Below are 57,671 nucleotides of genomic sequence, written 5' to 3'. Positions count from 1 at the left end.
AAATCTCAGATATTTTTAGTAATTCACCTGGAACATTTTTAAGCTCAACAGAAAAACAAAGTAATCTACCCTTAGATACTAAGCCATTATTGATAAGTGATGATATAGTTAACATATCTATGTTACCTCCACTTATAATACAACATACCTTTTTATCTTGAACATTTAATTTATTAAGTGCTGCTAAAGTAACTACTCCTGAAGCTTCAGCTAATAATTTATGCTTTTCAGCTAACAAAAGAAATGCTTCAACTATTTCACTTTCAGAAACAGTAATAATCTCATCAACATAATCTTTTACTATTTCAAATGTTCGATTCCCAGGTGTCTTAACAGAAATACCATCTGCAAGTGTATTTACAGAATCTAATGTACAAATCTTATTGTTTTTTATACTTAATGCCATTGAAGGAGCTCCTTCGGCTTGGACCCCAATTATTTTAATATTTGGATTTAGTTCTTTTGCAGCAAGACTAAGTCCACTTATTAATCCACCTCCACCAATTGGAGCTATTAAATAATCAAAATCATTTATATCCTCAAAAATCTCTAAGGCAATTGTTCCTTGTCCATAAATTACGTCCATATCATCAAAAGGATGTATAAATACTCTTTTTTCCTCTTCTTCTAAAGACTTAGCTTTCATAAATGCATCATCGTAGCACTTTCCATGTAAAATAACATTTCCACCATAATTTTTAGTTGATTCTACTTTTAAGTATGGTGTAGTTTCAGGCATTACTATGGTTGCATTAACACCAGCTAATAAAGAAGCATATGTAACTCCTTGTGCATGATTTCCAGCAGAAGAACAAATAACACCTCTTGATTTTTCTACTTCATTTAATGATATTATTTTATTTAATGCACCTCTTAACTTATATGCACCAGTTAATTGTAAATTTTCACATTTCATATAAACATTATTTTTACACATTTCGCTAAAAATATTACTATATAATAATGGTGTTTTTACAACTGTATCCTTTATGTTTTCTCTTACATTTATAATTCTTTCTAAATGCATAATATCTAGCCCCTTTTCTTTCATAACTAATATTTATAAAAATAGTAATAATTATATATTATCATAAAATAATCCATTAATCGATTATTTTTACATAAAATATACTTTAGCTCAACTTTTCTTTATGTAATTAAAGATATAGTTGTATTAATTTAATATTAAATATATAATTACCTTGAATATTAAGAGACGGAGTGAAAATGATGGAAGAAAGATTACAAAAGTACATGGCTCAATGTGGTGTAGCTTCTAGAAGAAAATGTGAAGAAATAATCTTAGAAGGTAAAGTTAAGGTTAATGGAGTTGTGGTTAAGGAATTAGGTACAAAAATTGATCCAGAAAAAGATACTGTAGAGTTTAATGATAAAATTATAAAAATAGAAGAAAAAAAAGTATATATTATGCTTAATAAACCAGAAGGTTATATTACTTCTGCTAAAGATGAAAAAGGTCGTAAAACTGTATTAGATATAGTGAATGTAGATGAAAGAATTTACCCAATCGGGAGATTAGATTATGATAGTTCTGGTTTGCTTTTATTAACTAATGACGGAAGTATATACAATAATATAATTCATCCTAGAGTAGCTATAAAGAAAAAGTATATAGCTGAATGTAGAGGAAAATTTACTGAAAGTGATTTAAAGAAATTTAAATCCGGAATAGATATTGGAGGATATGTAACTGCAGAGGCTGAAATAGATGTAATTTCTGAAGAAAAATCTTTTAATTCAAGAAAGAATAGCAACGAAATTATATCTACTGTTGAAATATCAATACATGAAGGAAAGAACAGACAAATAAGAAAGATGTGTGCTTCTTTAAATCATGAAGTAATAAGCTTAAAAAGAGTTTCTATAGGAAATATAAAACTTGGATACTTAAAAAAAGGTCAATGGAGAAATTTAACTTCTGAAGAGTTAAATTATATAAAAAGTTTATAGGAGTTTTTTATGTTTAAATATGTATCTGATGTGAGTTTACTTTCTCACAATATTATTAAAGAGTATATTACAACTAAAGATATAGCTGTAGATGCTACATTAGGAAATGGTTATGATTGTGACTTTTTATCAAATAATTTTAAGAAAGTGTATGCTTTTGAAATTCAAAAGAGTGCTTGTGATAAATATGTTGATAAGAATAATAATGTAACAATTATAAATGAATCACATGCCAAAATCGATAGCTTTGTGAAAGAACAAATAAATTGTGTTTGCTATAATTTAGGATATCTTCCAGGTGGAGATAAAAACATAACTACACTTGCAAAATCAAGCTTAGAAAGTATAAAAAAATCATTAGATTTACTAACATCAAATGGTATTATATCAATAGCTATTTACAGGGGGCATAATGAAGGTAAAGATGAGGAAAATTGCATTATTAACTTTGCCAAGAATTTGCCTAAAAGCAAGTATGGTGTAATGATACATGAATGTATAAATAGATCTAGCACATCACCACTATTAATGATAATTGAGAAAAAATAATTATTATTTGAATTTCAATTTATTTTACTTGCATTTTTTTGTATTTCAGATTAATTATTTCATTGATTATATTAATAAAAAATGCTAAAATGATTGAAGTTAATTGAAATAGGAGAATGAAATAATGGAAAGAACTAACAACGATGAATCAAAGGATTTAATGAAATTAATTCAAATGAGATTTCCAAGGCTTAGTAAAGGGCAAAAGCTAATTGCTGAATACATATTAAAAAATTATGATAAAGCAGCATTTATGACTGCCGCAAAACTAGGTGTTTCAGTTGGAGTTTCAGAATCTACTGTAGTAAGATTTGCAATAGAATTAGGTTTTTCAGGATATCCTAAACTTCAAAAATCGCTTCAAGAGTTAATTAAAAATAAATTAACTACAGTACAAAGATTAGAATTATCTAGTGATTATATTACTGAAGGTCATGCTTTAAAAGGTGTATTAAAAGCTGACATGGAAAATATAAGAGCTACAATGGAAAAAATAGATTATAATACATTTGAAGATGTAGTAAATAATATTTTTGCAGCAAAAAGAATTTATATTATAGGATTAAGAAGTTCTATGGCATTAGCTGAATTTTTAGGGTTTTACTTAAATATTATCCTACAAAATGTAAAAACTGTTGGATATGGTATTTCCGATATTTTTGAACAAATGATTAATGTAGGTGAAGGCGATTTAGTTATAGGAATAGGGTTCCCACGTTATGCAAGCAGAACTATAGATGCATTAGCTTTTGCACAAGATAGAGGTGCAAGAGTAGTTGCAGTTACTGATAGCTTTTTATCTCCACTAGCAACTAGAGCAGATTATGCACTAATTGCACAAAGTAATATGGCATCTTTTGTTGATTCATTAGTTGCTCCATTATCAGTAATAAATGCATTAATAATTGCAGTGGGAATGAGAGAAAAAGATAATATTTCATCAACGTTTAACAGTCTTGAAGAAATATGGCAAGAATATAATGTTTATTCATACAATAATCGTAATGTTGGTGATGATTAAATTTCAATAAAAAGGAATTAACATTTGTTAATTCCTTTAGTTATTATAAACAAATAATATAGGAGGACTTTAAATGGCAAAAGTCATAGTTATAGGTGCTGGTCCTGCTGGAATAATGGCAGCAATTCACGCATCAAAAAAACATAATGTAATTCTTTTAGATGGTAATGATAGAATAGGTAAAAAGTTATTTATTACTGGAAAGGGAAGATGTAATGTTACAAATGCAAAGGATATAAGTGAATTTTTCGACTATATTCCAGGTAATCCTCATTTTTTATATAGTGCTTTATATTCATATACAAATGAAGATACTATAAATTTCTTTGAAAATGCAGGAATTAAATTAAAAACTGAACGTGGTGGTCGTATTTTCCCAATGTCAGATAAATCTTCTGACATAATTAAGGGACTTTCAATTGGCTTAAAAGAAGCTAATGTACAAGTTAAATTAAATTCAAAAGTAACTAATATCATTTATAATAATGATAAAATAACTGGAGTAGAGATAAATAATACCACAAAGTTAAATGGAGATCATTTCATATTAGCTACTGGTGGTGCTTCTTATCCACTAACAGGTTCTAGAGGTGAAGGGCAAAAGTTTGCTAAATCTCTTGGACATACAATTATAGATTTAAAACCTTCTTTAGTTCCAATTGAACTAAATGAGCCATGGCTTAAGGAGTTAATGGGATTATCTCTTAAAAATATATCTTTAAGTATTTTAAAAAATAATAAAGTAGTCTATAAAAATCAAGGTGAAATGATGTTTACTAATTACGGAATGTCAGGGCCATTAGTATTAAGTGGGTCAAGATATGTAAAAAATGATGGTAATTATGAAGTTTCGTTAGATTTAAAGCCAGCTTTAAATGAAAGTGAACTTGATAAGAGATTACAAAAGGATTTCTTAAAATATCAAAATAAAGAATTTAAAAATTCTTTAGATGATTTATTACCACAAAAAATGATTCCTTTAATTATTAAACTCTCAAATATACCTGAAAATAAGAAAGTCAATGTAATTACAAAAGAAGAAAGAAAGAATCTTGTTTACCTTCTTAAAAATCTTAAAGCTAAAATTAAAGGCCTTCGCCCTATAGAAGAAGCAATAGTGACTGCCGGTGGTGTAAATACATTAGAAATTGATCCATCAACGATGAAGTCAAAAATAATATCAAATTTATCATTTGCAGGTGAAGTTATTGACGTTGATGCCTTTACTGGAGGATATAATGTGCAAATCGCATTATCAACAGGATATATAGCAGGAAGTAGCATTTAAGCTAGATTTTAAATCTTTAACTTATTAAATTAAACTTACTTAAAATTCCAATTAAGTGAGTCTAATTTCCTTTATTATTGAGAAATTTTATTTTTAATATTATAATGTACTAGTACATAAGATAGATGTAAATGTTTGAAAGGTGGATAATTATTATGAGAATATCTGTAGCGATAGATGGACCAGCAGGAGCGGGGAAAAGTACAATTGCAAAATTAGTAGGTAAAAAATTCGATTTAATGTATATAAATACAGGTGCAATGTATAGAGCTGTGGCTTTATTAGCTAAAAGAAACAATATTAAAACAACTGACGTTGATGCGTTAATGAATATGATTGATAAAATGGAGATGCATTTTGAAAATGACGATTTAATATTAGATGGCGTTAATATTCAAGATGAAATTACACTTCCAGAAATAAGTGAAATTGTTTCTGAATATGCTTCTATTCCTGAAGTAAGAGCTAAGCTTGTAAACTTACAAAGAAAGATGTCTGAAAAATATGATGTAATTATGGATGGTAGAGATATTGGTACTGTAGTACTTAAAAACTCAAAATTCAAATTTTTCTTAACTGCAACACCAGAAGAAAGAGCTAGAAGAAGATTTATAGAATTAGTTAATAGAGGTTTAGACGTTAGTTATGACAAGCTACTAGAAGATATCATCAAAAGAGACTATATTGATAGTAATAGAGAAGTAGACCCTTTAAGAAAAGCTGATGATGCAATAGAAATTGATAGTTCAAACTATAATATTAATGAAGTAACTGAAATAATTTGTAATTTTATAGAAAATGCCTTACAATAGATAAGAAGAATATTTTAAACATAGGAGAAATATTATGAAAGTATTATTAGCTGAAAATGCTGGTTTTTGCTTTGGAGTTAAGCTTGCTGTAGATGAAGCAATCAAAACTCAAAATAAGTATAATAAAAAAATATATACATTAGGTCCGTTAATTCACAATAGTGATGTAGTTAATTATTTAGAAGAAAATAATATATATGCTATAGATATTACCGATGTTGATACACTAAATGAAGGAGATGTTATTTTAATAAGATCTCATGGTGTATCAAAAAAAGTTTTTGATTATTTAACTGATAAAGGACTTATTGTTATTAATGCAACATGTCCTTTCGTAACTAATATTCAAAAGAAAGTAAATAAATTTTCAAATGAAGGTTACAAAATTGTTATTTTAGGAGATGAAAATCATCCAGAAGTAATAGGAATTAATGGCTGGTGTAATGATTCTGCTATCATTACAAAAGATGGTAGTTTTAATGAAAAATTATCTGGAAAAGTATGTGTTGTATCTCAAACTACCGAAAAAGAAGAAAATTGGGATAAAACTATTAATAACCTATCAATAAATACTTATGATGATTTAAAATCATTTAATACTATTTGTGCAGCAACAGAAGAAAGACAAAAAAGTGTTTATGAATTATCAAAAAAAGTTGATTTTATGGTTGTAGTAGGTGGAAAACATAGCTCAAACACAACAAAGTTATATGAAATAGCTAAGAAAAATTGTGAAAATACTATTCACATTGAAAATGCTAAAGAAATCTCAAAAGATATTTTAAAAGATAAAGATATAAAAACTATAGGGGTAACAGCTGGAGCATCAACTCCAGATTGGATTATAAAAGAAGTAATCAATATTATGGAGGGATTTTAAAAATGGAAGAACAATTAATTTTAATGAATGAAATGGATAGAAGATTTCGTATAGGTGATGAAGTTGAAGGTGAAATACTTTCAATTAAAGATAGTCAATTACAAATATCTTTAGTAGGATATAAATCTGATGGTGTTATTCCTTTTAAAGAATTAGCATCTGAGGACAGAATAAATTCAGTTTTAGAAAACTTAAAAGTAGGCGACAAAATTAAAGCCAAAGTTATAAAATTAAAAAATGAAGATAATTACGTTGTATTATCAAGATTAGAATATGAAAAGGAATCTACTTTAGAAAAGCTTGAAGAGCTATTCAATACAAAAGCTGAATTTGAAGTTGTTATAAAAGATGCTAAAGAAAAAGGCTTAGTTGCTTATTATAATGTTGTTAGAATATTTATACCAGCTTCACAAATAGATATTAAATATGTTGAAGATAAAGAAAGCTTAGTTGGAAAAACATTAAATGTAAGATTAATAGACTTTTCAAGAGATAATCTTTCAAAGATTGTAGCTTCAAGAAAAGTAATTTTAGAAGAAGCTAAAGCAGAAAAAGAAGCTGCAGCATGGGAATCATTACATGAAGGAGATATAGTAAAAGCAGAAATTAAGAGATTTACAAAATTTGGTGCTTTTGCTGAAATCAACGGAATTGACGGATTAATTCACTTATCACAAATTTCTTGGAAACATATTAACTCATGTGAAGAAGTATTAAAAATTGGTGAAATTGTTGATGTTAAAATACTAAGCTTAGATAAGGCTGAAAAGAAATTATCATTAAGTATAAAAGCTTTAACTCCAGAACCATGGAGCGTAGTAGATGAAAAATATGCTGTAAATTCAGCTGTTTTAGGAAAAGTTGTAAGAATCAATGATTTTGGTGCATTTGTAGAATTAGAACCAGGTATTGATGGATTAGTTCATATATCAAAAATAAGTCATGACCATATTAAACATCCATCTGAAGTATTAAGCATTAACGAAGAAGTAAAATGCATAATATTAAGTATTGATAAAGAAAACAAAAGAATTGCTTTAAGCATTAAAGATGCACAATAATTTTAGCAATATAAAGAAAGATTACACATATATATAAGTGTAATCTTTTTATCTATAAGGGGATTATTAGAAAGTTAAGTTTAGGGGTTATGTATGGTATTATTAGAAAGGTTATCCAGTAATAATTTTGAGAATTTTAAAAACTTAAATTTAGAGAGATTTAGTAAAGAAAATTATGATAAAAACTTTTTTGAATACTATGAAAACGAAAAATTTTTTCTAAAAATTTTTTTAAAGAAATTTGTTAAGCTATTTATTTATAGAAAAGAAGTTATAGGTTATATATGGTATGAAATTCCAGTGGAAATGCCAGTGAGAGTTTGGTCTTTATATATTAAACCTGAATATATTGATTTGTTAAGTCCAGAAATTTTAAAAAGCTTTAACAATACTATTCTCTCTTATGAAACATGTAATGATGAAGATACTAATAGAATGCTTATAAATTTAGGATTTAAAAAAGTTAAACCCTCTTTATTAATGAATATTGAATTAAGTAATTATAATAAAGCAGCTCAAGTTGCTCTTTTAAAAAATAGCTTAGAACATAATTCTAATGTAATTAACTCTTTAAATAACTTATATAATGGGAATATAAGAAACATTAATATTACTACTGAAAAAGTACTATTAGATAGAGATGAAGAGTTAAGATGTAAAATTCAAAATTCAGTTTTTTCAGCTACAACAAGGATTCCTCTAGAAGTAGAGGATATACAAAATGACATTGAACAAGATTATTATATGGAAGACTTATCTTTGTTTATAAAATTAAATAATATTGCAATAGGTTATGGCCAAATAATATTTAATCGTGATATGTATACTGTAGTTAATTTTGGAATACTTAAAGAATTTAGAGGATATGGATTTGGTAAAATACTATTAAATGAATTGATTAATGCCGCAAAAAAAATGCAAATTAATGAATTGTTTATTAGAGTAGAAGAAAATAATTATAGTGCCCTAAAATTGTATAATTGGATAGGATTTAAATCTAAATCTATTATTAATAAGTGGGAAAGATAGATAAAATTATATGATTTTAATTATTTTTTTTAATTATGAGTAAAAGAGTATAAGCTATTAAAGCTTTTACTCTTTATTTTTTACAAAATTTTATGTTATAATACATTGAGATTTGATTTTACATAAATAACAATGGAGGAATTAGTAATGGCTAAAGAATTTGATTATAAATTATTAGATAATATGAAAGAAACTGATACTAAAGAAATGAAACACTATTATATTCATACATATGGTTGTCAAATGAATGAAGAGGATTCTGAAAAACTTTCTGGAATGCTTAAAAGATTAGGCTATACTAGAACTGAAGATAAAAATGAAGCAAGTATAATTTTATTTAACACTTGTTGTGTAAGAGAAAATGCTGAAAATAAGGTATTTGGTAACTTAGGTCAATTAAAAAAATTAAAAGAAAAAAATCCTGATTTAATAATTGGTATTTGTGGTTGTATGATGCAACAAGAAGGAATGGCTGATAAAATATTAAGTCAATTCCCTTATGTTAATATAATATTTGGTACACATAATGCTTATAAGTTCCCAGAGTATTTAAATAGAGTTAGAACTGAAGGTGTTCAAATAAAAGAAATATTCAATAAGGAAGAAGAAATTGTTGAAGGATTACCAATTGATAGACAAAGTGATGTTAAAGCATTTGTAACTATTATGTACGGATGCAACAACTTCTGTACTTATTGTATAGTTCCTTATGTTAGAGGAAGAGAAAGATCTAGAAAACCTGAAGATATAATTAAAGAAATAAATGGACTTGTATCTCAAGGATATAAAGAAATAACTTTATTAGGTCAAAATGTTAACTCTTATGGTAAAGGTCTAGAAGAGGAAGTATCATTTGCAGATCTTTTAAGAATGATTAATGAAATAGAAGGATTAGAAAGATTAAGATTTATGACTTCTCATCCAAAAGACTTAAATGATGATGTTATTATGGCTGTTAAAGAATGTGGAAAGCTATGTGAACAAATTCATTTACCAGTTCAAAGTGGTTCTGATAGAATCTTAAAGAAAATGAATAGACATTATACTAGAGAATACTATATGTCTTTAGTTAATAAAATCAAGAAGGAAATCCCAGATGTTTCATTAACAACTGATATAATTGTTGGATTCCCTGGTGAAACTGAGGAAGACTTCTTAGATACTTTAGAATTAGTAAAAGAAGTTCAATATGATTCAGCATTTACTTTCATATATTCAAGAAGAAATAATACACCAGCTGATATGATGTTAGATCAAGTTTCTGAAGAAGATAAACATCATAGATTTAATAGATTAGTTGAAGCAGTTAATGCTGGAGTTATAGCTAAAAACAAAGCTTATGATGGTAAGATTGTTGAAGTATTAGTAGAAGGTACTAGTAAAAATGATGAAAGTAAACTTTCTGGAAGAACTAGAAACGGAAGATTAGTTAACTTTACTGGAGATAATGTAAAAGTTGGTGATATAGTAAATGTTAAAGTTACTAAAGCACAAAACTTCTCATTAGTTGGTGAAGTAGTAAAATAAGTACAATAAGGATAGCTCTTAATACTAGAGTTATCCTTATTTTAACGTCTATAGAATTATAAATATAATATAGGAAGTAAAAGTTAAGAAAAGCTGTGGTTTTAATCAAAATCTCTTAAATCTTAATTATTTTATCTTACCTATACTCTTACTTTATAATATTAAAAATATGTTGTATAATACATGATAAACAGCTAAAAAATAGGCTTTATAATATAATTAATGGAGGTAACTATCATGGCATTGACACCGATGATGAGGCAATACATGGAAATAAAGGATAAATATCAGGATTGTATCCTTTTTTATAGATTAGGTGATTTTTATGAAATGTTCTTTGAAGATGCAAAAACAGCTTCAAGAGAGTTAGAATTAGTTTTAACAGGAAGAGAATGTGGCTTAGAAGAAAGAGCCCCAATGTGTGGAATCCCATTTCATGCTGCAGCTAACTATATTTCAAGATTAGTAGGCAAGGGATTTAAAGTAGCAATATGTGAACAAGTTGAAGATCCTGCTGTAGCAAAAGGAATAGTAAAAAGAGATGTAATTAAAGTAATAACTCCAGGAACATACTCAGAAAATAATGGTGAAGAGGAATATAAAAACACTTATATTATGGCTATTTATAATTCAGATGGATATTATGGAATAGCCTCTTCAGATATATCTACAGGTGAATTTAAAACAACATTCTTTAAAGAATTAAAAACAACACTTTTAGATGAGGTATCAAAAATATCACCAAAAGAAGTACTTGTTGATGTAAACTTTAATGAAGAACTTTTAAATGAAATACATAATATTTCAAATGCATTAATTACTAAAAAGAATGTTATGAATTTTAATTGTACTGATGAGGAGCTTATAAATCAATTTAGTGAAGTTGAAGTAGCTGGGTTAGATTTAAGAAGTAAAATTGCCTCTTCAATATTATTAAAATACATATTAGATACTCAAAAGATGAGCCTTTCTAATATAAATGTTTTAGAATCATATGACATAGTAAATTATATGACTATAGATAGTAGTTCTAGAAGAAACCTTGAATTAACTGAAAACTTAAAGGAAAAATCAAAAAAAGGCAGTTTAATTTGGGTATTAGATAAAACATCTACTACTATGGGTGGAAGAACACTTAGAAAATGGATTGAAGAGCCTTTAATTAATAAGGAAGAAATAAATAAACGTCTAGATTCTGTAGATGAATTATTTAATAATATTTATTTCACAGAAGAATTAAGAGAGTCATTAAAAAACATTTATGATATAGAAAGAATTGTAGGTAAAATATCTAATAAAAATGTAAATGCTAAAGATTTAGTTTCTTTAAATATGTCTTTAATGAAATTGCCTGAAATAAAAGAAAAACTATCAGTGTGTAAAGCTGATTTATTATCTGATTGGTATAACAATTTAGATGTATTAGATGACATTAGAACGCTTCTTTCAAAAGCTTTATTAGATGATCCTTCAACTTCTGTTAAAGAAGGAAATATTATAAGGGAAGGATATTCAAGCAAGGTAGATGAGCTAAGAGAGGCTAAATTAAACGGAAAGCAATGGATAGCTTCATTAGAAAGTAAAGAAAGAGAATTTACAGGTATTAAGTCACTTAAAATTGGTTATAATAAAGTATTTGGATATTATATTGAAATATCTAAAGCAAACTATAATTTAATTCCTGAAGGAAGATATATAAGAAAGCAAACACTAGCAAATGCAGAACGTTATATCACTGAAGAATTAAAGGTAGTAGAAGAAAAGATTTTAGGTGCTGATGAACATCTTATGGCTCTTGAATATGAATTATTTGTAGAGCTTAGAGATAAAGTTGAAGCTCAAATTCCAAGATTAAAATGCAGTGCAAATATAATATCATCATTAGATGCCCTTTCTACATTAGCTAAGGTGGCTGTAGACAATGATTATGTACGCCCTGAAATTAATACTAATGGAGATTTAGATATAACTGATGGACGACATCCAGTTGTAGAAAAGGTAATAGGTAATGGTGAGTTTGTATCTAATAATACTAAAATTAATACTACAGATAATAGACTATTATTAATTACAGGTCCTAATATGGCAGGTAAATCTACTTATATGAGACAGGTAGCTTTAATTACATTAATGGCTCAAATAGGTTCATTTGTTCCTGCTAAAAGTGCTAATATATCAGTTTGTGATAAAATCTTTACAAGAATTGGTGCTTCAGATGATTTAGCAGGTGGAAAGTCTACATTTATGGTTGAAATGTGGGAAGTATCAAACATATTAAAAAATGCTACACCAAATAGCTTAGTCTTATTAGATGAAGTAGGAAGAGGTACTTCAACTTATGATGGATTAAGTATTGCTTGGTCAGTAATAGAATATATATCTAATAATAGTGATTTAAAATGTAAAACTTTATTTGCTACACATTATCATGAATTAACTAAATTAGAAGGAATAATAGAAGGTGTTAAAAACTATTCTGTTGCAGTAAAAGAAAGTGATGATCAAGTTATATTCTTAAGAAAAATTGTTGAAGGTGGCGCTGACCAATCTTATGGTATTGAAGTAGCAAAACTTGCAGGATTACCTATAGAGGTAATAGATAGGGCTAAGCATATTTTATGTAAATTAGAAAATGAAAAATCAATAGAAATTGATAAGTTATTTAATAACTATAAAGAAAGTAACGATAATAACATTAAAGTTAAAGAAGAAGCTGCTGTTGAAAAAGAGGATGTTGAAGTTATAGAAGATAAAAAAGTTACAGAAATACCTTCTATAAATAAAACTGAAAAAGAACCAATAGTAGTAAAAGAAAACACTGAAATGATGCAAATTGATTTTAATATGATTGGTAAAGAAAGCTTATTAAATGAAATTGCTGATATAGAAGTAATGACGATGACACCATTAGATGCAATGAATACTTTATTTAAAATTGTTCAAGATGCAAAAAAACTAAAATAGGAGGTGCTCTATGAAAAGAATAAATATATTAGATGAACATACATCTAATAAGATAGCTGCAGGGGAAGTTGTAGAGCGCCCTTCCTCTGTAGTAAAGGAACTTGTTGAAAATTCAATTGATGCTAATTCTAAAAATATTACTGTAGAAATTGAAGATGGTGGAATATCAACAATTAGAGTAATAGATGATGGGGTAGGTGTACATAACCTTGATATAGAAAAAGCATTTATGCCTCATGCGACTTCTAAAATAAAAAATGTTGAAGATATTTACTCCATTAATACTTTAGGTTTTAGAGGGGAAGCACTTCCATCAATTGCTTCTGTTTCAAAATTAACATTTAGAAGTAAACCAGCAGAATGTGATTTTGGAAAAGAATTAGTTTTAGAAGCTGGCGAAAAAGTTTCTTTAAATGATTTTGGTATGAATAATGGATCTTATATGGAAGTAAAAGATTTATTTTATAATGTTCCTGCAAGAAGAAAATTCTTAAAATCTACTTCTAGAGAAGGAAGTTTAATTAATGATATTATTTTAAGAGTTGCATTAAGTAATCCAAATATCTCCTTTAAATTATTTAATAATGGTAAAAAAACTCTTCATACTTATGGAGATGGAAATTTATTAAATGCTATTAGAACAATATACGGTAAAAACATCTCTGAGCATGTATTACCTTTTAATTACGAAGATGATTATTTAAAAGTACATGGATATATAGGTAAAGAAATAATTGCTAGAGGTTCAAGAAATAATGAAAGTATCTTTGTAAACAATAGATATATAAAAAATAAAACTATTGTTGCTGCAGTAGAAAATGCATTTAAATCATTTTCAACAGTGAATAAATTTCCTTTCTTTGTTTTATTTATAGAATTAAATCCTGAGGATATTGACGTTAATATACATCCAACAAAAGCTGAAATTAAATTTAAAGATGAGAGAGTTATATATAAGAGAGTATTTGATTCTGTTCATTCTGCTTTAAGAGAAGATATTTTTAATTCCTTTGCTGAAAAAGAAGATAAAGAACCAGTAGAAGAAATTGAGGAAATTAAGTTAGATTTAGATACACCCCTTCCTTTAACACAATCTATAGCTACATCAACTTTTGAAACAAGTGAATCATTAATACAAAACAACAAAGTTGAACCATCTATTAATGATATATACAATAATATTACTATTCATGATGTTGCAAAAGAAGAGGATTTATATAATAGATTAAAGGAAATAAATAAAAACAAACTTCAAAATCTTAATAACAATTCAGTAAATGATAATGTATCAATTTACACTTCACCTAATAACACTAATTACATTGAAAAAAATGAAAGTGTTAATTTAGATTACACTAATAAATCTAATTCATCTCCTACTATGAACAATAATGTAATTAACGAAAGTAAAGAGATTGAAGGTAGTTTATCACAAGTAAAAAAGGCAAAGTTTCCAGACTTAAGAATAATAGGGCAATTTAATAAAACTTATATTTTAGCAGAATACTCAGATACACTTTATATAATTGATCAGCATGCAGCACATGAAAAAATACTATATGAAAAATATGTTAATGATATAGAAAATGGTGAAATAGTAGTTCAACAACTTCTTATTCCTTGTCTTATAGATTTATCTTTAGATGATTATGAGTGTTATAAGGAAAACAAAGAAATTTTCATTAATTCAGGCTTTGTTATAGAAGAGTTTGGAGGAAATACAATTTCATTAAAGGAAGTACCATACTTCTTAGGAAAATTAGATTCAAGAAACTTTTTATTAAGTATAATCGATAATTTAAAGAATTTAGGAAGTGGAAAAACTGTAGAGGTAAAACTAAATAAAATTGCAACAATGGCATGTAAAGCAGCTGTAAAGGCTAATGATTACCTTACACAAATGGAAATGGAAAAATTAATTTCTGATTTAAGATATATTGATAATCCATTTAATTGTCCACATGGAAGACCTATTATCATAAAATTTACTGAATATGAATTAGATAAAAAGTTTAGACGAATAGTATAGGAAGGTTAAAAAAATGAATAATAAAATACTTGTATTAGCTGGCCCTACAGCAGTAGGAAAAACGGCTTTATCGATAGAATTAGCTAAGAAGTTAAATGGCGAAATAATATCTACTGATTCTATGCAAATATATAAATACATGGATATCGGTTCAGCTAAAATTACTACTGAAGAAATGGATGGAATAAAACATCATATGATAGATGTTACTACACCAGATAAACCATTTTCCGTAGTAGACTTTAAAAATATGGCACAACCTATTATTGATGATTTACTATCAAAGGATAAACTTCCTATTTTAACTGGAGGAACAGGCCTTTATATAAATGCATTAACATGTAATATGAATTTTACTGATGCAACTAATGATGAAGCTTATAGATTAGAATTAGAAGAACTTGCAAAAGAACACGGTGATATTTATATTCATAATATGCTTAAAGATATAGACCCAGTAAGTTATGAATCAATACATCCAAACAATAGAAAAAGGGTTATAAGAGCTCTTGAAGTTTATAAGGTAACTAATAAACCATTTAGTTCTTTTAATGCAGGAGAGGACTTCTACAAAAGTAAATATGACGTACATTACTATGTATTAAATATGGATAGAGAAAAACTTTATCAAAGAATTAATAAGCGTGTAGATATTATGTTTGAAAAAGGTCTTTTAAATGAATGTATTAAATTAAAAGAAAATGGGTATAATTCTCTTATGCAGGCAATGCAGGGTATAGGATATAAAGAAGTTTTAATGTATCTTGAAAATTCTATATCATTAGAAGAGGCTACAGAAATGATTAAACAAGGATCAAGAAATTATGCTAAACGTCAATTAACATGGTTTAGAAAAGATCCAAGAGCTATTTTCTTAAATAAAGATGAATTATCTGATGAAGAGATAATTAATATAATAACAAATGATATAAAATCTAATTAGTTATTAGCCATGGAGGTGGTTATATTGAATAAACAAAGCAATAATATTCAAGATATCTTTCTAAATAATGCTAGAAAAAGCAAAACAGCTGTATCTATTTATTTAGTAAATGGATTTCAATTAAGGGGTATCGTTAAAGGATTCGATAGTTTCACTGTAATTTTAGATAGTGAAGGTAAACAAATGCTTATATATAAACATTCAATTACTACTATTACACCAGCAAAACCATTACCTTTTTCTGATAATGAAAACATATAGGAGCTGCAAATTGCAGTTCCTTTTTCTTTAATTTTTAATTTATTTTTGTAAAAACTTTATATTTTGTTTTATATTATATATAATAGTTATGAAATATTATAAAATGGAGGAACTTTAATGTTAAGAGAAACAGAAAAGTTAATGATGGAAGCATACAACATTAAGCCAAGTGTATTTGAAGTATACAAACAAGCTTTAAATGATGTAGAAGAACAATTTAAAATTTATGATGAAATAAGAGAGTATAACCAACTTAAGGTTCTTAATGCATTTCAAGAAGAAAGAATAAGTGATATGCATTTTACAAATTCATCTGGTTATGGTTATGATGATATTGGTAGAGATACTTTAGATAAAGTTTATGCAAGAATTTTCAATGCTGAAAGTGCTTTAGTTAGACCACATTTCGTAAATGGTACTCATGCTATAGGATGTGCCTTAATGGGTAACTTAAGAACTAATGATACTATGGTTTGTATCACAGGAGCACCATATGATACTTTACATAACATTATAGGTATTAGCGGTAAAGAAAATATAGGCTCATTAAAAGAATATGGAGTAAATTATAAGCAAGTTGATTTAAAAGATGGTAAATTCGATACTGAAGCTATTATAAAGGTTCTTAAGGAAGACCCATCAATTAAATTAGTACATATTCAAAGAAGTACAGGATATGGTTGGAGAAAATCATTCTTAGTATCTGAAATTGGTGAAATAATATCAGTAATAAAAGAAATAAGAAGTGATGTTTGTGTATTTGTAGATAACTGCTATGGTGAATTAATTGATACTATAGAACCTACAGATGTTGGTGCTGATTTAATTGCAGGTTCACTTATTAAAAATCTTGGTGGTGGTATAGCACCAACAGGTGGATATATAGCTGGTAAAAAGAAATACGTTGAACAAGCTGCATACAGATTAACAACTCCAGGTATAGGAGGGGAGTGTGGCTCTACATTCGGCGTTATGAGACAATTTTACCAAGGACTATTCTTAGCCCCTCATATAGTAATGGAAGCTCTTAAAGGGGCTGTATTCTGCGCTAGAATAATGGAGATAGCAGGATTTGAAGTATTACCTAAATATAATGATAAAAGAAGTGATATAATTCAAGCTATAAAATTTAATGATAGAGAAAAATTAATTCAATTCTGTAAGGGAATTCAAAAAGGTTCACCTATTGATTCTTATGTTGAATGTGAACCATGGGCAATGCCAGGATATAACGATGAAGTAATTATGGCTGCTGGAGCATTCATTCAAGGATCTTCAATTGAATTATCAGCTGATGCACCTATAAGAGAGCCTTATATAGCTTACCTTCAAGGTGGATTAACATTTGATCATGCTAAAATTGGTATATTAATTTCTTTAAATAGCATACTATAATTAAAAAAGCGAAGAATTTCTTCGCTTTTTTAATATTATTATTTATCATTAATAATGCTTTGTTCAATTACACTAATTAATTCACTAGCTTTATTATTTATAAAAGAATCCTCTGTCACAGATACCTCATTTTTAGCATCATTATTTTGATCTTCTTTATTACTTTCTTGAGGGCTTAATTGATCTATCTCACTAATTAACTTATTTACCATAATACTATTAAAATCATTTCTATCATCTTGTTTTAAATTATCTATATCTTCATATACATTATTATTATCATTTACATCATCAATCTCTTCAATAATTATTTTAATACCAGCATCTTTAATGCTATCTTCATAAACTTTACTTTCTTCTTCATTTTCTATAATAGAATCATCTTCTTTATTTTCTTCTAACTTTTCTTCATTAAAATCAATAGCAGTAGTTTTATTTTCATTGTTCTCTGCTTCAATATAAGTTGGTAGGAGAGAAGTATCCTCTAACTTTATATCATCCTTAGAAGTATACACATTAAATAACTCATCATTTTCTAGAGAAGAAGTATTATTATTTAATAAGTAATCATAATTATTAGGAATCACATATAAAGTTTTTTTGCCTTCATCATTTTTCTTAGAAAAGAATAATAATATAATATTTAATAAATCCTCAGATGATAATATTGCATTTGCAAATGATAATGAATATAAGTATATATCAAATCCTATGTTATTAATTAATACTATAGGCAATATGGAAAATAGTAAAAATGGGGTAATTAAGCTTAAAATCATAAGCCATGTATTTGTATTTTCTTCAAGCTCTGTTGTTACAATTCTTTTTTTGTTAAAAAATACTAATTTATTTTTTTTATTTGTAAATGCCTTAGAATAGAAGAGTGTATGAATAAATTCATGAGGTATTTGAATTAAATAAAAGTTAAGTGCATAGAATAAAACAAAATTTATTACAGTAACTTTTATATCATTAATTGTATTAGAATTTAATGCCAACATATAACCTAATTCATAACCATATAAAATAACAAATAAAATCCTAATAATTATTCTTCTATTTAAATATTTATCTCTATCATAATCCTTTATTGGGCAAATAATATTTTCACTATCAAAATCCTCCTTTTTCTTTATAAATCTCCCTAAAACAATTTGCATAAGAACCACACACCTTTAAAATATAATAAAAAAGAATCATACAATAGTGTATGATTCCTTAATTATTAATATGTCCTAAACAAACCAACTAATTTACCTAAAATGACGCAATCTTCAACTATAATTGGATCCATTTTATCATTTTCAGGTTGTAATCTTATATAATTATTTTCTTTATAGAATGTTTTTAAAGTAGCTTCATTTTCAATTAAAGCAACTATAATTTCACCATTTCTTGCAGTCTGACATTTTTCAATTATTGCTAAATCACCATCGAAAATACCAGCATTAATCATACTTTCTCCACTTACATTTAACATAAATAATTCTTTATTATGCTTAATATAATCAAGCGGAACAGGGAATATTCCTTCAACATTTTCATTAGCTAGTATAGGCATACCAGCTGTAACTTTCCCTATGATGGGAATGTTAACCATTTCCTTTCTTGATGAATGATCTATAATCTCAAGAGCTCTTGGTTTAGTAGGATCTCTCTTTATTAATCCTTTTGACTCTAAACGTTTAAGATGACCATGAACAGACGAAGTCGATCTTAATCCAACAGCTTCACAGATTTCTCTTACTGAAGGAGGGTATCCTTTGTTATCAGTGAAAGTTTTTAAAAACTCATAAATTTCACTTTGTTTATCACTTACTTCTCGCATTTTCAACACCTCGCTTTTGTTATCATTATATCATAAGAATAGCACTATATCAAACCTATGTTCTTCTATTTGTAAAATATTTTAGTTGAAATATTTTTAATAAACTGGTAAAATAACAAGGTTAAAATAAACAGGTGGTGATTTAATGACTTATAAATATACTGAAGATGATTATTGTGATCTTTTTTCAAAAAAAATATGTGATAATTGCGGTAAATGTTTAGAAGAAGATGGGATAGATATAAGAGCCATAAATATTGATGATATAGCTAAGACTGTAGAAGAGAATTCATTTATAGAAGAAGAACTTAAAAATGCATTAGAAGCCTTAAAGGAAGAAGAGAAGGATTCTGAAGAAAATATAAATGAAGAAATAACATTAGAGAACTATAATGATATTCTAGATAAAATGGATTTAGAAGATGATTATGTAGATGCGTTTGATAATATTGTATACTTCGATGAACTAGGTGTTGATAATGATACTGAGTTAGATGAGTTAACAGAAGAAATATATCCTGGAATAAGAAAAATGAAAAAATAGAAATTATTAAAAATGAAAGAAACTTATTTATTTTTTGAGTTTCTTTCATTTTTTTTATATTTAATTATTAATTTAATAACAAAATGCCATTTTCACGAGCAATGAACATATGTTCTTTATTTACTTTTTATACTTGCTAATGGATTAGATTTAGCAGCTTCTCTTAAAATTTCTTCATCTACATGAGTATAAATTTGGGTTGTTGATATATTTTCATGTCCTAATATACTTTGAAGGCTTCTAATATCAACATTACCATGCTTGTACATAAGTGTAGCAGCTGTATGACGAAGCTTGTGAGGAGTATATTTTTCATTAGTTAATCCTGCATTCTTAACATGTTTTTTAACAAGCAATTCTACAGTTCTTTTATTTATTGGAGTACCTCTAGATGATAAGAATAAAAATTTTTTATTTTCATCTGTAGCCTTATTATCATTACGTTTTGCAAGATAATCTTCAATTGAACTTATACATGCTTCATTTAAGTAAACAGTACGTTCCTTATTACCTTTACCTATAATAGTTAATGTATCGCCTTTTATCTTATCTATTTTTATAGAGCATAATTCAGATAATCTCATGCCACAATTTAAGAATAAAGTTAAAATACAATAATCTCTTAAGTAATTACAATTCTTTTCATCTAAAGAGGAGAGTAGAGATACACTTTCTTCTAGTGTTAAATAAATTGGATGTCGTTTATTTATTTTCGGTGACTCTAACTCAGATGCTGGATTATAAGTGATTATTTTTGCTTTTCCATGCAAATAATTAAAATACGATTTAATTGTGGCAACTTTTCTAGCTCTTGCATAAGTTCCATTATTTCTTTGCTTTTCTACAAATGATAAAAAGGCATATAAATCACTTAAATCTATACTTTTTAAAAAAGTTTCATCTAAATCATTTATAGGTATTTCTTCAAATTCTATATCATCTGGTATGTAATAACCTTTATATACTTTTAAATACTTAAAAAATAAACTTAAATCAATTTTATAAGCTTCAATTGTATTATAGGATTTTCCTTTAATAGTTTCTAAATAACTTAAAAAATCAGCTAATACTTTAGGCAATTTATTATTATTTTGAACTTCAATACCAAATCTATTTTTTTGTTCTAAATTATTATAAGTATCTTTTTTTACAATTTCGTTTAGATCAAAGTTATTTTGTTTATTAGTTTTAGTATTTTTATCATTTTCATCCATGTAAAATCCTCCTTAAACTAGATTTAATTCTGATTTCATTATATCATAGCTATTTTGTGCTAACAATGACATTTATTTCGCTAAATGGTTATTTAGCGAAATAAATTTTCGAGTTATTTTTGTATTTTTAGCATATATTTTTTCATTTTATACTATTTTTAGATATTTTAATGTAAATTTTATTATTTATTTAAATTTTTTCTTATAAATAAACTTTTTTTAAAGTTACTATCTTTTTTATTAAATTTTAAATTTCAACTATGATATTCTTTTAATAAATTTACATTTATTTTATAAGTTAAATTTTTATTTTTATATAATTCGCTTTTATTTAAATTAAATTATATTCTAGCAAATAAATTTTATTAATTTAATTTTAAATAAAAAAATAAACGCATTATCTAATACGTTTATTTTTCAACTTCAATAATTTTTGTTATTAAATCAGCTTTTAATAATTCTGATTTTGAAAATCCTTTTCTGAAATATCTTATTTGTTTATACATTTCTCCATTCATTTCAAAATCCAAAACATCGATTCTGTCACCAGAATAAATAATCGGATCTTTTTGACCTTTAACTGTAACTTTAATCTTCATAATTAACTCCTTATTTATTCATTTGTTTAATTATATTTTAAGTATACAACATACATTTATTTTTATAAAGAAAAAAGGAAAAGTTTATAAAACTTTTCCTTTTAATATTAAGTGTATTATTTAAATATTCCAAAAGGCTTACCAACTGGTAAAAATACCTTTCCAAAGTGCTTATTTAATACAGCTGCACCACATCCGTAGAATGACATAATAGCTATTAATAATTCTGACCAAGCAGCTAATCCATGTGAAAGTTCTGGCATTATTCCAAATGAATTTAATGATAATCCTAAGAATAAGAAATCAATTAAAACAAATATTGTGAATAATACTTTGTGAGTTTCCATTGCTCCAATTGTCATGAATATTGTAAATATTAAATATCCTAAAAATGCAAATCCTAATTGTTTAGTATCTGCTGTTGCAGCTAACTTTTCACCAAATACTCCATTTTGGATTAACCAAGTGAATCCCATTGCATACCAGAAGAATGCATATGCTCCAAATGCTGTTGCTCCAAATGTGTTATCATGTTTAAAATCATTAATACATGCAAATAATTGTGCTGTTGCTCCTAGGAATATTGCCCATGGGAATACTAATGCTACCCCTGAAGTTATTCCTAATTTTTGTGATGAAGCTACTAAAGTAATTATTGCTAGTCCAAATAATCCTAATGCTGATGGATCAGCAGTTACAATTTTTATCTTTTGCGTGTTTTCCATAATTTCCTCCTAAAAAATATAACTTTTATTACGACCTTATCAAGATTATCAGAAACTTAAATTCTTGTCAATAAGTTATATTCTTTTATTGCTTTTTACTATTATATTCCTCTATTTTTTTTGCTATATCTTCTAAATATTCTTGACGTTCATACTTTTCTAATAATTCCTCTTCAAGCTTAGTTTTTTCTTGATCTAATTCATTTAATAAACCATAACTACTTGAATTTTTTATCATTTCCTCTTCTATTTCTGCAATTTTATTTTCTATAGCTTCAATATCAGTGTATATAGTTTCAAATTCCTTTTGTTCTTTAAAAGTAAACTTTGGTCTTTCGTCTTTATTTTTCACGTAAGTTTTTTTCTTACTTATTTCAGCTTTATTATTTTGCTCCGCTTCTTTTTCTTTTAAAAATTTAATTTCCTTATTAATTAAATAATCACTATAGTTTCCATTATATATGTTAATTAATCCTCTACCCTCAAATGAAAATATCTTATTACAAATTCTATCTAAGAAATATCTATCATGGGAAACAACAATTACAACACCTATAAACTCATCAATAAAATCTTCAAGTATTTTTAATGTTTCTATATCAAGATCATTAGTTGGCTCATCTAAAATTAATACATTTGGAGCTTCCATAAGCACCCTTAGTAAATGAAGTCTTCTTCTCTCTCCTCCTGAAAGCTTTTCTATCATTGTATATTGCATTGTACCATCAAATAAGAAACGTTCTGCAAGCTGAGAGGCGCTTATTTTAGTTCCATCTTCTGTAGGAATCCACTCTCCTCCTTCTTTAACATAATCAATAGCTTTCATAGATAAATCCATATGTGAATCATCTTGAGAAAATGTAGATATCTTTACAGTTTCACCAATTTCTATATTCCCCTCATCTGGAGTAATAGAGTTTCTAATTATATTAAGTAGTGTTGTTTTCCCTACTCCATTTTCTCCAATAATTCCAATTCTATCTTCTTTTAATACTGTATAATTAAAATTATCTATAAGATTTTTAGTTCCATATCCCTTGCTTATATTTTTCAATTCTATAATTTTTTTACCTAATCTAGTTCCAATGAAAGACATTTCTAAATTAGCCTTTGGAGCTATATATTCCTCATTAATTAAATCATCAAATCTTTGAAGCCTTGCCTTTTGTTTTGTTGTTCTAGCTTTAGCCCCTCTTCTTACCCATTTCAACTCTTTTAATATTAACTTTTGCCTTTTCTCTTCACTAGCTGCTTCTAATTCTATTCTTTCAGCTTTCTTTTCAAGGAATGCACTATAATTACCTATGTAAGTATATATATTTCCTCTATCTAATTCTAAAATTTTATTAGATACTCTATCTAGGAAATATCTATCATGAGTAATCATTAATAATGCACCTTTTCTATTATTTAAATATTCTTCTAGCCATTCTATAGATCCTGAATCTAAATGGTTAGTAGGCTCATCTAGTACAAGTAACTCACATGGTTTTATTAATGCTGATGCTAAAAATACCCTCTTCTTTTGTCCACCAGATAAAGTACCCATTTTCATAGTATAATCATTTATTCCAAGCTTAGTTAATATAACTTTAACTTCACTTTCTAAATTCCATAAATTTAAGGAATCAATTTTTTCTTGAGTTTTTATAAGCCTATTGTTAATATCTTCATTAAATTCTTCATTTTTAGTTTTATCTAGTAAATTTTCATATTCCATCAACAATTTCATTTCAGGGGTATCACTATTAAATACTTGTTCTAAAACTGTTGCATTAGCATCAAACTCTGAGTTTTGTGAAAGGTACTCTACTCTTACTCCCTTACCTTTTGTAATACTTCCATCAAAGAACTCATCTCTTCCTGTTATTATTTTTAATAATGTAGACTTTCCACTACCATTTAATCCAATAAGCCCTATTTTATCACCATCATTAATTCCAAATGAAACATCATTTAATAAAACTTTTTCACTATATGTCTTTTTTATATTTTCAACTGTTATTAAATTCATCGTCTTCTCCTTTGATTAGTAATTTATTCACTAATTTTATCACATTTATATAAATTAATGCAAAAAAATTAGGCATACTAAATTTATGCCTAATATATCCTTACCTATTTAATAGAAAATGTAATCTTTGTACTTCTTCATTTTTATTTAGCCACCAATTCCTATACCATATATATATCAATTCTCCTCTTTTATCTATAATATCTAATAATCTTATTAAGATATTAACATTAAATTCTTCTTTATTATTTATAAATATTGTTTTAATTTCATCTTTACCCTTGCATCCAGATACATATAAAAGTGATTTATCCTTTTCATCTTCATATATGTGATAACCTAAATTAGAAAGCAAGTTAGTTATCCCCTTATCTAATCTCTCATTAGTTGAAATTTCACTTTTATATTCCTTAATATCATCACTAATTAAGAAATCTTCACTTTTTATAATAACTTGAAAACTATTATTTATGATTTCTTTGTTAGCATCGTACTCCTCTTTACTAATAATTAAAAATGGATATAAATTAGATAAAAGCTTATAATTTTTTTCTTCATATTTATTATCAATTACTTCTATAAAATCTAATTTGTTAATATCAATTTTGTTTTCTTTAAGATAATCATTTGTATTTTTATAACTATATTCCTTTAATACTTGTGGAATAATATCGTCATATGCTTTTAAAGCTAAATGTAGATTCCTTATTCTTTCATCTACATATTCATACTCAATTATTTCTTCCTCATATTTAAGCTCATCCTCTTCAATTTCTTCATATAAATAATAACTTGGTATGAATCTAATTATTTTCTCTAAATCATTCTTATTATCAATCTTATCATAACAATAATCTAATATATTTCTTTGAATATCACTTAAAGATTTAACTTTATTTTCTAAACTTAAAAATTCTTCATATGTAGTTAATGTTTCTTTTAAATTTAGTATACATTCATATAAATTATCTTCATTCGATACATTATCATCAATTTCATCTAATACCTTTTCTTTAAAAACCTTAGTTAAAAATTTGAATGAACTTGAAAATAACTTTAAATTATCAATATTCTCCATATATTGATTATAAATCTCTTTTTCTCTTTTATAATAAGCATCCTGAACTTGTTTATTTTTATTAGTTATTTTCTTATAATTAAATATTTGAGAGAATTTATACCACTTTATATCTACGATTTCCCCTAACAATTTTTTATTATGTTTGTAATTAATTTTTTTGACTTCTTCTAGCAACTGTTCAGGAGTATAATTTTTATAATAAATTTCTTCATTTTCAAAATCACTCGTGTATTCATTATTATAGATAGGAGGCATAAATGCAAAACTATTATTCAAAATGCCACTTAATTTTGTTATTATTTTTTTTATATCACTTACATCTATATTATCTTTTATAATTTCAAACTTTTTATTTCCTTTAAACTTTAAATACTTTATATATATATTAATATAATTTCCTGCAATAATTTTATCGATCTCTTCTACAACTGTTTCTTCTTCATTTCCAATTACTTCTTTACATTTACTTAAAATCGAAAAAAACCTAAAAGATTCATCTTTAAAATCTAAACTTTTCTTAGTTATTGAATATAAATCATTTAATGACCTTCCTAAATTATCTTTTTCTATGAATGTCAGAAATGTATTTATAATATTTCTTTTATTATTATTTATCTCTCTATTAAGTACTATAAGCTTCTTTGACTTAATTGAATCTAAATTGTAACATGAATTCAAATCTTTATATTTCTTTTCAACTCCTTCTACAGTAGCATTGTTTAATATATATTCTTGTAAATAATTTATAACATAATCACTTTTTTCATTATTTCTAATTATAGCAATTCTATTCCCTTGTATATAGTTTTTAATTAAGTTATCAAAAGTTGAGTTTTTCAATAAATATTCATAAATCTCTTTCATTATTTAGTGTAATCCCCTTATTGTATTATTTACTATAACATATGATTACTAAATAAATTACATTACAATATTAGTTAGATTACACTATAAATAAGCTATATTTAATAAAAAATCTACTTTAAGTTAATTTCAATTAACTTAAAGTAGATTAATATTTTAACTAAACAGTAATTTCACTTTTTATTTCTAATGCATCCTTATTTTCATCTATAATAGGTGAAACATATTCAGCAATAAATTCAACAACTTGACTTGGAGCTCTACCTACAAATTTTTGTGGATCGATTATTGCTAAAATTTCTTCTCTTGATAATCTAAAGTAATCATCTGCCATGATTCTTTCAATTAAATCATTATTTAACCCTTCACCCTTAACTCTTTGAGCTGCTGCCATTGAATGTTCTCTAATTCTTTCATGTAACTCTTGTCTATCGCAACCCTTTTTAACTGATTCCATCATTATATTTTCTGTTGCCATAAATGGTAATTCTTCATTAACATGTTTAGCTATTACTTTATCATAAACAACCATATTTTCAGCAATATTAATATAAAGATTTAAAACACCATCTAAAGCTAAGAAAGCTTCTGCTACTGATATTCTCTTATTAGCTGAATCATCTAATGTTCTTTCAAACCATTGCGTAGAAGCTGTTATTGCAGGATTTAAAGCATTAACTACAACTGTTCTTGCTAAAGCACCCATTCTTTCACTTCTCATTGGATTTCTCTTATATGCCATAGCTGAAGATCCAATTTGATGTTTTTCAAATGGTTCTTCTACTTCTTTCATACTTTGTAATAATCTTAAATCATTACTAAACTTATATGCACTTTGTGCTACTTCTGATAAAGTATTTAAAACTATAGAATCAATTTTTCTAGGATATGTTTGTCCTGTTACTCCATAACTCTTTTCAAATCCCATTTTTTCAGCTACATATGTATCTAATGCTTTAACTTTACTTTCATCACCTTCAAATAAATTCATAAAGCTTGCTTGAGTTCCAGTTGTACCTTTAACCCCTCTTAGTTTCAATTTACTTAATAGAAAATCTATATTTTCTATATCTAAAACTAAATCTTGCATCCATAATGTAGCTCTCTTGCCAACTGTAGTCAATTGAGCAGGTTGAAAATGTGTAAATCCTAATGTAGGCATATCCTTATATTTCATTGCAAAATTTGATAAATGATTTAAAACTGTAACTATCTTTTTCTTAGTTAATAATAATGCATCTCTCATTATTATTATATCAGTATTATCCCCAACATAGCAGCTAGTAGCACCTAAGTGTATGATTCCTTTTGCATGAGGACATTGTAATCCATATGCATATACATGACTCATAACATCATGTCTTACTTCTTTTTCTCTTTTTCTTGCCTCATCGTAATTTATATTATCTATATTAGCTTTTAACTCATTAATTTGCTCTTCTGTTATATTTATTCCTAATTCTCTTTCCCCTTCAGCTAAAGCAACCCATAACTTTCTCCAAGTTGTAAATTTCATATCATCAGAAAATATATAACTCATTTCCTTTGATGCATATCTAGAGTTTAATGGCGAATTGTATAAGTTTGTCATTTGAACACCTCCGAATAATTTATGCTTTTAACATAATATAATTCGTATTATATCATATTTTTATTTTTTTTGTTAGTAATAATAAAAAAAAATTTTCATATTATTTATTATAATACATATTACGGAGGAATTATTATGTGTAAATTAAGTACCTTTGATAAGTTTTCAGCCATTGTAGTTTTACTAGGATCATTAACATGGGGGATAATAGGAATATTTAATATTAATATTCTATCAGTATTATGTGGTGGTTCACCTACTATTTTAAGAATGATATATATTTTAATATTAATATGTGCTATTGATTTAATATCTTTAATATTTAGATGTAATATTATAACATTTAATACAGATAAGTAAACTAGTAAAACATACAATAAAATAAAAAAAAGTGCTTACGCACTTTTTTTATTTTAGTCTTCTAAAGTTTCGATTAATTTAGCGATTTCTTCTGCTGCTAAAGTTTCATCATCACCGCTAGCTGTAACTGTGATGTTAGCTCCTTTAGTAACTCCTAAAGATAAAACACCAATTAAGCTTTTAACGTTAGCTTTCTTTCCGTTAAATTCAATGCTTACATCAGATTTGAAAGATGAAGCTTTCTTAACTAATAAAGTCGCTGGTCTTGCATGTAAACCAGTTCCATTGTTTACTATTACTTCTTTAGATACCATTAAAACACACCTCTTTACGTATAATATATTATATATCTAACGATTACATTATATACTGTCCTTAAAATAATTTCAATACTAAAATGTCTTTTAATATAAACTTATTTTTTATCTAGGTTGTACAATTAATTTTATAGCTGTTCTTTCTTCACCATCAATTTCTATGTCAGTAAAGGCAGGTATACATACTATGTCTCTTCCACTTGGAGCAACAAAGCCCCTTGCAATTGCTATAGCCTTTACTGCTTGATTTATTGCACCTGCACCTACAGCTTGTATTTCTACAATATTTTTCTCCTTAATAATTGCTGCTAGAGCACCTGCCACTGAATTTGGATTAGATTTTGTTGATACTTTTAATACTTCCATTTGTATTTCTACCTCCTGATTTAAAATCGTTTACATATGATTGTTTATAAATTCTTATAATTACTTATATGATTATATATTCTACAAAAGACTGAAATCTCCTTTTAATTTTAAAAAAAATTTAAAAAATTTTTAAAAAAAATATAAAAAATGCATTTTGTAATAATACAAAATGCATTTTTTTATTTATTTAGCAAAATCCACTGCTCTTATTTCTCTAATTACATTGATCTTAATTTGCCCTGGATACTCTAATTGTTCTTCAACACTTTTAGCTAAATTACGTGCTAATTCAATTGAACCAGCATCGTCTAATTGTTCTGGTTTAACCATGATTCTAATTTCTCTTCCAGCTTGAATGGCATATGACTTATCTACGCCCTCATAAGAATTTGCAATTTCTTCAAGTTTCTCTAATCTCTTAATATAAGCTTCTAACGTTTCTCTTCTAGCGCCTGGTCTTGCTGCTGATATTGCATCAGCTGCTTGAACTAAAACAGCTTCCATAGACATCATTTCAACATCACCATGGTGAGCAGCAATAGCATTTACAACTAATGCTGATTCATGATACTTTTTAGCAAAATCTCCTCCGATTAATGCATGAGGTCCTTCTTGCTCTTGATCTATTGCTTTACCGATGTCATGTAATAAACCTGCTCTTTTAGCTAAATTTACATCAAGACCTAACTCTGAAGCCATTACGCTTGCTAAGTATGCAACTTCTATTGAATGCTTTAACACATTTTGACCATAGCTAGTTCTATACTTTAATCTTCCTAAAAGTCTTATAATTTCAGGGTGTAAACCATGTACACCTGTTTCTAAAGTCGCTTGTTCGCCTTCTTCTTTAATATCATTTTCAACATCTTTTTTGGCTCTTTCAACCATTTCTTCAATTCTAGCTGGATGTATTCTTCCATCTACAATTAATTTTTCTAGTGCTATTCTAGCTACTTCTCTTCTTATAGGATCAAAGCTAGATAAAATAACCGCTTCTGGAGTATCATCAATAATTAAATCTACTCCTGTTAATGTTTCGAGTGTCCTTATGTTTCTACCTTCTCTTCCAATAATTCTGCCCTTCATCTCATCATTTGGTAAAGCAACAACATGAACTGTAGATTCAGATACATGATCTGCTGCACATCTTTGAATTGCAGTAGTTATAATTTCTCTTGCTTTTTTATCAGCTTCTTCTTTAGCCTTTGACTCAATGTCTTTAATCATTAAAGCTGCATCATGAGAAACTTCCTTTCTAACTTCTCCAAGAAGAATTTCTTTAGCTTCTTCTGAAGTTAAAGTAGATATTCTTTCTAATTCTTCTCTTCTTTTAGCATGTAACTGCTGAACACTTTCTTCCATTTGATCAATTTCTTGCAATCTTTTATTGATAGTTTCTTCTTTCTTTTCTAATAGATCACTCTTTTTGTCTAAAGATTCTTCTCTTTGAAGAATTCTTCTTTCAAGCCTTTGAATTTCATTTCTTCTCTCACGAGAATCTCTGTCTAAATCATTTCTTAGTTTGTGAACCTCTTCTTTAGCCTCTAAAATAGATTCTTTCTTAGCAGCTTCAGCTTCTCTTTTAGCCTTTTCAACTAAATCTTTAGCTTCATTTTCTAAAAATAAAACCTTCTTTTGTGTGGCCTTTTGTATTGCCTTGTATACGATAAACCCGAATACCGCTAATACAACAATATCAACCAATATAATTGTTAATATCTCCAAACTAACACCTCCTCGTATAAATCTCTATTTATAATTTAATAGAGAACGTCTAGGTGTCATATTATTCTCACTGTCCCTATGAATATGATAAACCAGTATTTGTTATTATTTTACCTTATAAACAAAAATATGTCAAGATTAGTTCCTTGCTATGTATACACACTAAATTGCTTAAAGATATTTCATTAATAGTATTTCCTATTTATTTATTTATATTAAAAAGGATATGCAATTTATAAAAACTACATATCCTTAATTATTATTTATTCGCTAACTTTTTTAGCTGACCCTTTAGTTTTATCTACCATTAGCGGTAATTCATATTTACTTCTAATTTTATTTTCTATTTCAAGAGCAATTTCAGGATTATCTTTTAAATATTGTTTAGCATTTTCTCTTCCTTGACCTAATCTTATATCCCCATAAGAGAACCAAGCTCCGCTCTTTTGAACAATATTTTCTTTAACACCAACATCAACAATATTTCCTGTTCTTGATATTCCTTCATTATACATTATGTCAAATTCAGCTTGTTTAAATGGAGGTGCTACTTTGTTCTTCATAATTTTTACTCTTGTTCTGTTACCAACAATTTCATCACCTTGCTTAATTGAATCGATTCTTCTAACATCCATTCTAATACTTGAATAGAACTTAAGAGCTCTTCCCCCTGTTGTTGTTTCTGGGTTTCCGAACATAATTCCAACTTTTTCTCTTAATTGATTAATGAAAATAACAACACATTTAGATTTATTTATAGTACCTGTTAATTTTCTTAAAGCTTGAGACATTAATCTTGCTTGTAAACCAACATGAGAATCACCCATTTCACCTTCAATTTCAGCTCTTGGCACTAAAGCTGCTACTGAGTCAACTACAAGTACATCTATGGCTCCAGATCTAACTAATGCTTCTGCTATTTCAAGCCCTTGTTCTCCTGTATCTGGTTGAGATACTATAAGATTTTCTGTATCAACACCAAGGTTTCTAGCATAACTTGGATCTAATGCATGTTCAGCATCTACGAAAGCAACAGCCCCACCTAACTTTTGAGCTTCAGCTGCAACATGTAATGCAACTGTAGTTTTACCTGAACTTTCTGGTCCATATATTTCAATAATTCTACCTCTTGGTACTCCTCCAATTCCAAGAGCTATGTCCAAATCAAGACAGCCAGTAGAAATTGAGTCTACATTTAAAGTGCTATGTTCACCTAATTTCATTATAGACCCTTTACCAAATTGTTTCTCAATTTGACTCATCGCATTCTCAATTGCTTTTAATTTATTTTCATCAATATTTGCCATTAAATAATCACCCTTTCATGAACGTTTGTTCTTATGTTTTTAATTATAAAGTATTATTTATTTGTAGTCAACATATATTATAATTTTTTATTGAAAAAAGAGCCCTTTCTATATATTCTTTATATAGAATGAACTCTTTGAATTATAACCAATTTATTTCATTATTAAACCTTATTTCATAGAAATAGCTGCCTTATTTTTAACAAAATAATCAACACCTGAAATTATTGTAATTATTACAGCTAATATTAATAAAATATTAGGAACATAAGTAAAGAACCCATTTAAAAATGCATTATTACTTACAAAATTAATTGCTGCTTGTGATGAGACAATATTAACTTCTACTAATAATGTAATAATTGCAGCCATTTGAGTTACTGTCTTTATTTTTCCCCACCAGCTTGCAGCAATTACAATACCATCTGATGCAGCTAAAGTTCTAAGACCAGAAACTGCAAATTCCCTTGCAATTATTATTACTACAGCCCAGCCTGGTATCATATTTAATTCAACCAATGAAATTAATGCCGCTGTAACTAGTAACTTATCCGCTAATGGATCCATAAATTTCCCAAAATTAGTTATTTGATTTCTACTTCTAGCTATATGACCATCAAGTTGATCAGTAATCGATGCGATTATAAATACCGCTGTTGCAACTATTGAACCATATGGAATATCCCTTACTGCTATAAAAACTAAAAATACTGGAACTAGAAATATCCTAATCATTGTCAATTTATTTGCTAAGTTCATCAAAAATCTCCCCTATTAAATCGTACTCCATAACATCAGTAACCTTAACTTTTATTATATCGCCTATACTTAATCCGTCATGCTTCTTAATATAGATAAGCCCATCGATTTCTGGAGCCATTTCGTAATTTCTACCAATGAAATATTCTCCATTGTTGCTATCTATTATGGTATCATAAATATTTCCTATTTTCAATTTAATTTGTTCTTTAACAACATCTCTTTGAATAGCCATTAATGTGTTTTGACGTTCTTTCTTTATATTTTCTTCTATTTGGCCATCCATTATTGCTGCTGGCGTATCCTCTTCTTGTGAATATGCAAATACCCCTACATTTTCAAGCTTATAATCTTTTAAGAATGTTGCTAATTCATTAAATTCTTCTTCTGTTTCTCCTGGGAATCCTACTATTAATGATGTTCTTAATGCTATATTAGGAACCTTATTTCTTAAAGTTTCTATTTTATCAATTATAGTTTCCTTATTAGTTCTTCTTCCCATTTGCTTTAACACTTTACTACTTATATGTTGAATAGGTAAATCTAAATACTTCACAACCTTATCGTTATTTGCAATTTCTTCAATTAATTCATCAGTAATTTCTTCAGGATAACAATATAGAAGTCTAATCCATTCTACTCCATCAATTAATGAAATTTTTCTAACTAAATCATGAAGCATTCTTTTTCCATAAATATCAACACCATAATCAGTTAAATCTTGTGCTATTAATATTATTTCTTTTACTCCATTGTTAACTAAAAGATTTACTTCATCTAAAATATTTTTTTCTAATCTACTTCTAAATTTTCCTCTTATTTTAGGTATTATACAGTAAGTACAAAAGTTATTGCATCCTTCTGCTATTCTAACATAAGCTGTATGTTGCTTAGTTGTTAATAATCTAATACCTTCATTAACCCCTTCATCACTATAAGCTGCTGATGAAATTCTCTTATGATCTTTGATAAAATCTAAGATTAATCTGTGTAATTTCATATAATCATTAACTCCCATTAATATATCTATCTCAGGAATTAATTCTAATAATTCATCACCATATCTTTGAGTTAAACACCCAGTAGCAATTAACATTTTACATTTATATTTATTTTTGTACTCAGCCATTTCTAAAATAGTATCAATAGATTCTTGCTTTGCACTTTCTATAAATCCGCATGTATTTACTATAATTATATCTGCTTCCTTAGCGTTATTTGTAATTTCATAATGTTTATTTATAGCTCCTAAGATTAATTCTGAGTCTACTCTATTTTTGTCGCATCCCAAACTAACCATTCCAACTTTATATTTACTCAACTTTTTTCCTCCTAAGTATAAATAATAATACTTATTTTAATTTAACTATCTCATATTTACAAGTATTTTATATTGTTATTCGTTATATCTATCTTCTTTACCAACCAATACCTGCCTTGGTCTACTTCCATCTTTTTCTGATATTATACCATGTTCTTCTAGTTCATCCATAATCCTAGATGCTCTATTAAATCCTACTCTTAATTTTCTTTGAATAAAAGATGTTGATGCTTGTTGATAATCAATAACCAATTTCATTGCTTCTTCTAGCAATTCATCAGTATCACTACTACTCATTGCAGCTTCATTACTTGATTCACTATTTATATGATTAATAATATCTTCTGAATAATCAACATCATCTTCTGAGTTTTTAATATACTCAACTACATTTTCAACTTCCTCTTCTGAAATAAATGCTCCTTGAACTCTTAAAGGTTTATTTTCACCTATAGGATAATATAACATATCACCCCTACCTAATAGTTTTTCTGCTCCAACTTGATCTAGTATAGTTCTTGAGTCAGTTCCTGAAGATACTGCAAATGATACTCTTGATGGAATATTTGCTTTAATTACCCCAGTAATAACATCAACTGAAGGTCTTTGAGTAGCAATTATTAAATGCATACCAGCAGCTCTAGCCATTTGTGCCAATCTACAAATATAATCTTCAACATCATTAGGACATGCCATCATTAAGTCTGCAAGCTCATCTACTATTACTACTATATAAGGTAGCTTTTCTTGTATTTCACCCTTTTCATATAGCTTATTATAAGATTCTATATTTTTAACTTTCATTTGAGAGAATAAATTATATCTTTTATTCATTTCATTTACTGCCCAATTTAATGCACCAGCTGCTTTCTTTGGATCTGTAACAACAGGTATTAACAAATGTGGTATTCCATTATAAACACTTAATTCAACAACCTTAGGGTCAACCATAAGTAACTTAACCTGTTCTGGAGAGTACTTGTATAATAAACTTATTATAAGAGAATTTATACATACTGACTTACCTGATCCAGTAGCACCTGCAATTAACATATGTGGCATTTTACTCAAATCACCAACTATACATTTGCCTGTAATGTCTTTTCCTAATGCAAAAGCTAAATTTTTTGATGTATTAGTAAATTCCTTAGAATCTAATACTTCTCTTAAAAATACCGGAGATTGTTTCTTGTTAGGAACCTCTATACCTATAGCTGCTTTACCTGGAATTGGCGCTTCCATTCTAACACCATTTGCTGCTAAGCCTAAAGCAATATCATCTTGAAGGTTAACTATTTTAGAAACCTTAACTCCTGGACTTGGCTGTAATTCAAATCTTGTAACAGAAGGCCCCTTAGTAACTTGTACTACTTTTGCTTCAACTCCAAAATTAGAAAGTGTTTCTTCAAGCTTATTAGCATTATCTATCAAGTCTTTTTTATCTTCATTTTTAAGTTTTAATTTAGAATTTATATTTAATAAATCCATTGTAGGAAAAGCATATTCTTTTTTTTGTACTTCACCTGATTCATTTAAGGATTCTTCAATTTCCTTACTTACAACTTCTTTATCATCATGAGATAAATTTTTGTTTATCTTTTTAGTTTCACTACCTTTAGCAACAATATATTCTTCTTGCATCCCAGCTTCACTAGAGAAATCTTTATCTAAATCAAAGTCTTGAAGAGGATTTACATCTTGTAGCTCAGAATTTCTCATAAAGTCTAAAATTTGTATTTTATTATTTATACCTTTAATAAAATCTTCTTTCTCGTTATTATCATTTTCTGGAACAATAACTTCTATAGTATCATTAGTAACCTTTCTTTCAGATTTCTTACTAACTTTACTTTTTTGATTTTTAACGTTGCTTCTTCCACCTCCTACAAGTCCATCTATCAATCCCTTACCTTTAACATATATATCATATAATGTTATATCCATTAATAAGATACTTCCTATAGCAAACAATGTAATATATAATATGTAACTTCCTATATATCCTATTAACATAGATAAAGGATAAGCTATTATAAATCCTAAAAAGCCACCATGCATACTATAATTAGTTGAAAACTTCATTTCTCTAATTGTATCTATAAATCCTTTACTAATTCCTTGCCCTACAGCAAAATTGATAGAAATAGTACTACAAAACAACCAAATTACTACAGCCATTAATGTAATACTAAAAAACCTTCTAGAATATTTAATAGTTCCCTTTGATTTTATTGTATCTATACCAAAATATATTAAATATATCGGAATGATATAAACAACTACTCCGATAAAATGATACATCACTCTTCGTGTAAATATAGATAAAATCCCAGCTAAATCTGTATATGTTGAAAAACATAATAAAATTCCTACAGCAACATATATTATAGCTTTGATATCTCCTTTCTTTTCAATAGATGAATCTTTTTTCTTTTTACTAGTATTCTTCTTTTTACTGCCCGTTCCCATCAAATCACCTCTGTACTTAAAACATCATTTTAGTAAATTTTATTATATTATAGCTTATAAATATTTTAAACACATTTCAAACAAAAAAGAAACTCCTATATGGAATTTCTTTTCATTGTTTTCATATTTTATTTTTCCTCTTCTTTTTCCTTTATTAATTCATTTAATTTAGCTAATGCTTCTTTTATACCTCCAACTTTATCAATTAATCCGCATTCAACTGCCTGCTCTCCAATCAACATTGTTCCCATATCATTTAATAATTCATCTGACTTTAACATCATTCTTTCTAATTCATCTTTATCAATTTTTGAAGTTCTTACAATAAAACTATTAATTCTTTCTTGCATCTTCTTAAAATAATGGAAAGTTTGAGCTACCCCTATTACAAATCCATTCATTCTAACAGGATGTACAATCATAGTTGCAGATGGTGTAATAAAAGAATAGTCTGCTGATGTTGCTAATGGAACACCAATAGAATGTCCTCCACCTATTACAATAGAAACTGTTGGTTTTGATAATGAGTAAATCATTTCTGCTATGGCCAATCCAGCCTCTACGTCTCCTCCTACTGTATTTAAAACAATTAATACTCCTTTAACCTTATCATTTTGTTCCATGGAAATTAATTGTGGAATTAAATGTTCGTATTTTGTTGATTTTGTTTGTGGTGGTAATACAACATGCCCCTCAACTTGACCGATTATAGGAAGTATTTGAATACTTTGATCTGGCCCAGTCATATTGGTATTTCCTAATTCTCTGATTTCAGATAGTTTTGCTTGGTCCTTCTTCAAACTTTCCTCTTCATGTTTTTCACTTTCATTTCCAGTCTCATTTTCACTATTTATATTTCCAGTACATTTCAATTCATTTTCATTTCCGTATGTAACATTATAATTAACATCCATAAAGTTATCCTCCTATTTTTTTCATTTAACCTCTTATATCTAAAACTACAGCATAAAGTATTTTTCCATTTTTATATGTCCCTTCAATTCCAACTACAATTTTCTTATCATAATTAGGAACTCTAATACTTCCTCTAGTCATTTCTAATTCAGTTATTTCATCATCCCATATATACGCACGAATTTTTTTAGGTTTTTCACTAAACTCAAAATTTATCAACTCACCTGGTCTTACCTTTAATGAAGATTTCTTCAACAAAACTTTATAATCATCATAATTACTACAAGCAAGTTCACTTTCTGTATTTTCATTTGTTATAGTAAAGTTATAACTACATAAGTATTTAGTAGAATGTTTCCCTCTTAATCTAACTATTAACTTAGGAATTGATTCATTTTCTTTTTTATTATCATTTTGTTTTTTCTCTTCTGTAGTTTTTTCAGGCATATTTTCACCATTTTCGATTTCATTTGCCTTTTTTTCTTCTTCTTTTTTTCTTATATCGTCTAATCTTTGCTGATCAACTTTGTGACGTTCCTCCTTTAACTCTTTTTTTACATCTTCTAACCTTCTATATGGCTCACCCTCACTGTTTTCTTTCGATTCTCCTTCCTCACTCTCAATAGGTTCTGAATATACTAAATTACTATTTATAGTTAGTAATATAGTTAATATTAAGTTAAATAAGAAAAATTTCTTTCGCATATAACAACACCTCTAGAGTTTCTTTCAAAAGTAGTTTTCCCATAATACAAAAATTAATTTATAATAAATAAAAAAGTGTACTAAAAAGATAATACACTTTTTAGTACACCTAGCCATGAATTACCAGCATCCTCCACAGAAGAATAATAGTATAATTATCCACCATGCCCAGCCGCCACCGCAGCCTCCAAAGCCACCACAGCCACCGCCACAGTTACCGAATCCTCCACCATATCCTCCGTAGCCGCATCCGTATCCGCTATTGTTACAACATTGATTGCAACATGGTTGACAACAACAATTGTTTCTACAACAGCAGTTTCTTCTACAACACTTCTTTGACATGTTTCTCATCTCCTATCATTGGTACTTTAATATATAGTATTCAATTTCACATTTTATGGTTCTACATTTCGTAATATTCTTTTTAAATAGACACTGTTAATAATTTTTGTTATCATTAAATAAGTAAACTTAGACAGCTCAAGTATTGAGATAGCTTTTATAAATATGATTTTAAGATAGTAAATTTATAAATACTTTTATGAAAAAAGGAGTGATTAAATGAGTACAACTAGAAATAGATTAGTAGCACCTAGAAATGTAGTAAACACAAAAATGCTATATTCATTTTATATATTAAAGGAATTATCTAAGGGTGAAGTAATGTTCGGTAATAAAGTACTTGAAACATTTAGAGATGTATTTCAAACCTCTAATTTACCTTTTCCTGTATCATCAAGCACTATTTATGAAACATTTTATGATTTAGAAGAAAAAGGTTACGTAATTAGCAAATGGACAGGTGATGAATTTTTAAATAAGAGAAGCAAAAAAATATATTCCATTACAGATGAGGGTATTTACTATTATAAACACCATATAGCGGATTATATTCATAATTTAGAAAGAACTAAAAGCACTCTTGATTTAATGATAAATATGCTAAAATAATATATATTAAAAAGATGACTTAAGAATTTAAGTCATCTTTTCCTTTATAACCCATATTACATATCACATCTAAGGATTTTAATATATCCCTATATCCTTTTTTCATAAGAGAATCACAATAAAGTTCATTAAAACTCAAACAATCAATATTCTTCGATAACAATTTAATATAATTTTCTCCATAAAGCTTTATTAAAATATTTTTGAATGAATTTTGGATTACTATTCTATCATTTAAATCCTTACTATTAGAACCTTCGATTTTCTTTGAATTAATTTCTAAAATTCCATAAAACTGATAAATATAACTAAGCTCCTTTAATGAATATTCGTCACATAAAGTTGCTATTATTTTGTGATAATCCTTGTACATAGGTATTGAATAAGACACTTCATAATTATCCATATTTTGAAGCACTCTTACACTTTGGTAAATTGCATTACAAAAGTCCAATCTTATTATATTGGCGTTAATATACTTTTCCTTTGCATTACAATTTTCCTGATAATTTAAATTTTCTCTTTGAATTCTAACTTGTTCATGTAATGAAACTTTATTAATAAAAATACTGCAAATAGCTCCAATTACAGAACCTAAAACTAATCCACCCGCTGAGATTAATGCTGTAACAAGTGCAATCGGCAACAAAACTCACTCCTAATAGTTGATTACAATTATAGTATTATCATTATTTTTTAAAATATTATTATATATTTGTATAATTTTATGTCTATTTTTGTTTTCGTGCATAAAATAAATAATAATAAATTTTAGGGAGGATTATTATTTGGAATTAAATTCAACATCACAACCTACAAAATATATTAAGAAGTTAACTTTAGAAAAATGTTTGAATTGTAATAACAAATTAACTTTATATTTTTATACAAAAGATTATAATTCTTATACTTTTTTGGATATAGTAATTAGAAATACTAAAAATAGAGATGAATTTATTTGTCCATTTACTATAAATTCACCTAATTCTATAACAATTGATTTAAATAACATTTGCCAATGTTTAACTGATTATGAAGGATCACTTTCTATTGTAGCTAAATCATCACATACATTATTTTCTATAACTCCAATTTTATCAAAGGAAAAACTTATTATTGATGGTTTTTCACATAAAAGTCCTTATAAACTATATATTAGAACCCTAGAAAATGGCGAACTTAGATTATCAAGTATAATAAATAAAAAACTATAGGGGATAATCCCCTATAGTTTAAATACTACTTATCAAATACATTTCTTTAGTTAACTTTATTTTTCTAAGTTAACTTTATTTAAATTTAGTTTCAATTCGAATATTTCTTCCTTTAAACTTATAATAGTTTCATTAGCATTTTTTAATTCTAATTCTTTTCTATTTTCAATTTCTCTAATTAAATTATTTTTCTCTTCATTTATTTTTGTAATTTCTGCTGATTTATTTAATAAAACTTCTTGAATTCGTTGATTTAAACTATTGCTATACTCTTTATACTCTTTTTTTTCTCCATTCAATATAGCAATTTCATTTTTAAATCTATTATTTTCACTTTCTAAATAATTAATTTTTTCATTAAGAATATTTGCTTTGGTTAACTTATCATTTAACTCCTTTATTTCTTCTTTTAATTTATCATTTTCATCCTTTATAGCCTTATTATCACTTGATATCTCTGTTAATGAATTAATATGTAATTGCAAATTTTGAATTATATCAGATTTTTCCTTTAGTTCTTTTTCTACAGTAGAAAGTGCAGAATTAACACGTGAAAAGCTATCTTTTACATCATTTAATTCATAATCCTTCTTATTAATTTGCTCACTAACATCATTACATACCTTTTTCAAATTTGTATTTTCATCTTGAAGTATAGATATAACTTTGTCTTTCTTTTTTATTTCATTTTTAAGCTTTGTATCATATTTATCTTCTAGATAAGTAGCCATTTCTAAAGAATTAATAAAGCATCCTTTTAATGAATCTATCAAAAAGTTAAATCTATCAATTTCACCTTTTCGATCATTATATTTTTCATCATTTTCTACTATAAAGCTATCATATTGATTTAACAATGTAGTAATCATACTTTCAGCATCATCAAAACTACTTTGAAGCATATTAAGCCTGTCTTTTGTTGACTTTTTTAACTTTAACCCCTTTGTCTCTATTTTTTCCTCTATAACTACAGGTTGAGTCTCTTGAATTTTTTCTTGATTTTCAGTAGTTTTTTCATTATTTTCTCTAATTTCGTCCATTTTTTAAACCTCTTTCTTTTTCCTCTTTAGTTAACCAAAGTTAACTAGGTTAACTTTGGTTAACTTAGTATTATTATTATAACATATAAAAAGTGTATTTTCTACGAAAATTTAACATAATTTAATCCATAAAAACTGCGCACATTCCCGAATGTGCGCAGTTTTTTCTTAAACTATTGATTTTAAGCCATTTTCATGGTATTATATTTTTATAAAAATATAAAAAGCGCAGTTTAAAAATATAAAATGCGCAGTTTTATTTTTAAGCAAAATCGATTTGTACGAGAAAGGAAATTTTAAATGGATTTAAATGATGAAATGCTCGAGATGATGAAATTCTATAAATTTTATAAAAAAATGAGAGCATATGAAGAGAAAAATGAGTTTACCGAAAAAATGCAAGAAATTGATATAAAAACAGAGGGAGCAAATGAAATTTCTAAAAAAACGCCTCCAAAAACAGAGGGAGCAATTTTAAATAATAAAAAAGACCATAAAAACGATGAAATTACAAAAGAAGAGGGTAAAAAAAAGAATTATAAAGCAACTAGGCCATTAGAAGTTGAGGAATACGAACAAATTATTAAATTATGTAAAGAAGGTTTTACATATACTGATAAAAAGACAGGAAGAGAAAAAAAGTTTAGGCCAAACCAACCTTTAGCTTTTGCATTAGCACTTCAAGCAACTCTTGGTTTCAGAGCATCAGATATAGTTAATTTAAAAGTTTCAGATTTTAACAGAAGTAAATTTGCTATAAAAGAAATAAAAACAGGTAAATGGCAAAATAGAGATTTAAATGATGTAATGTATAATAAACTATTAGAATATGTAGTTACTAATAATTTAGATAAGGATGATTTTATTTATCCTAATAAAGTTAGAAACATGCAACAACAATTAAAAATAATAACTGATTATTTAGGATATAAAAATATAGGTACCCATTCATTCAGAAAACTTTTTGCTCATACATTATACGAAGAATCTGGCCATGATATAGAATTAGTTAGACATGTATTAAATCACTCTGATATAAAAACAACTATGCGATATCTTGGAGTAAGTATGAAGAAATTAAGAGAGATGAGTAACAAGATAGATTTCTCTTATGCTTTATAAAACAGAGGGAACAAGCTATTATAATTTAATAAAAAAGACAGTAGGTAGATTTGTATTTTACACAAATCCATCTACTATCTCCTACTGTCTCATCTATTCTCCCTATCTCCCTATTTATTTGCCTTTAAATTTTTATAATTTAAACCTAACTTTTAAAGTCAACCTCTTCTTTTGCACCTTCTTCACGTAATTGATTAATTCTCATATTAATAAATATATCTAATTCATTACTTGTCAATTTTTTATATTCAATGTTCATACCTATTATTCCATCTCAGAAATGAATTTGCATTACTATATACTATCTTTTTTTAATACTTCCCTTGCTCTATATATAGAATCCTTAGCATTATACCAAGGTTCATTTGCATATCTATAATCAAATTTATTAATAAACCACTCTAAGTCACTTTCTAATTCCTTACAATATTTCATTTGAACATTAATTATTTCTTGCTTAAATACTTCATAGTCTTTTTTGCTAAACTTTTCTTTAGCTGAATTAATGAGAAGTTTATTATGCTTGAAACAAAAAAAATCTTGTGATCTAAAGTTTTCTCTAAATGCTTCTTTATTTTTCCACAGTTCTAAAGTAATATCAATGTCACTGTTCATAGCCTTTAAATTTACTTTTTCACAAACAAAACATTTCTTTTCATTAGCTTTCTTTATAAAGAATTTACTTACTTTATTCTCAATTTGTCCACTTTCCATTTTTCTTATTTCTAATGTAATAAGTTTTTTTAGCATTATTGCCATTCCTAATTTATCTCTCATATCTTCCATTTTGCTCATATGATAATCACAAAAAGTATACTGTTCTCCAAACTTTGGAAAGAACTCTAAGTCCATAACTAAATCTGTAGATATTGCATTTAAAACTTGATTTTCAAAATCTTCTATGCATCTACATAATGCACACTTTTCTTTTTTCTCAAAACTTTCGTAAATTCTAATATGCTCAATACTAAGTTTCTCTAATTCCCCTTTATCCATAAAACCCTCCATTTTAACATTCCAAAATTTATTTTTTCTTCTTCAATTCCAATAATACTTTTTCACATGTTACAGGAAGCTCATAAAATCTAATATTAATAGCATCATAAATTGCATTTAAAATAGCCGGTGCTGTTGGAATCATTACTGGCTCTCCTATTCCTTTTGCTCCATAAGGACCTGTTGATTCAGTCTCTTCAATAAAATATGTTTTTATATTTGGCATATCCATTGATGTTGGAATAATATAATTTGAAAAATTAGAGTTTTTAATTTTTCCTTTATCTAAATTAACCTCTTCCATAATTGCATATCCAATTCCCATAGAGCATCCTCCTTCAACTTGTCCTTCTGCTAAAGTTGGATTAATAATTTTCCCACCATCATTTACTGCAACTATTTCTAAAATATCAATTTTTCCTGTTTCAGTATCTACATTTACAGTAACTCTTTGAGCACAAAATGTATAAGGCCAGTAAGGATTACCTTGACCATCTTCATTTATTTTAGAGGTATTTGCTTTAAAGTACCCCTCCTCTAATATAGCAATATTCTTTTCAAGCATGATTTGTAAAAGTAATTTTAACTCTAAAACTGTTTCAATCTTTTGATTTTTATCTATAACTTTATTAATGCTATATCTTAATTTCTTACATGCACTTAAAACGGCATTTCCAGTATTATAGGTTTGACGACTTGCAGCTGCAGTTCCTGAGTCCATCATTAAATTAGTACTAGTATTAATTATTTTTACTAAATCTTTATTTATATTAAGAGCTTGCGATGCAATTTGCCACATTACACTTTCTCCCCCTGAACCAACATCAGAAACTTCAACATAAATTTTTACAATTCCACTTTCCTCAATTTTGGCAATTGCCCTTGATTCATCAGGAAATCCATTGCCATATCCTGTTCCATAAAATATAGTTGAGTAACCAACACCTTTCTTATTCATATAACGACCCTCTTATAATTCAATATTATCTATGGAAGCCAATTTACTTATACATTCTTTAATTCCAACACTCTTATCAAGAATTTGACCAGTAGCAGTTTTACTTCCACATTGAAATGTATTAATATTTCTAAATACCAATGGATTTATATTAAGTTTTTCTGACAATATATCCATTTGTGATTCATATGCTATTGGCACTTGTGCTGCACCAAATCCCCTCATTGCTCCACAAAAAGGATTATTAGTATAAACTGCATAAGCTTTAATATCAACATTTGGAATTTCATAAGGACCTGTTGCATGTACAGCAGCCTTTCTTATAACATTAATTCCCCATGAAGCATAAGCTCCAGTATCAGCATAAATTCTAGCTTTTAATGCACATAGCCTTCCATTACTTTTAACTGCTGTTTTATAGTACATTTTCATCAGATGCCTTTTACTATGAGATATAGTAGATTCTTCTCTACTATATATAATTTTAACTGGTCTTTTAGTTATATAAGAAGCAATAGCTGCATGACATTGAGGATTAATATCCTCTCTTGCCCCAAATGCTCCCCCAATAGTCATATTAATAACATTAATATTTTCTTCCTTCATATTTAAACATCTTGCAACTTCTTCCCTATCATAATGAGGATATTGTGTTGCAATATATAAATCCAAAGTATTATTTATGGCATTATAGTTTGCTATTGTAGATTCTGGTTGCATAAAAGCATGCTCAGTCATTTGAGTTTTATAAGTATTTACACTAATAAATTTAGCTTCTTTAAATCCTTCATCTATATTTCCTTTATTTATTTCTACAGAAAATAGAATATTATTTTTCTCACCTATTACAGGAGCATCTTTTTGTATTGCTTCCTCAATAGAAAATACACCTTTATATTCTTCATACTCTATTTTTACTTTTTCTAAGGCTTCTTTCAAATTTTTCTTATTATTAGCTATTACTAATAAAATGCAATCTCCAACTCTTTTAACTACGTCTTTAACTAAGATTGGTATATCCTTAAATATAACACCATGACTAGTTGATCCTGGAATTCTTGAATAATCTATTACATCAATTACTCCATTAAGTTTTTTAATTTCATCTATATTAATATACTTTATCTTCCCATATGCTATGGTACTTCTTTTAACCCCAGCATAAAGCATATCTGGTAATTCTAAATCATCTGGAAATAGTGCTTTTCCTAATACTTTTTCATATGCATCAGGTCTTATTATACTTTTTCCAATCAAGTTAAAACCTCCTAAAGCATTAGTAACACTTTCTATTTAATTTTTCTTCGGCTAAAAGAACAGCTTTAATTATCTTTACATACCCTGTACATCTACATAAATTCCCACTTAAAGCCTTTTTAATTTCTTCTTCTGTTGCTTTAGGATTTTTATCTAATAATGCTTTTGCACTTAATATCATTCCTGGTGTACAATAACCACATTGCACTGCACCAACTTCAATAAACGCTTCTTGAATTGGATTCATTTCATCCATGCTTAATCCCTCTATAGTAATAATCTTCTTACCATCAGCAGAAGATGCTAACATTAAACATGAATTAATTGCTTTTCCATCTAATATTACTGTACATGCACCACATTCACCTTCGCTACACCCTTCTTTTGTTCCTTTAAGTTTTAATTCATCTCTTATAAAATCAATTAATCTTAGAGATGGATCAATATTTCTTATATAATCTATACCATTTACATTAATAGAAACTTTAATTGAAAACACCTTCTATCCCTAATGCATTATTTATAGCATGCTTGTATGCACCTTTAACTGCTTCCTTTTTAAACTCAGCAGTACTACGCCCTTTAATACTATTATAAACTGAATTCTCTAGTTCATTTAATACATCATTATCTAATAAATTTGCTTTATTTTTATTTAATAATAAATTTTCTAATTGCGTGATTTTAAAAGGAAATCTACCAGCTGCACCAACCGCAACACTTATGTTTTTTAATAATATCATCTTGAATATTCAAGCTTACAGCAACATTAATTCTTGCAATTGCTAATGAATTTCTTTTCCCTAACTTATAATACCCACTATAATTATTTTTTTTAGGTATTATAAACTTAGTTAATATTTCATCAAATTTTATTTTTTCTTTTTCATAATTTTTAAAATATGTTTCCACTTTAATTTTCCTAGTTCCATTTATAGATTCAATAATCATTTCGCTATCTAATGAAATTAAACATGGAATAGAGTCTGCTGCTGGTGCTGCATTTATAACATTACCACCTATAGTAGCAACATTTCTAATTTGTGGCGAACCCATATGTTTACTACATTCATATAAAACATTAAAATACTTTCTTACTTTTATGTTTTCCTCTAATTCTGCAAATGTAATCATAGAGCCTAAGCAAATAAAGTTTTCATCTTCTTCTATTAAATACAACTCATGAATCTTACTAATATCTATAATTTTAGTTAATAAATCTGATTCTTTTCTTATACTTATTATTAAATCAGTTCCTCCAGCCAATATTTTAGAATTTTCATTATTAAATAATAATATTTTGGCTTCATCTAAAGTTTTAGGTTTATAAATTTCCATTGTTATTCACCTACTTTAGTGTGATTTAAAATTTTAAATAATATTTATAAAAGCAATTTTTAAATTTTTGGTTCCTTTACTACGTTTCCACGTACATATCTTTCTATTATATTTTTTTCTTTACCTTTATATAAGAATTTTTGAACTCTTTCTTCTAAAGATAAATTGTTATTAATATTTAATGCCATATCATCAATAACCAATGCATCAAATTCATACCCTTCCTCAAAGCTTCCTACTTTACCAAAGAATTTTCCTCCACCCTTTGTCGCTAAATAAAATAATTCTGCTGTTGAAAGTTTTTCATCTGTTTTATTACTATAAAGCCATTTTAAATTAGATACTTGAGCTGAAGACACAATAACTTCTGGCATTGATAATGTATGTCCACCAGATATATCTGAAGCTAGTCCTACATTTATACCTTTTTCAATTAATTTTCTAATAGGTGCAATTCCACTAGATAAATTTAAATTTGAAGTAGGACAATGTGCAACAAAAACTTTACTTTTTGATAATAGCTCTATTTCATTTTCATTAAGCCATATGCAATGAGCCATTATTGTTTTATTTTCTCTAAATAGATTTGCTTTATAATACACATCAGAATAATTTTTAGATTCTGGTTCTAAAGTCTTTACAAATTCAATTTCATTTGTATTTTCACATAAGTGAGATTGTACGGGTAAATCATATTTTTCAGCAATTTCTCCTAATCCCTTAAGCATTTCAAAACTACATGAAGGTACAAATCTTGGCGTTATTATTGGTTTTACTAAGCTATATTTATTTATATACTCTTTAGCTATTAGCTCCGTTTCTTTTAATGATTGAATAGTATCTTCTATTAGAACATCTGGACATTCTCTGTCCATATTTACTTTGCCTACATATGCACCAAGTCCAGATTCATTAAATAAATCGAACAATAATTTTGTACTATCTTTATGTATAGTGCTAAAAACACAACATCTTGTAGTTCCAACATTCCATAGTTCTTTTATTAGTAATCTATAGACCCTTTCTGCATATTTTAAATCACTATACTTTGATTCCTCGGGGAAAGTATAGCAATTTAGCCAAGGAATTAATTCTTTATCTACACCTAATCCCATATTAGGAAATTGAGGTGCATGTAAATGTAAATCTACAAATCCAGGTATAATTAATTTATCCTTATAATCTATTACTTTTATATCTTTATAATGAAATGGCAATCCATTGTAAATACCTTTTATGATACCATTCTCTATTATAATTATTTTATTTTCTTCAATTTTGAATTTTCCAAAGTCTTGTGTATATACAAAATTACCCTTCAGCCCATATATGTTTTTCAAAATAAATTCTCCTCTCAGTTGTTCATTTTTTTTGTAATAGTGACTTTTTAGTTGCCATAAAAATTTTTTGATACCCTGTACACCTACATAAATGACCTGAAATTTCACGTTTAATTTCTTCATCTGTATAATTTTTTCCACTTCTAACTAAAGAAGTAGTTGTTAAAACAAGTCCAGGAGTACAAAAACCACATTGAATAGCTCCCTCATCAATATAAGCTTGTTGAACATTGCTTAACCTTCCATTTTTAGCTATACCTTCTATAGTCTCAATATTTTTCTTATCAGCCCAAACAGCTAAATAAATACAGGAGTCTATAGGTACATTATCTATTAATACAGTACAAGCACCACATTCTCCAACAGAACATCCTCTCTTCACTCCAGTTAGAAATAACTTATTTCTCAATACATCTAAAAGAGATTCTCTTATATCGACTTCTAAATTATAGTCTTCACCATTTACATTTATACTTATCTTCTTCATTTTACCATTATTCACAAAAATTCACCTCATTATATATAAAATTTTCCTTCATTATTTTCTTAATTAAAGTTTTTATTAAATGTAATCTATAATCCTTAGATCCTCTCCATGAATTTCTTGGGCTAGACTCATTCATTGCAATAGTTGCAATATTATTAATAACACTTTCTGAGTATTTTTTACCTATGCCATAAGCTTCAGCTTTAATACACCTCAATGGAATTGGTGCTGCAACTCCTAAAGCAATTCTTAAATCATTTATTTCTCCTTTATTTTCCTCACAAACTATAGCTACACCTAACATTGATATATCTAATGCATTTCTATTAGTAAATTTAATATATTTACCTTGCTTATTAATATATTCTTTTTCTTTAATTAGTACTTCTGTTAATATTTCATTTTTATCTATTTTCACCTTACCTGGACCATTATAAAAATCTCTAATTTCAACAATTCTTTCTCCATTAACACTTTTAAGTTTTAATAACGCATTTAATGCAAATAGGGCAGGTACGCTATCTGCTGAAACTGCTCCATTGCATATGTTACCCCCAATAGTTGCTATATTTCTTATTTGTGGTCCACCCATAGATACTGCAGCCTCACTTAATATAGGTATTTTTTCATTTATTATTTCATTTCGAAATATCTCACTAAAATTAGTTACTGCCCCAATTGAAATAGTATTATCCTCTAAGAGCTTTATACCTTTTAAACAATCAATATTACGTATACTAAGTAAATTTACACTTTCCATTTTTCCATGTCTCAATTTAATCAATATATCAGTACCACCACATATTATTTTGAAGTTATTATTTTCATTTAACAACTTTAATGCCTCTTCTAATGTTTCTGCCTCTTTCAATTCATTAATATCAAACATAATCTGTCCCCCTATATTAATCCACCTTCTTTAAATTTTTCAAATACACTTTGAGGATTCATAGGTATTTTATTAAAAGCTACTCCAGTTGCATCTAAAACTGCATTTCTTATAGCTGGAGCTGGTGAAATTGTAGGATTTTCTCCTAATGACTTTTGACCAAAACTTCCTGCAGGATCAATAGTTTCAACAAAATCAACTCCTATTTTAGGTGTATCTAAAATTGTTTGAAGTTTATAATCCAATAAATTATTATTTAATGGTTGTCCTGTTTTTTCATTAAATAGCATTTGTTCACTTAAAGCATAACCAAGCCCCATACTTACTCCACCTTCAACTTGTCCCTCTGCTATTTTCCTATTTAATATTTTTCCTGAATCATGAACATTATAAATTTCTAGTACCTTTATCTTTCCAGTTTCAATATCAACTTCAACTTCTGCAAAGGTAACACCATATGCTACGGCATTAATTTTTACATTTTCAGATATATCAGTAGTAATTGGATTTGCAAATTCTCTATCATAATATGACTCTAATGCTATATCGCTTAATGAACAAATTTCATCACCCATTTTTTTTTCTATTATTATTCCCTCTCTTATGTCTAATTCATCTATATTTAATCCACATTTCCTACTTGCAATTTCAAGCACTTTATTTTTAACTTCTTTTGCAGCCTTTTTTACAGCTGCCCCTGTAACAAAACTTTGTCTTGATGCATATGCTCCTGTATCAAATGGAGTAATATCCGTATCTTGAATAGAAATAACATTAACCTTTTCAATATCTATTCCAAGTACTTCAGCTACCATCTCACTAAAAATTGTATCACTTCCTTGTCCAATTTCAGTTGCACCAACTTGCAGTTGAACTGAACCATCCTGATTCATTACAATTCTTGCTCCTGCTATTTCTAATGATACAGGATACGTTCCTGAAAAATAGCTAAAGCATGCCATTCCTACCCCTCTTCTTTTGTTTCCAGTAATATTTTTATACCTTTTCTTTTTTTCATCCCATCTAATTAAGTCTTTCCCTTTTTTTATACACTCTTTAACTCCAAATGATCTCACCTTTATTCCACTTAATGGATCCTCATATCCTAAACTTATAAAATTATTTTCTCTAAACTTTATTGGATCCATATTTAATTTAATTGCAATATCATCTAGATGGCTTTCTAAAGCAAAGCAAACTTGTGGAATACCATATCCCCTCATTGCTCCTGCTGTAGGTAAATTGGTATATACTGTAGTAGGTTTCACTTCAATAGCTTTAAAAGAGTATAATGGTCTAAATTTACTTGCTGCACTCATTGCAATAGAATGCCCATGAGATGCATATGCCCCATTATTTACCTGATTATTCATAGAAATGGCTAATAATTTTCCGTCCTTAGATATAGCAGTTCTTATTTTATACTTCATGGCATGTCTTGTTCTTGTAGATGCAAAAACTTCTTCCCTATCTAATGAAAGTCTTACAGGTCTACCATTAACAGCTAAAGTCATTGCTGCTGTTAGTGGTTCAATTATAACATCTTGCTTATTACCAAATCCTCCACCAACGAAAGGTTTTATTACCCTAATTCTTCCTATTGGTATATTTAATGCTTGTCCTACAATTCTTCTTACTATATGAGGTATTTGAGTTGATGTTACTATTACAATCCTATTATTCTCATCAACATATGCATATGCATTTTGACATTCTAATTGGCAATGTTGAACAATACTAGTTTCATATTCACCTTCAAATACGTAGTCAGCATTTTTAAATTCTTCATTTATATCTCCAATTTCTATCTTAGAAGAGGCTATAATATTATTTGGTTTATCTTCATGAATAATAGGGGCTCCTTCAGCTATTGCATCTTCTGTATTAAATACAGCATCTAAAATATCATAATCAACCTTTATAAGCTTTAATGCTTTTTGTGCAATTATCTCATCTTTTGCAATTACAGCTGCAATTGCATCCCCTACATATCTTGCTTTATTAGTTAACATCAATCTATCTTCAACATCTCTATGATTTTTATCTAAAGAATAAGGATGACCTGCAGTTGCAAATCTTATGTTAGGTAAATCCTTATATGTTATTACAGCTTCAACTCCATCTAAACTTAAAGCATCATCTATAAATATATTTTTTATCTTAGCATGTGCATAAGTACTTCTAAGCACCTTTCCTACTAACATTTCTCTTTCAAAATAATCCTCAGCATATTTTGCTTTTCCTGTTACTTTGGCAATTGCATCAACTCTATTTACACTTTTCCCTAGTATCTTATATGACATTCTTTCACCTCACTTAAATTTTTTAATTATTTGATTTATATAATATGTTCATATTATATAAATCAAATATTAGTAAAAATCCTTATATTCAAAAATTAAAAATAAGGTCTTCTTATAAATAATCCTTCTGATTTAAAAATATCCATAACAAATCTTAATTCAGTACAACCAAAATCCATTATTTTAATAGTCCAATCACTTATTTCAAGGCCTATTTTTAATTCATTAAATATTAAATCCATTCTTTTAGTAGGAATTGATAAATTATACATACAATCATCAATAAATCTATTGATATCATTGTGATATTCTTCAAAGGATAAACTTTCTTCCTCATCATGGGATAACTTAAATATTTTATTATCATATAGATATAATTTACTTAATGCTAAAACAAATTTATTTAATATATTATAGCTATTATTATTCAGTATACTTTTCTCAAAATCAGTATATTTATTTAAATTATTAACTGTCCTTGGCAATATATCTATTGTATAAACTTCTCTATATTCTTTTTGTTCATAATTTTCGTTTAATAATTTTTGAAATAGTACTTTTATTGCTTTACTTTCTTTTACATTATTTTCATTCATAAAAAATCACCTCAATATTATTATTGACCTTTTATACATATATATTATTTTTAATTACACTTTATTTATAAACATAAAAAATAAGGTATTTCTAAACTTTCAAATTCAGAAATACCTTATTAAAATTAATCTTCTATATATTCTTTTCTTAAAACTTCTATTTCATTTTTATATCCATCAAGCTCATTAGGTGTTTCTAAGAAAAATGGTAAATGCTTAAGTTTTGGATGATTTATTATTCTACTTATTCCTTCAAGCCCTAAGCTTCCTTCCCCTATTTTTTCATGCCTATCCTTATGACTGTTAAATGGATTTTTACTATCATTTAAATGTATTGCTTTAAGTCTATCAAGACCAATAATTCTATCAAACTCTTCTAAAACATTATCTAAGTCATTTACGATATCATAGCCAGCATCATAAACATGACAAGTATCTAAACATACTCCTAAATGATCCTTTAATTCAACTCTTTCTATTATTTGAGCAATTTCTTCAAAACTTCTACCTATCTCAGTACCTTTACCAGCCATTGTTTCTAATAATACTGTAGTTGTTTGTTCTGGCTTAAGTACTGTATTTAGCATTTGAACTATATAATCTATTCCAGTATCCACTCCTTGTTTCACGTGGCTTCCTGGATGGAAGTTATATAAATTATGTGGTAAATACTCCATTCTTACTAAATCATCTGCCATCATTTCAGTTGCAAATTTTCTAGTATTTTCATCAGCAGAACAACCATTTAATGTATATGGTGCATGAGCTAAAATTTTAGTAAAATTATTTTCTTTCATAATTTCTAAAAGTCCATTAATATCTTTTTCATCTATATCTTTAGCTTTTCCACCCCTAGGATTACGCGTAAAGAATTGAAAAGTGTTAGCTCCTATTGATAAAGCTTCTTTTCCCATATTTTTAAATCCCTTTGTTGTAGATAAGTGGCATCCTATGTTTAACATCTCTAATCCTCCAATAGTATAATTGTTATTAATATAAATATACTATATTATTACTCTAGTATCAACTAATAATAATTATTATATAATATTACATTTATAATTTATTATCATCTTCATCATAATTTTCTCTATCAATTTCCTTATTTAAAATTGATACCATAAATTCCTCTATATTAGAATACCCATAATCAGAAGCTAAATTCTTTAACATGTATTTTTCCTCTTCATCAACTTCTACTATAATTTCAGTTTTATATTGCTTATTAATTTTTTCTTTTATCCTCTTTTCCATATCACTTTTTTCTTTTAAAACCAAATAAAAACCATATATAATTAAAGTGCTATATAATACAATAAATAACTTATGTAACATACTACCATAAAAAAAATCCACTTTTTACTCACTCCTCATAATTTTCTAACCAGGGATCATATATACATATTTTCTTTATATATTCTTCTATAGTAATATTATCTTTTATAGCCTTATCCCTTAATAATTTTTCATTTTCCTTAGAAAGTCTTAATATAATAGTTTCGATTCTTTCATTCATTATAAACACCTCTTTGTAATAATATATTATGTAAATAATATATTATTACAAAAATTTGTTACCTTAATATATTATATAGATATCTAAATTAATCAAAATAGAGGTAAGGAAGAGTAATAATATAAAAATCTAACTACTCTTCCTTATAGCAAATTATAGGAGTACCAGCTTCAATATTCTCATAAATCTTTTTTGCCAAATATTCAGGAGCATTAACGCAACCATGGCTACCGGAAGTTTTATATATTTCTCCACCAAAATCACTTCTCCAACTGGCATCATGTATGCCAATATTACAATTAAAAGGCATCCAGTACTTAACATCTGAACTATAATTGCTTCCTTTTAATGTTGCATTTTTTTGTTTATAATTTAAAATATAAGTTCCCTGTGGTGTTCCATTACCTCTACTTACATTACCAGTTACAACATCCCCCTGAACTATTAACTTGCCATCTTTATAGAACCATAAACTTTGTGTAGTTAAATTTATTTCAACATAAGTGTTTCCAATATCATCATCCCTTGTTCCAAGGGCAGTTTGTGTGTAAATAGGTTCTTTCTTTATTTCTTCTCCATTTTTTATATTTTCAATTAAAGCCTCTTTTTCTTTTGATTTATTAATCTTCCATCCATAATTACCACCTACTACATTTATGGTTTTTCCAGTACTAGATTTAAAACTACGTGTTTTACCATATGTATCATATTTTTTACTCAATTCATTTAAATATTCCTTAACTGCTTCCTCGTTAACAGATATATTCATTGATGAATCTACATCCAACCAAGTATTAATAATACTTCCATCTAAAATCTCTATTTCATTATCAAAGATATAGTATATTTTTGAATTTACATATTTATTTAATTCATTTTGAGCTTGGATTACTTTTTCACTCGTAGACGTAAACTTAGGATTTTCATATGCATTTATTTCATCTAAATTAATACTTCTTTCACCTAATATTATGGAGTTTAATACATAAGCATAAAGCAATTCCTTATTTACCTTATTACCATATACCTCTTTAATAATTTTATATTCTCCATTTTCATATTTGAAACATGCATCTAATGGTTCAATAATATTTTCATTATTAAAACATCCTAACTTTTCTAATTCTTCTAATAATAATTCTCTATCAAAAGAATAAACCTCATTAATTATATATTTATTATTTGAAAAAATATTTATTAACCAAAGTGCTGGATTTTGCCTGTCTTTTATCTCCTGTGCTTCATTACTTCCTTCATATTTAAAATTTATATTACTCCCTTCTATTGATTCCGTGATATTATCTCTTTCTTCTAATTTAATAACATAATTATAAGATTCTTTTAATAATAAATCATTTGCCTCATCAACAGTCTTGCATGAAACATTAATTCCATTTATATAAGTTCCAAAATAATAATGTTTATCAAAATAAATTGACATTAACACATAGATACCTAAAATCATTACTATAATTAATGACACTAAATAAACTTTCCCCTTAACCTTTTCATCTTGCATTTGCTCTCACATTCTCCTATATTATTGCTTGTACATTCTATTATTATGTAATTACTTAGTAATTTAAAACAAATATTACTAAATAAAAAAAATCATGATGAAGAGGTATTCTCGTATCATGATTTCTTTATACTTACATTAGCGGAGCTATCAGTTTTAAAACTCTTCCACAAATTTTAAAAATCACATTAATATCTTTATATTCTTTTATAGTTATTTCTTTACATTTATTTAAAGTTTTTATAAAATCTTCTTCTATACTTTTAATTACTTTATTCTTATAAATAAAAGTAGCACATTCAAAATGAAGATATAAACTTCTAAAGTCTAAGTTTATAGTTCCTACAACAACTTTTTCATCATCACTAGAAAATAATTTTGCGTGAACAAATCCAGGAGTATATTCATATATCCTTACCCCAGCCTGTAATAATTCACTATAATAGGTTTTAGCCAACATAAATGCTGATAGTTTATCTGGTTTACTAGGTAATATAATTTTTATATCAATTCCTCTTTTTGCAGCATATGTTAATGCAGTCATCATCTCATTATCTATAATTAAATAAGGTGCCATTATATGAACATATTTTTTCGCTGTATTTAATATATCTAAATATACACTTTCCCCAGCATTTTCACTATCTAAAGGACTATCCCCATAAGGCATTATATATCCATCAGCTTTATTTTTTTCACTTTCATTATCAACATATATATATTTATAAAAGTCATCATGACTCTTTTCATCAATATCCCACATTTGTAAAAACATTAACGTGAAACTTTTTACTGCATTACCTGAAAGTTTAACTGCAACATCTTTCCAATGCCCAAACCTTTCATATCTATTTATATATTCGTCTCCAATATTAATTCCCCCATTAAAAGCAACCTTCCCATCAATAACAAGAATTTTTCTATGATCTCTGTTATTTTGAGATGTAGATAATGCTGGCTTAACTGGAGAAAACATCTTGCATTTGATTCCTTTATCGATTAGTTTTTTTGGATAATTATACGGCAATAAGGATAATGAGCACATACCATCATACATTACCCTTACCTCTACACCTTCTTTAACCTTTCTCTCTAATATTTCTAATATAGAATTCCACATAAACCCTTTTTCAATTATAAAATATTCCATAAAAATAAATTTTTTAGCCTTTTCTAACTCAATAATCATATCCTTAAATTTATCTTCACCTAATGGAAAATATTTCACTACTGTATTATTATAAATAGGATATTTCCCTATACTAATCATATATCTTGCTAAATTAGCTACTTGCATATCTTCTCTTTTTAACTCATTAATAACATTTTCATCTTGTGATAAAAATTTTTGTGTTTCATCAATAACCTCCGATAATCTATTATTTATTAATTTACCACCTATTTGAAATTCAACAAACATATAAAACAAAGCTCCGAATATAGGAAAAACTAATATCGGTATCATCCACGCCAGTTTAAAATAAGGATTACCTTTTTTGTTCATAATATAAATTACTAATATAGTAGTGATAATATTGAAAATTGTATATATATATGCATATCCTTTGCTTAGCCAATTAAATGCACTAATTAATATATAAATCTGTATCGCAAGTAAAAATATTATAATAAAAGTTCTCCCATAAATAATATGAAATGCCCTTTTCTTATTACTTTTCATACTATCCCCCTAAACTATTTATCC

Annotated in this window: 56 protein-coding genes (1 of these 56 running past the window's edge); 19 read left to right on the top strand and 37 right to left on the bottom strand. The window is 27.1% G+C overall.

From position 1 onward, the window contains the following. Nucleotides 1-1,027, bottom strand: partial view of a threonine ammonia-lyase gene (gene ilvA, locus TY07_RS09610; protein WP_078061330.1) — the 5' portion only. It extends 173 nt beyond the left edge of the window; the window shows 1,027 of its 1,200 coding nt (coding positions 1-1,027); its start codon is at nt 1,025-1,027; the stop codon falls past the left edge of the window. Between the two features lie 203 nt (nt 1,028-1,230). Here ilvA and TY07_RS09605 point away from each other — a divergent pair, with 203 nt between their 5' ends. The 14 genes from TY07_RS09605 (at nt 1,231) to TY07_RS09540 (ending at nt 17,730) form a co-directional block, all read left to right on the top strand. Next, nucleotides 1,231-1,971 (top strand): pseudouridine synthase, encoded by a 741-nt coding sequence (locus TY07_RS09605; protein WP_042398753.1) that lies wholly within the window; start codon nt 1,231-1,233, stop codon nt 1,969-1,971. A gap of 9 nt (nt 1,972-1,980) precedes the next feature. Beyond that, a complete protein-coding gene (mnmM, locus tag TY07_RS09600) occupies nt 1,981-2,520 on the top strand; it encodes a tRNA 5-(aminomethyl)-2-thiouridylate-methyltransferase MnmM (protein WP_042398749.1) in 540 nt (179 codons plus the stop codon). 124 nt (nt 2,521-2,644) lie between these two features. Further along, the gene (locus TY07_RS09595) at nt 2,645-3,541 is read left to right on the top strand and encodes a MurR/RpiR family transcriptional regulator (protein ID WP_042398747.1); all 897 of its coding nucleotides are present in this window, start codon (nt 2,645-2,647) and stop codon (nt 3,539-3,541) included. A gap of 73 nt (nt 3,542-3,614) precedes the next feature. After that, the gene (locus TY07_RS09590; RefSeq protein ID WP_042398745.1) at nt 3,615-4,829 is read left to right on the top strand and encodes a BaiN/RdsA family NAD(P)/FAD-dependent oxidoreductase; all 1,215 of its coding nucleotides are present in this window, start codon (nt 3,615-3,617) and stop codon (nt 4,827-4,829) included. 155 nt (nt 4,830-4,984) lie between these two features. Continuing rightward, complete coding sequence (gene cmk / locus TY07_RS09585; RefSeq protein ID WP_042398739.1) at nt 4,985-5,641, top strand: (d)CMP kinase; 657 nt, start codon at nt 4,985-4,987, stop codon at nt 5,639-5,641. Between the two features lie 34 nt (nt 5,642-5,675). Continuing rightward, nucleotides 5,676-6,521 carry a 4-hydroxy-3-methylbut-2-enyl diphosphate reductase gene (locus tag TY07_RS09580; RefSeq protein WP_042398734.1) on the top strand — a complete coding sequence of 282 codons (846 nt, stop codon included), beginning with the start codon at nt 5,676-5,678 and terminating at the stop codon, nt 6,519-6,521. A 2-nt stretch (nt 6,522-6,523) separates the two neighbouring features. Then, nucleotides 6,524-7,582 (top strand): S1 RNA-binding domain-containing protein, encoded by a 1,059-nt coding sequence (locus TY07_RS09575; RefSeq protein WP_042398732.1) that lies wholly within the window; start codon nt 6,524-6,526, stop codon nt 7,580-7,582. Nucleotides 7,583-7,675: 93 nt separating this feature from the next. Further along, on the top strand, nt 7,676-8,611 hold the full coding sequence (locus TY07_RS17265; RefSeq protein WP_052330671.1) for a GNAT family N-acetyltransferase: 936 nt from the start codon (nt 7,676-7,678) through the stop codon (nt 8,609-8,611). A gap of 183 nt (nt 8,612-8,794) precedes the next feature. Continuing rightward, nucleotides 8,795-10,138, top strand: coding sequence for a tRNA (N6-isopentenyl adenosine(37)-C2)-methylthiotransferase MiaB (gene miaB / locus TY07_RS09565; protein WP_042398802.1), 1,344 nt, complete (start codon nt 8,795-8,797; stop codon nt 10,136-10,138). A 237-nt stretch (nt 10,139-10,375) separates the two neighbouring features. Beyond that, nucleotides 10,376-13,102 carry a DNA mismatch repair protein MutS gene (gene mutS, locus TY07_RS09560; RefSeq protein WP_042398729.1) on the top strand — a complete coding sequence of 909 codons (2,727 nt, stop codon included), beginning with the start codon at nt 10,376-10,378 and terminating at the stop codon, nt 13,100-13,102. Nucleotides 13,103-13,112: 10 nt separating this feature from the next. Next, complete coding sequence (gene mutL, locus TY07_RS09555) at nt 13,113-15,131, top strand: DNA mismatch repair endonuclease MutL (protein WP_042398726.1); 2,019 nt, start codon at nt 13,113-13,115, stop codon at nt 15,129-15,131. Nucleotides 15,132-15,144: 13 nt separating this feature from the next. After that, the gene (gene miaA, locus TY07_RS09550; RefSeq protein ID WP_042398723.1) at nt 15,145-16,074 is read left to right on the top strand and encodes a tRNA (adenosine(37)-N6)-dimethylallyltransferase MiaA; all 930 of its coding nucleotides are present in this window, start codon (nt 15,145-15,147) and stop codon (nt 16,072-16,074) included. A gap of 24 nt (nt 16,075-16,098) precedes the next feature. After that, a complete protein-coding gene (gene hfq / locus TY07_RS09545; RefSeq protein WP_042398720.1) occupies nt 16,099-16,335 on the top strand; it encodes an RNA chaperone Hfq in 237 nt (78 codons plus the stop codon). 141 nt (nt 16,336-16,476) lie between these two features. Continuing rightward, nucleotides 16,477-17,730, top strand: a complete 1,254-nt coding sequence (locus TY07_RS09540; protein WP_423752212.1) for a methionine gamma-lyase family protein — start codon at nt 16,477-16,479, stop codon at nt 17,728-17,730. 38 nt (nt 17,731-17,768) lie between these two features. Here TY07_RS09540 and TY07_RS09535 read toward each other — a convergent pair whose 3' ends face one another. Further along, nucleotides 17,769-18,890: a DUF3267 domain-containing protein gene (locus tag TY07_RS09535; RefSeq protein ID WP_042398714.1), complete on the bottom strand. Its 1,122-nt coding sequence runs from the start codon at nt 18,888-18,890 to the stop codon at nt 17,769-17,771. A 65-nt stretch (nt 18,891-18,955) separates the two neighbouring features. Further along, the gene (gene lexA, locus TY07_RS09530; RefSeq protein WP_221697556.1) at nt 18,956-19,564 is read right to left on the bottom strand and encodes a transcriptional repressor LexA; all 609 of its coding nucleotides are present in this window, start codon (nt 19,562-19,564) and stop codon (nt 18,956-18,958) included. 139 nt (nt 19,565-19,703) lie between these two features. Here lexA and TY07_RS09525 point away from each other — a divergent pair, with 139 nt between their 5' ends. Continuing rightward, nucleotides 19,704-20,102 carry a hypothetical protein gene (locus TY07_RS09525; RefSeq protein ID WP_042398708.1) on the top strand — a complete coding sequence of 133 codons (399 nt, stop codon included), beginning with the start codon at nt 19,704-19,706 and terminating at the stop codon, nt 20,100-20,102. Between the two features lie 116 nt (nt 20,103-20,218). On the opposite strand, the gene TY07_RS09520 is transcribed toward TY07_RS09525, so the two are convergent. The 6 genes from TY07_RS09520 to purB all read right to left on the bottom strand — a co-directional run bounded on the left by TY07_RS09520 (nt 20,219) and on the right by purB (nt 28,190). Then, nucleotides 20,219-21,316 (bottom strand): tyrosine recombinase XerC, encoded by a 1,098-nt coding sequence (locus TY07_RS09520; protein WP_078061328.1) that lies wholly within the window; start codon nt 21,314-21,316, stop codon nt 20,219-20,221. 410 nt (nt 21,317-21,726) lie between these two features. Next, nucleotides 21,727-21,915 (bottom strand): hypothetical protein, encoded by a 189-nt coding sequence (locus TY07_RS09515; protein WP_042398705.1) that lies wholly within the window; start codon nt 21,913-21,915, stop codon nt 21,727-21,729. Nucleotides 21,916-22,031: 116 nt separating this feature from the next. Beyond that, nucleotides 22,032-22,640, bottom strand: a complete 609-nt coding sequence (locus tag TY07_RS09510; protein WP_042398701.1) for an acetate uptake transporter — start codon at nt 22,638-22,640, stop codon at nt 22,032-22,034. Between the two features lie 85 nt (nt 22,641-22,725). Further along, the gene (locus tag TY07_RS09505; RefSeq protein WP_042398699.1) at nt 22,726-24,654 is read right to left on the bottom strand and encodes an ABC transporter ATP-binding protein; all 1,929 of its coding nucleotides are present in this window, start codon (nt 24,652-24,654) and stop codon (nt 22,726-22,728) included. A 100-nt stretch (nt 24,655-24,754) separates the two neighbouring features. Beyond that, nucleotides 24,755-26,599, bottom strand: a complete 1,845-nt coding sequence (locus tag TY07_RS09500) for a hypothetical protein (protein WP_042398696.1) — start codon at nt 26,597-26,599, stop codon at nt 24,755-24,757. 160 nt (nt 26,600-26,759) lie between these two features. Continuing rightward, nucleotides 26,760-28,190, bottom strand: a complete 1,431-nt coding sequence (purB, locus tag TY07_RS09495) for an adenylosuccinate lyase (protein WP_042398693.1) — start codon at nt 28,188-28,190, stop codon at nt 26,760-26,762. Nucleotides 28,191-28,325: 135 nt separating this feature from the next. Between purB and TY07_RS09490 the strand changes: the two genes are divergently transcribed. Beyond that, nucleotides 28,326-28,550, top strand: coding sequence for a DUF378 domain-containing protein (locus TY07_RS09490; protein ID WP_042398690.1), 225 nt, complete (start codon nt 28,326-28,328; stop codon nt 28,548-28,550). 53 nt (nt 28,551-28,603) lie between these two features. Here the strand turns inward: TY07_RS09490 and TY07_RS09485 are convergent, their stop codons facing one another. The 10 genes from TY07_RS09485 to TY07_RS09440 form a co-directional block, all read right to left on the bottom strand. Then, entirely contained in the window at nt 28,604-28,864 is a 261-nt protein-coding gene (locus TY07_RS09485) for an HPr family phosphocarrier protein (protein ID WP_042398687.1), read from the bottom strand. Between the two features lie 108 nt (nt 28,865-28,972). Beyond that, complete coding sequence (locus tag TY07_RS09480; RefSeq protein WP_042398685.1) at nt 28,973-29,233, bottom strand: stage V sporulation protein S; 261 nt, start codon at nt 29,231-29,233, stop codon at nt 28,973-28,975. A 186-nt stretch (nt 29,234-29,419) separates the two neighbouring features. After that, nucleotides 29,420-30,961, bottom strand: coding sequence for a ribonuclease Y (rny, locus tag TY07_RS09475; protein ID WP_042398684.1), 1,542 nt, complete (start codon nt 30,959-30,961; stop codon nt 29,420-29,422). Between the two features lie 263 nt (nt 30,962-31,224). Further along, a complete protein-coding gene (recA, locus tag TY07_RS09470; RefSeq protein ID WP_042398682.1) occupies nt 31,225-32,268 on the bottom strand; it encodes a recombinase RecA in 1,044 nt (347 codons plus the stop codon). A gap of 171 nt (nt 32,269-32,439) precedes the next feature. Continuing rightward, nucleotides 32,440-33,027 carry a CDP-diacylglycerol--glycerol-3-phosphate 3-phosphatidyltransferase gene (gene pgsA / locus TY07_RS09465; RefSeq protein WP_042398680.1) on the bottom strand — a complete coding sequence of 196 codons (588 nt, stop codon included), beginning with the start codon at nt 33,025-33,027 and terminating at the stop codon, nt 32,440-32,442. Then, nucleotides 33,011-34,348, bottom strand: a complete 1,338-nt coding sequence (gene rimO, locus TY07_RS09460) for a 30S ribosomal protein S12 methylthiotransferase RimO (protein ID WP_042398678.1) — start codon at nt 34,346-34,348, stop codon at nt 33,011-33,013. The genes pgsA and rimO overlap by 17 nt, the downstream gene beginning before the upstream one ends. Before the next feature lie 75 nt (nt 34,349-34,423). Continuing rightward, on the bottom strand, nt 34,424-36,817 hold the full coding sequence (locus TY07_RS09455; protein WP_042398676.1) for an FtsK/SpoIIIE family DNA translocase: 2,394 nt from the start codon (nt 36,815-36,817) through the stop codon (nt 34,424-34,426). A gap of 128 nt (nt 36,818-36,945) precedes the next feature. Beyond that, nucleotides 36,946-37,731 carry a ClpP family protease gene (locus TY07_RS09450; protein ID WP_078061327.1) on the bottom strand — a complete coding sequence of 262 codons (786 nt, stop codon included), beginning with the start codon at nt 37,729-37,731 and terminating at the stop codon, nt 36,946-36,948. 25 nt (nt 37,732-37,756) lie between these two features. After that, complete coding sequence (locus TY07_RS09445) at nt 37,757-38,437, bottom strand: hypothetical protein (protein WP_042398673.1); 681 nt, start codon at nt 38,435-38,437, stop codon at nt 37,757-37,759. A 120-nt stretch (nt 38,438-38,557) separates the two neighbouring features. After that, entirely contained in the window at nt 38,558-38,782 is a 225-nt protein-coding gene (locus TY07_RS09440; RefSeq protein WP_157029165.1) for a ground-like protein, read from the bottom strand. 219 nt (nt 38,783-39,001) lie between these two features. Here TY07_RS09440 and TY07_RS09435 point away from each other — a divergent pair, with 219 nt between their 5' ends. Further along, nucleotides 39,002-39,391: a PadR family transcriptional regulator gene (locus tag TY07_RS09435; RefSeq protein ID WP_042398666.1), complete on the top strand. Its 390-nt coding sequence runs from the start codon at nt 39,002-39,004 to the stop codon at nt 39,389-39,391. A 19-nt stretch (nt 39,392-39,410) separates the two neighbouring features. Here the strand turns inward: TY07_RS09435 and TY07_RS09430 are convergent, their stop codons facing one another. Next, nucleotides 39,411-40,037 carry a hypothetical protein gene (locus TY07_RS09430; protein ID WP_042398664.1) on the bottom strand — a complete coding sequence of 209 codons (627 nt, stop codon included), beginning with the start codon at nt 40,035-40,037 and terminating at the stop codon, nt 39,411-39,413. Nucleotides 40,038-40,179: 142 nt separating this feature from the next. Between TY07_RS09430 and TY07_RS09425 the strand changes: the two genes are divergently transcribed. Continuing rightward, complete coding sequence (locus TY07_RS09425) at nt 40,180-40,605, top strand: hypothetical protein (protein ID WP_042398662.1); 426 nt, start codon at nt 40,180-40,182, stop codon at nt 40,603-40,605. Between the two features lie 56 nt (nt 40,606-40,661). Here TY07_RS09425 and TY07_RS09420 read toward each other — a convergent pair whose 3' ends face one another. After that, nucleotides 40,662-41,645 (bottom strand): coiled-coil domain-containing protein, encoded by a 984-nt coding sequence (locus tag TY07_RS09420; RefSeq protein ID WP_042398658.1) that lies wholly within the window; start codon nt 41,643-41,645, stop codon nt 40,662-40,664. 300 nt (nt 41,646-41,945) lie between these two features. Between TY07_RS09420 and TY07_RS09415 the strand changes: the two genes are divergently transcribed. Then, nucleotides 41,946-42,767 carry a tyrosine-type recombinase/integrase gene (locus tag TY07_RS09415; protein WP_052330670.1) on the top strand — a complete coding sequence of 274 codons (822 nt, stop codon included), beginning with the start codon at nt 41,946-41,948 and terminating at the stop codon, nt 42,765-42,767. A gap of 294 nt (nt 42,768-43,061) precedes the next feature. Here TY07_RS09415 and TY07_RS09410 read toward each other — a convergent pair whose 3' ends face one another. The 16 genes from TY07_RS09410 to cls form a co-directional block, all read right to left on the bottom strand. Beyond that, nucleotides 43,062-43,763, bottom strand: a complete 702-nt coding sequence (locus TY07_RS09410; RefSeq protein ID WP_042398654.1) for a DUF6062 family protein — start codon at nt 43,761-43,763, stop codon at nt 43,062-43,064. Nucleotides 43,764-43,791: 28 nt separating this feature from the next. After that, complete coding sequence (locus TY07_RS18840) at nt 43,792-44,721, bottom strand: xanthine dehydrogenase family protein molybdopterin-binding subunit (RefSeq protein WP_042398651.1); 930 nt, start codon at nt 44,719-44,721, stop codon at nt 43,792-43,794. A gap of 12 nt (nt 44,722-44,733) precedes the next feature. Beyond that, the gene (locus TY07_RS18835) at nt 44,734-45,978 is read right to left on the bottom strand and encodes a xanthine dehydrogenase family protein molybdopterin-binding subunit (protein ID WP_042398649.1); all 1,245 of its coding nucleotides are present in this window, start codon (nt 45,976-45,978) and stop codon (nt 44,734-44,736) included. Nucleotides 45,979-45,997: 19 nt separating this feature from the next. Continuing rightward, nucleotides 45,998-46,477, bottom strand: a complete 480-nt coding sequence (locus tag TY07_RS09395) for a (2Fe-2S)-binding protein (protein ID WP_042398647.1) — start codon at nt 46,475-46,477, stop codon at nt 45,998-46,000. After that, nucleotides 46,464-46,721 (bottom strand): hypothetical protein, encoded by a 258-nt coding sequence (locus tag TY07_RS09390; protein ID WP_042398642.1) that lies wholly within the window; start codon nt 46,719-46,721, stop codon nt 46,464-46,466. The genes TY07_RS09395 and TY07_RS09390 overlap by 14 nt, the downstream gene beginning before the upstream one ends. After that, the gene (locus tag TY07_RS09385) at nt 46,675-47,316 is read right to left on the bottom strand and encodes an FAD binding domain-containing protein (RefSeq protein ID WP_042398639.1); all 642 of its coding nucleotides are present in this window, start codon (nt 47,314-47,316) and stop codon (nt 46,675-46,677) included. Before TY07_RS09385 ends, TY07_RS09390 begins: the two co-directional genes overlap by 47 nt. 59 nt (nt 47,317-47,375) lie before the next feature. Next, nucleotides 47,376-48,656: a guanine deaminase gene (gene guaD / locus TY07_RS09380; protein ID WP_042398636.1), complete on the bottom strand. Its 1,281-nt coding sequence runs from the start codon at nt 48,654-48,656 to the stop codon at nt 47,376-47,378. A 22-nt stretch (nt 48,657-48,678) separates the two neighbouring features. Next, on the bottom strand, nt 48,679-49,143 hold the full coding sequence (xdhC, locus tag TY07_RS09375) for a xanthine dehydrogenase subunit XdhC (protein WP_172676183.1): 465 nt from the start codon (nt 49,141-49,143) through the stop codon (nt 48,679-48,681). Nucleotides 49,144-49,150: 7 nt separating this feature from the next. Next, nucleotides 49,151-50,032 carry a xanthine dehydrogenase subunit XdhB gene (gene xdhB / locus TY07_RS09370; protein WP_042398631.1) on the bottom strand — a complete coding sequence of 294 codons (882 nt, stop codon included), beginning with the start codon at nt 50,030-50,032 and terminating at the stop codon, nt 49,151-49,153. An 11-nt stretch (nt 50,033-50,043) separates the two neighbouring features. Next, complete coding sequence (gene xdhA, locus TY07_RS09365; protein WP_042398627.1) at nt 50,044-52,335, bottom strand: xanthine dehydrogenase molybdenum-binding subunit XdhA; 2,292 nt, start codon at nt 52,333-52,335, stop codon at nt 50,044-50,046. A 95-nt stretch (nt 52,336-52,430) separates the two neighbouring features. Beyond that, complete coding sequence (locus tag TY07_RS09360; RefSeq protein WP_042398624.1) at nt 52,431-52,931, bottom strand: hypothetical protein; 501 nt, start codon at nt 52,929-52,931, stop codon at nt 52,431-52,433. A 125-nt stretch (nt 52,932-53,056) separates the two neighbouring features. Continuing rightward, a complete protein-coding gene (locus TY07_RS09355; RefSeq protein WP_042398622.1) occupies nt 53,057-53,893 on the bottom strand; it encodes a deoxyribonuclease IV in 837 nt (278 codons plus the stop codon). A gap of 94 nt (nt 53,894-53,987) precedes the next feature. Then, the gene (locus TY07_RS09350; protein ID WP_198133989.1) at nt 53,988-54,185 is read right to left on the bottom strand and encodes a hypothetical protein; all 198 of its coding nucleotides are present in this window, start codon (nt 54,183-54,185) and stop codon (nt 53,988-53,990) included. 109 nt (nt 54,186-54,294) lie between these two features. Beyond that, nucleotides 54,295-54,447 carry a hypothetical protein gene (locus tag TY07_RS18060; protein ID WP_156327482.1) on the bottom strand — a complete coding sequence of 51 codons (153 nt, stop codon included), beginning with the start codon at nt 54,445-54,447 and terminating at the stop codon, nt 54,295-54,297. Nucleotides 54,448-54,580: 133 nt separating this feature from the next. Further along, nucleotides 54,581-55,966, bottom strand: a complete 1,386-nt coding sequence (locus TY07_RS09345) for a L,D-transpeptidase family protein (RefSeq protein ID WP_042398617.1) — start codon at nt 55,964-55,966, stop codon at nt 54,581-54,583. 133 nt (nt 55,967-56,099) lie between these two features. Beyond that, nucleotides 56,100-57,647: a cardiolipin synthase gene (cls, locus tag TY07_RS09340; protein ID WP_042398615.1), complete on the bottom strand. Its 1,548-nt coding sequence runs from the start codon at nt 57,645-57,647 to the stop codon at nt 56,100-56,102. Between the last annotated feature and the right edge of the window lie 24 nt (nt 57,648-57,671).

It is taken from the genome of Clostridium saudiense, assembly GCF_000577815.1.
In the GTDB taxonomy this organism is placed as follows: Bacteria; Bacillota; Clostridia; order Clostridiales; family Clostridiaceae; genus Clostridium; species Clostridium saudiense.
The sequence above is the reverse complement of the archived record's forward strand: the minus strand, read 5'-3'. Positions and strand labels throughout refer to the sequence as shown.

Bases quoted from the DNA above. Each gene is read 5' to 3' on its own strand.
- TY07_RS09515 (WP_042398705.1), bottom strand. From the start codon at position 21,915: ATGAAGATTAAAGTTACAGTTAAAGGTCAAAAAGATCCGATTATTTAT.
- TY07_RS17265 (WP_052330671.1), top strand. From the start codon at position 7,676: ATGGTATTATTAGAAAGGTTATCCAGTAATAATTTTGAGAATTTTAAA.
- TY07_RS09420 (WP_042398658.1), bottom strand. From the start codon at position 41,645: ATGGACGAAATTAGAGAAAATAATGAAAAAACTACTGAAAATCAAGAA.
- miaA (WP_042398723.1), top strand. From the start codon at position 15,145: ATGAATAATAAAATACTTGTATTAGCTGGCCCTACAGCAGTAGGAAAA.
- TY07_RS09580 (WP_042398734.1), top strand. From the start codon at position 5,676: ATGAAAGTATTATTAGCTGAAAATGCTGGTTTTTGCTTTGGAGTTAAG.
- xdhB (WP_042398631.1), bottom strand. From the start codon at position 50,032: ATGTTTGATATTAATGAATTGAAAGAGGCAGAAACATTAGAAGAGGCA.
- TY07_RS09490 (WP_042398690.1), top strand. From the start codon at position 28,326: ATGTGTAAATTAAGTACCTTTGATAAGTTTTCAGCCATTGTAGTTTTA.
- TY07_RS09525 (WP_042398708.1), top strand. From the start codon at position 19,704: ATGACTTATAAATATACTGAAGATGATTATTGTGATCTTTTTTCAAAA.
- TY07_RS09480 (WP_042398685.1), bottom strand. From the start codon at position 29,233: ATGGAAGTATTAAAAGTATCAACAAAATCTAATCCAAATTCAGTGGCA.
- mnmM (WP_042398749.1), top strand. From the start codon at position 1,981: ATGTTTAAATATGTATCTGATGTGAGTTTACTTTCTCACAATATTATT.
- TY07_RS09505 (WP_042398699.1), bottom strand. From the start codon at position 24,654: ATGAATTTAATAACAGTTGAAAATATAAAAAAGACATATAGTGAAAAA.
- TY07_RS09485 (WP_042398687.1), bottom strand. From the start codon at position 28,864: ATGGTATCTAAAGAAGTAATAGTAAACAATGGAACTGGTTTACATGCA.
- TY07_RS09410 (WP_042398654.1), bottom strand. From the start codon at position 43,763: ATGGATAAAGGGGAATTAGAGAAACTTAGTATTGAGCATATTAGAATT.
- TY07_RS09415 (WP_052330670.1), top strand. From the start codon at position 41,946: ATGGATTTAAATGATGAAATGCTCGAGATGATGAAATTCTATAAATTT.
- xdhC (WP_172676183.1), bottom strand. From the start codon at position 49,143: ATGAAGAAGATAAGTATAAATGTAAATGGTGAAGACTATAATTTAGAA.
- TY07_RS09605 (WP_042398753.1), top strand. From the start codon at position 1,231: ATGGAAGAAAGATTACAAAAGTACATGGCTCAATGTGGTGTAGCTTCT.
- TY07_RS09440 (WP_157029165.1), bottom strand. From the start codon at position 38,782: ATGTCAAAGAAGTGTTGTAGAAGAAACTGCTGTTGTAGAAACAATTGT.
- TY07_RS09575 (WP_042398732.1), top strand. From the start codon at position 6,524: ATGGAAGAACAATTAATTTTAATGAATGAAATGGATAGAAGATTTCGT.
- cmk (WP_042398739.1), top strand. From the start codon at position 4,985: ATGAGAATATCTGTAGCGATAGATGGACCAGCAGGAGCGGGGAAAAGT.
- TY07_RS09355 (WP_042398622.1), bottom strand. From the start codon at position 53,893: ATGTTAAACATAGGATGCCACTTATCTACAACAAAGGGATTTAAAAAT.
- TY07_RS09345 (WP_042398617.1), bottom strand. From the start codon at position 55,966: ATGCAAGATGAAAAGGTTAAGGGGAAAGTTTATTTAGTGTCATTAATT.
- xdhA (WP_042398627.1), bottom strand. From the start codon at position 52,335: ATGTCATATAAGATACTAGGGAAAAGTGTAAATAGAGTTGATGCAATT.
- mutL (WP_042398726.1), top strand. From the start codon at position 13,113: ATGAAAAGAATAAATATATTAGATGAACATACATCTAATAAGATAGCT.
- cls (WP_042398615.1), bottom strand. From the start codon at position 57,647: ATGAAAAGTAATAAGAAAAGGGCATTTCATATTATTTATGGGAGAACT.
- TY07_RS18060 (WP_156327482.1), bottom strand. From the start codon at position 54,447: ATGAATGAAAGAATCGAAACTATTATATTAAGACTTTCTAAGGAAAAT.
- recA (WP_042398682.1), bottom strand. From the start codon at position 32,268: ATGGCAAATATTGATGAAAATAAATTAAAAGCAATTGAGAATGCGATG.
- TY07_RS09350 (WP_198133989.1), bottom strand. From the start codon at position 54,185: ATGGAAAAGAGGATAAAAGAAAAAATTAATAAGCAATATAAAACTGAA.
- TY07_RS09540 (WP_423752212.1), top strand. From the start codon at position 16,477: ATGATGGAAGCATACAACATTAAGCCAAGTGTATTTGAAGTATACAAA.
- TY07_RS09595 (WP_042398747.1), top strand. From the start codon at position 2,645: ATGGAAAGAACTAACAACGATGAATCAAAGGATTTAATGAAATTAATT.
- pgsA (WP_042398680.1), bottom strand. From the start codon at position 33,027: ATGAACTTAGCAAATAAATTGACAATGATTAGGATATTTCTAGTTCCA.
- TY07_RS09385 (WP_042398639.1), bottom strand. From the start codon at position 47,316: ATGGAAATTTATAAACCTAAAACTTTAGATGAAGCCAAAATATTATTA.
- TY07_RS09450 (WP_078061327.1), bottom strand. From the start codon at position 37,731: ATGGATGTTAATTATAATGTTACATACGGAAATGAAAATGAATTGAAA.
- TY07_RS09455 (WP_042398676.1), bottom strand. From the start codon at position 36,817: ATGGGAACGGGCAGTAAAAAGAAGAATACTAGTAAAAAGAAAAAAGAT.
- TY07_RS09445 (WP_042398673.1), bottom strand. From the start codon at position 38,437: ATGCGAAAGAAATTTTTCTTATTTAACTTAATATTAACTATATTACTA.
- TY07_RS09435 (WP_042398666.1), top strand. From the start codon at position 39,002: ATGAGTACAACTAGAAATAGATTAGTAGCACCTAGAAATGTAGTAAAC.
- TY07_RS18840 (WP_042398651.1), bottom strand. From the start codon at position 44,721: ATGAATAAGAAAGGTGTTGGTTACTCAACTATATTTTATGGAACAGGA.
- TY07_RS09360 (WP_042398624.1), bottom strand. From the start codon at position 52,931: ATGAATGAAAATAATGTAAAAGAAAGTAAAGCAATAAAAGTACTATTT.
- miaB (WP_042398802.1), top strand. From the start codon at position 8,795: ATGAAAGAAACTGATACTAAAGAAATGAAACACTATTATATTCATACA.
- purB (WP_042398693.1), bottom strand. From the start codon at position 28,190: ATGACAAACTTATACAATTCGCCATTAAACTCTAGATATGCATCAAAG.
- TY07_RS09535 (WP_042398714.1), bottom strand. From the start codon at position 18,890: ATGCAAATTGTTTTAGGGAGATTTATAAAGAAAAAGGAGGATTTTGAT.
- mutS (WP_042398729.1), top strand. From the start codon at position 10,376: ATGGCATTGACACCGATGATGAGGCAATACATGGAAATAAAGGATAAA.
- TY07_RS09390 (WP_042398642.1), bottom strand. From the start codon at position 46,721: ATGATATTATTAAAAAACATAAGTGTTGCGGTTGGTGCAGCTGGTAGA.
- TY07_RS09500 (WP_042398696.1), bottom strand. From the start codon at position 26,599: ATGAAAGAGATTTATGAATATTTATTGAAAAACTCAACTTTTGATAAC.
- TY07_RS09520 (WP_078061328.1), bottom strand. From the start codon at position 21,316: ATGGATGAAAATGATAAAAATACTAAAACTAATAAACAAAATAACTTT.
- TY07_RS09590 (WP_042398745.1), top strand. From the start codon at position 3,615: ATGGCAAAAGTCATAGTTATAGGTGCTGGTCCTGCTGGAATAATGGCA.
- TY07_RS09510 (WP_042398701.1), bottom strand. From the start codon at position 22,640: ATGGAAAACACGCAAAAGATAAAAATTGTAACTGCTGATCCATCAGCA.